Origin of the sequence: Actinacidiphila alni (assembly GCF_900112845.1) — a bacterium.
Taxonomy (GTDB): domain Bacteria; phylum Actinomycetota; class Actinomycetes; order Streptomycetales; family Streptomycetaceae; genus Actinacidiphila; species Actinacidiphila alni.
Map to the genome: position 1 here is coordinate 228,683 of NZ_FONG01000002.1, position 56,197 is coordinate 284,879.

49 protein-coding genes and 2 tRNA genes (1 of these 51 only partly in view) are annotated in these 56,197 nt (G+C 72.2%); 25 read left to right on the forward strand and 26 right to left on the reverse strand.

Translation table 11 applies throughout. The features are described from left to right. Positions 1-482, forward strand: the 3' portion of a protein-coding gene (locus BM076_RS03875) for an Lrp/AsnC family transcriptional regulator (RefSeq protein ID WP_093711915.1). It extends 40 nt beyond the left edge of the window; only the last 482 of its 522 coding nucleotides appear in the window; its start codon lies beyond the left edge, outside the window; the stop codon is at positions 480-482. On the opposite strand, the gene BM076_RS03880 is transcribed toward BM076_RS03875, so the two are convergent. The 3 genes from BM076_RS03880 to BM076_RS03890 all read right to left on the reverse strand — a co-directional run bounded on the left by BM076_RS03880 (position 483) and on the right by BM076_RS03890 (position 3,535). After that, positions 483-1,247 (reverse strand): alpha/beta hydrolase family protein, encoded by a 765-nt coding sequence (locus BM076_RS03880; protein ID WP_093711916.1) that lies wholly within the window; start codon positions 1,245-1,247, stop codon positions 483-485. 154 nt (positions 1,248-1,401) lie between these two features. Beyond that, the gene (locus tag BM076_RS03885; RefSeq protein WP_093711917.1) at positions 1,402-2,001 is read right to left on the reverse strand and encodes a TetR/AcrR family transcriptional regulator; all 600 of its coding nucleotides are present in this window, start codon (positions 1,999-2,001) and stop codon (positions 1,402-1,404) included. 7 nt (positions 2,002-2,008) lie between these two features. Continuing rightward, complete coding sequence (locus tag BM076_RS03890; RefSeq protein WP_093711918.1) at positions 2,009-3,535, reverse strand: 3-hydroxyacyl-CoA dehydrogenase; 1,527 nt, start codon at positions 3,533-3,535, stop codon at positions 2,009-2,011. Positions 3,536-3,669: 134 nt separating this feature from the next. Here BM076_RS03890 and paaN point away from each other — a divergent pair, with 134 nt between their 5' ends. Then, entirely contained in the window at positions 3,670-5,346 is a 1,677-nt protein-coding gene (paaN, locus tag BM076_RS03895) for a phenylacetic acid degradation protein PaaN (protein WP_093711919.1), read from the forward strand. A gap of 21 nt (positions 5,347-5,367) precedes the next feature. Here the strand turns inward: paaN and BM076_RS03900 are convergent, their stop codons facing one another. The 3 genes from BM076_RS03900 to BM076_RS03910 are packed head-to-tail and all read right to left on the reverse strand — an operon-like array spanning position 5,368 to position 8,238. Continuing rightward, complete coding sequence (locus BM076_RS03900) at positions 5,368-6,192, reverse strand: TrmH family RNA methyltransferase (RefSeq protein ID WP_093711920.1); 825 nt, start codon at positions 6,190-6,192, stop codon at positions 5,368-5,370. Between the two features lie 49 nt (positions 6,193-6,241). Next, the gene (locus BM076_RS03905; RefSeq protein WP_407640613.1) at positions 6,242-7,573 is read right to left on the reverse strand and encodes an HTTM domain-containing protein; all 1,332 of its coding nucleotides are present in this window, start codon (positions 7,571-7,573) and stop codon (positions 6,242-6,244) included. Beyond that, complete coding sequence (locus BM076_RS03910; protein ID WP_093711921.1) at positions 7,570-8,238, reverse strand: DUF5819 family protein; 669 nt, start codon at positions 8,236-8,238, stop codon at positions 7,570-7,572. Before BM076_RS03910 ends, BM076_RS03905 begins: the two co-directional genes overlap by 4 nt. Before the next feature lie 222 nt (positions 8,239-8,460). Between BM076_RS03910 and paaA the strand changes: the two genes are divergently transcribed. Genes paaA through BM076_RS03935 form a run of 5 tightly spaced genes read left to right on the forward strand, consistent with a single transcriptional unit; the run spans position 8,461 to position 12,129 of the window. Then, entirely contained in the window at positions 8,461-9,444 is a 984-nt protein-coding gene (paaA, locus tag BM076_RS03915; RefSeq protein WP_245795703.1) for a 1,2-phenylacetyl-CoA epoxidase subunit PaaA, read from the forward strand. Beyond that, positions 9,441-9,737, forward strand: a complete 297-nt coding sequence (paaB, locus tag BM076_RS03920) for a 1,2-phenylacetyl-CoA epoxidase subunit PaaB (RefSeq protein WP_093711922.1) — start codon at positions 9,441-9,443, stop codon at positions 9,735-9,737. Before paaA ends, paaB begins: the two co-directional genes overlap by 4 nt. Beyond that, the gene (paaC, locus tag BM076_RS03925) at positions 9,734-10,543 is read left to right on the forward strand and encodes a 1,2-phenylacetyl-CoA epoxidase subunit PaaC (protein ID WP_177246311.1); all 810 of its coding nucleotides are present in this window, start codon (positions 9,734-9,736) and stop codon (positions 10,541-10,543) included. The genes paaB and paaC overlap by 4 nt, the downstream gene beginning before the upstream one ends. Next, positions 10,537-11,073 carry a 1,2-phenylacetyl-CoA epoxidase subunit PaaD gene (paaD, locus tag BM076_RS03930; protein ID WP_093711923.1) on the forward strand — a complete coding sequence of 179 codons (537 nt, stop codon included), beginning with the start codon at positions 10,537-10,539 and terminating at the stop codon, positions 11,071-11,073. The genes paaC and paaD overlap by 7 nt, the downstream gene beginning before the upstream one ends. Further along, on the forward strand, positions 11,074-12,129 hold the full coding sequence (locus tag BM076_RS03935) for a 2Fe-2S iron-sulfur cluster-binding protein (protein ID WP_093711924.1): 1,056 nt from the start codon (positions 11,074-11,076) through the stop codon (positions 12,127-12,129). 53 nt (positions 12,130-12,182) lie between these two features. Here the strand turns inward: BM076_RS03935 and BM076_RS03940 are convergent, their stop codons facing one another. From BM076_RS03940 to BM076_RS03950, 3 genes are all read right to left on the reverse strand, one after another. Beyond that, positions 12,183-12,515, reverse strand: coding sequence for a rhodanese-like domain-containing protein (locus BM076_RS03940; protein WP_093711925.1), 333 nt, complete (start codon positions 12,513-12,515; stop codon positions 12,183-12,185). A 139-nt stretch (positions 12,516-12,654) separates the two neighbouring features. Next, positions 12,655-13,485: a hypothetical protein gene (locus tag BM076_RS03945; RefSeq protein WP_093711926.1), complete on the reverse strand. Its 831-nt coding sequence runs from the start codon at positions 13,483-13,485 to the stop codon at positions 12,655-12,657. Between the two features lie 187 nt (positions 13,486-13,672). Then, positions 13,673-15,202, reverse strand: a complete 1,530-nt coding sequence (locus BM076_RS03950) for a DUF2252 domain-containing protein (protein ID WP_407640614.1) — start codon at positions 15,200-15,202, stop codon at positions 13,673-13,675. 122 nt (positions 15,203-15,324) lie between these two features. On the opposite strand from BM076_RS03950, the gene BM076_RS03955 reads away from it, so the two are divergent. Both BM076_RS03955 and BM076_RS03960 read left to right on the forward strand, forming a co-directional pair. Further along, entirely contained in the window at positions 15,325-18,453 is a 3,129-nt protein-coding gene (locus BM076_RS03955) for a SpoIIE family protein phosphatase (RefSeq protein ID WP_245795705.1), read from the forward strand. 39 nt (positions 18,454-18,492) lie between these two features. Further along, entirely contained in the window at positions 18,493-18,996 is a 504-nt protein-coding gene (locus tag BM076_RS03960; protein WP_093711928.1) for a MarR family winged helix-turn-helix transcriptional regulator, read from the forward strand. A 67-nt stretch (positions 18,997-19,063) separates the two neighbouring features. Here BM076_RS03960 and BM076_RS03965 read toward each other — a convergent pair whose 3' ends face one another. After that, positions 19,064-19,639: a TerD family protein gene (locus BM076_RS03965; RefSeq protein WP_093711929.1), complete on the reverse strand. Its 576-nt coding sequence runs from the start codon at positions 19,637-19,639 to the stop codon at positions 19,064-19,066. A 118-nt stretch (positions 19,640-19,757) separates the two neighbouring features. After that, a complete protein-coding gene (locus tag BM076_RS03970; protein ID WP_093711930.1) occupies positions 19,758-20,267 on the reverse strand; it encodes a PadR family transcriptional regulator in 510 nt (169 codons plus the stop codon). A gap of 123 nt (positions 20,268-20,390) precedes the next feature. Between BM076_RS03970 and BM076_RS03975 the strand changes: the two genes are divergently transcribed. The 5 genes from BM076_RS03975 to BM076_RS03995 all read left to right on the forward strand — a co-directional run bounded on the left by BM076_RS03975 (position 20,391) and on the right by BM076_RS03995 (position 25,993). Beyond that, the gene (locus tag BM076_RS03975) at positions 20,391-21,002 is read left to right on the forward strand and encodes a hypothetical protein (RefSeq protein WP_093711931.1); all 612 of its coding nucleotides are present in this window, start codon (positions 20,391-20,393) and stop codon (positions 21,000-21,002) included. Between the two features lie 5 nt (positions 21,003-21,007). Then, on the forward strand, positions 21,008-22,354 hold the full coding sequence (locus BM076_RS03980) for a carotenoid oxygenase family protein (RefSeq protein WP_093711932.1): 1,347 nt from the start codon (positions 21,008-21,010) through the stop codon (positions 22,352-22,354). A gap of 91 nt (positions 22,355-22,445) precedes the next feature. Next, on the forward strand, positions 22,446-23,141 hold the full coding sequence (locus BM076_RS03985) for a TetR/AcrR family transcriptional regulator (protein WP_093712223.1): 696 nt from the start codon (positions 22,446-22,448) through the stop codon (positions 23,139-23,141). A 201-nt stretch (positions 23,142-23,342) separates the two neighbouring features. After that, positions 23,343-23,759, forward strand: coding sequence for an ATP-binding cassette domain-containing protein (locus BM076_RS03990; protein ID WP_093711933.1), 417 nt, complete (start codon positions 23,343-23,345; stop codon positions 23,757-23,759). Further along, positions 23,756-25,993: an FtsX-like permease family protein gene (locus BM076_RS03995; protein WP_093711934.1), complete on the forward strand. Its 2,238-nt coding sequence runs from the start codon at positions 23,756-23,758 to the stop codon at positions 25,991-25,993. The genes BM076_RS03990 and BM076_RS03995 overlap by 4 nt, the downstream gene beginning before the upstream one ends. A 136-nt stretch (positions 25,994-26,129) precedes the next feature. Here the strand turns inward: BM076_RS03995 and BM076_RS04000 are convergent. Then, positions 26,130-26,216 (reverse strand) — tRNA-Leu (locus BM076_RS04000). Positions 26,217-26,633: 417 nt separating this feature from the next. On the opposite strand from BM076_RS04000, the gene BM076_RS04005 reads away from it, so the two are divergent. The 6 genes from BM076_RS04005 (at position 26,634) to pknB (ending at position 34,791) form a co-directional block, all read left to right on the forward strand. Then, complete coding sequence (locus BM076_RS04005) at positions 26,634-27,551, forward strand: FhaA domain-containing protein (RefSeq protein ID WP_093711935.1); 918 nt, start codon at positions 26,634-26,636, stop codon at positions 27,549-27,551. Positions 27,552-27,561: 10 nt separating this feature from the next. Next, a complete protein-coding gene (locus BM076_RS04010; protein WP_093711936.1) occupies positions 27,562-28,092 on the forward strand; it encodes an FHA domain-containing protein FhaB/FipA in 531 nt (176 codons plus the stop codon). Positions 28,093-28,149: 57 nt separating this feature from the next. Then, positions 28,150-29,754 (forward strand): Stp1/IreP family PP2C-type Ser/Thr phosphatase, encoded by a 1,605-nt coding sequence (locus tag BM076_RS04015; RefSeq protein ID WP_093712224.1) that lies wholly within the window; start codon positions 28,150-28,152, stop codon positions 29,752-29,754. A gap of 40 nt (positions 29,755-29,794) precedes the next feature. Then, a complete protein-coding gene (locus tag BM076_RS04020) occupies positions 29,795-31,180 on the forward strand; it encodes an FtsW/RodA/SpoVE family cell cycle protein (protein WP_093711937.1) in 1,386 nt (461 codons plus the stop codon). Continuing rightward, positions 31,177-32,640 (forward strand): peptidoglycan D,D-transpeptidase FtsI family protein, encoded by a 1,464-nt coding sequence (locus tag BM076_RS04025; RefSeq protein ID WP_093711938.1) that lies wholly within the window; start codon positions 31,177-31,179, stop codon positions 32,638-32,640. Before BM076_RS04020 ends, BM076_RS04025 begins: the two co-directional genes overlap by 4 nt. Before the next feature lie 171 nt (positions 32,641-32,811). Beyond that, positions 32,812-34,791, forward strand: coding sequence for a Stk1 family PASTA domain-containing Ser/Thr kinase (gene pknB / locus BM076_RS04030; protein WP_093711939.1), 1,980 nt, complete (start codon positions 32,812-32,814; stop codon positions 34,789-34,791). A 104-nt stretch (positions 34,792-34,895) separates the two neighbouring features. Here pknB and BM076_RS04035 read toward each other — a convergent pair whose 3' ends face one another. The 5 genes from BM076_RS04035 to BM076_RS04055 all read right to left on the reverse strand — a co-directional run bounded on the left by BM076_RS04035 (position 34,896) and on the right by BM076_RS04055 (position 38,595). Then, positions 34,896-35,624, reverse strand: coding sequence for a class E sortase (locus tag BM076_RS04035; protein ID WP_093711940.1), 729 nt, complete (start codon positions 35,622-35,624; stop codon positions 34,896-34,898). A 7-nt stretch (positions 35,625-35,631) separates the two neighbouring features. Next, positions 35,632-36,924 carry a class E sortase gene (locus BM076_RS04040; protein ID WP_093711941.1) on the reverse strand — a complete coding sequence of 431 codons (1,293 nt, stop codon included), beginning with the start codon at positions 36,922-36,924 and terminating at the stop codon, positions 35,632-35,634. Further along, positions 36,921-37,577, reverse strand: coding sequence for an aminodeoxychorismate/anthranilate synthase component II (locus BM076_RS04045; protein WP_093711942.1), 657 nt, complete (start codon positions 37,575-37,577; stop codon positions 36,921-36,923). Before BM076_RS04045 ends, BM076_RS04040 begins: the two co-directional genes overlap by 4 nt. Then, positions 37,574-37,750, reverse strand: coding sequence for a hypothetical protein (locus tag BM076_RS36435; RefSeq protein WP_093711943.1), 177 nt, complete (start codon positions 37,748-37,750; stop codon positions 37,574-37,576). Before BM076_RS36435 ends, BM076_RS04045 begins: the two co-directional genes overlap by 4 nt. Before the next feature lie 140 nt (positions 37,751-37,890). After that, positions 37,891-38,595: a DUF881 domain-containing protein gene (locus BM076_RS04055; RefSeq protein ID WP_093711944.1), complete on the reverse strand. Its 705-nt coding sequence runs from the start codon at positions 38,593-38,595 to the stop codon at positions 37,891-37,893. 215 nt (positions 38,596-38,810) lie between these two features. Between BM076_RS04055 and crgA the strand changes: the two genes are divergently transcribed. Next, a complete protein-coding gene (crgA, locus tag BM076_RS04060; RefSeq protein WP_093711945.1) occupies positions 38,811-39,068 on the forward strand; it encodes a cell division protein CrgA in 258 nt (85 codons plus the stop codon). A gap of 340 nt (positions 39,069-39,408) precedes the next feature. On the opposite strand, the gene BM076_RS04065 is transcribed toward crgA, so the two are convergent. Together BM076_RS04065 and BM076_RS04070 are read right to left on the reverse strand one after the other, a co-directional pair. Then, positions 39,409-40,266, reverse strand: coding sequence for a rhomboid family intramembrane serine protease (locus tag BM076_RS04065; protein ID WP_093711946.1), 858 nt, complete (start codon positions 40,264-40,266; stop codon positions 39,409-39,411). Between the two features lie 125 nt (positions 40,267-40,391). Further along, positions 40,392-40,940: a peptidylprolyl isomerase gene (locus BM076_RS04070; RefSeq protein ID WP_093711947.1), complete on the reverse strand. Its 549-nt coding sequence runs from the start codon at positions 40,938-40,940 to the stop codon at positions 40,392-40,394. A gap of 268 nt (positions 40,941-41,208) precedes the next feature. Between BM076_RS04070 and BM076_RS04075 the strand changes: the two genes are divergently transcribed. After that, on the forward strand, positions 41,209-42,060 hold the full coding sequence (locus tag BM076_RS04075; RefSeq protein WP_177246314.1) for a DUF5324 family protein: 852 nt from the start codon (positions 41,209-41,211) through the stop codon (positions 42,058-42,060). Positions 42,061-42,205: 145 nt separating this feature from the next. Here BM076_RS04075 and BM076_RS04080 read toward each other — a convergent pair whose 3' ends face one another. The 3 genes from BM076_RS04080 to BM076_RS04090 all read right to left on the reverse strand — a co-directional run bounded on the left by BM076_RS04080 (position 42,206) and on the right by BM076_RS04090 (position 48,111). Then, positions 42,206-43,825, reverse strand: coding sequence for an MFS transporter (locus BM076_RS04080; protein WP_093711948.1), 1,620 nt, complete (start codon positions 43,823-43,825; stop codon positions 42,206-42,208). A gap of 92 nt (positions 43,826-43,917) precedes the next feature. Beyond that, a complete protein-coding gene (locus tag BM076_RS04085; RefSeq protein WP_093711949.1) occupies positions 43,918-47,457 on the reverse strand; it encodes an AfsR/SARP family transcriptional regulator in 3,540 nt (1,179 codons plus the stop codon). 147 nt (positions 47,458-47,604) lie between these two features. Further along, positions 47,605-48,111, reverse strand: a complete 507-nt coding sequence (locus BM076_RS04090) for a MarR family winged helix-turn-helix transcriptional regulator (protein ID WP_093711950.1) — start codon at positions 48,109-48,111, stop codon at positions 47,605-47,607. Between the two features lie 84 nt (positions 48,112-48,195). Here BM076_RS04090 and BM076_RS04095 point away from each other — a divergent pair, with 84 nt between their 5' ends. Further along, a complete protein-coding gene (locus BM076_RS04095; protein WP_093711951.1) occupies positions 48,196-48,840 on the forward strand; it encodes an FMN-dependent NADH-azoreductase in 645 nt (214 codons plus the stop codon). Positions 48,841-49,125: 285 nt separating this feature from the next. Here the strand turns inward: BM076_RS04095 and bla are convergent, their stop codons facing one another. Both bla and BM076_RS04105 read right to left on the reverse strand, forming a co-directional pair. Then, positions 49,126-50,103: a class A beta-lactamase gene (gene bla, locus BM076_RS04100; protein ID WP_093711952.1), complete on the reverse strand. Its 978-nt coding sequence runs from the start codon at positions 50,101-50,103 to the stop codon at positions 49,126-49,128. Between the two features lie 261 nt (positions 50,104-50,364). Continuing rightward, positions 50,365-50,437 (reverse strand) — tRNA-Ala (locus BM076_RS04105). A 132-nt stretch (positions 50,438-50,569) separates the two neighbouring features. On the opposite strand from BM076_RS04105, the gene BM076_RS04110 reads away from it, so the two are divergent. Together BM076_RS04110 and BM076_RS04115 are read left to right on the forward strand one after the other, a co-directional pair. Beyond that, on the forward strand, positions 50,570-51,133 hold the full coding sequence (locus BM076_RS04110; RefSeq protein ID WP_093712226.1) for a helix-turn-helix domain-containing protein: 564 nt from the start codon (positions 50,570-50,572) through the stop codon (positions 51,131-51,133). A gap of 29 nt (positions 51,134-51,162) precedes the next feature. Next, the gene (locus BM076_RS04115) at positions 51,163-52,488 is read left to right on the forward strand and encodes a serine/threonine-protein kinase (RefSeq protein ID WP_093711953.1); all 1,326 of its coding nucleotides are present in this window, start codon (positions 51,163-51,165) and stop codon (positions 52,486-52,488) included. A 77-nt stretch (positions 52,489-52,565) separates the two neighbouring features. On the opposite strand, the gene BM076_RS04120 is transcribed toward BM076_RS04115, so the two are convergent. Next, on the reverse strand, positions 52,566-53,984 hold the full coding sequence (locus BM076_RS04120) for a hypothetical protein (protein ID WP_093711954.1): 1,419 nt from the start codon (positions 53,982-53,984) through the stop codon (positions 52,566-52,568). Continuing rightward, positions 53,981-56,197: a vWA domain-containing protein gene (locus BM076_RS04125; RefSeq protein ID WP_093711955.1), complete on the reverse strand. Its 2,217-nt coding sequence runs from the start codon at positions 56,195-56,197 to the stop codon at positions 53,981-53,983. The genes BM076_RS04120 and BM076_RS04125 overlap by 4 nt, the downstream gene beginning before the upstream one ends.

Consider the following 56,197-nt stretch of genomic DNA (forward strand, 5'->3'; position numbering starts at 1 on the left):
GACCGCTGGACGCGATCGACCGCACGATCCTGCGGCTGCTCCAGGAGGACGGAAGGGCCTCGATACGCTCCGTGGCCGAGCGCGTGCACGTGTCACGGGCGAACGCGTACTCCCGGATCAACCGGCTGATCGAGGACGGGGTGATCCGAGGTTTCACCGCCCGTGTCGATCACGAGCGGGCGGGCCAGGGCGCTTCCGCGTACATCACGCTCAAGATCGTCCAGAATTCGTGGCGGACGGTCCGTGAACAACTCATCACCCTTCCGGGTGTAGCCCATATTGCCCTGGTAAGCGGTGATTTCGACGTTTTGCTACTGGTCCACACCGCCGACAACCGGACCCTGCGCGAGCTGGTGCTGACCCGGCTGCAGGCCATCGAGGACGTGCTCAGCAGCCGCACGCTGCTGGTCTTCGAGGAGACCGACCTGGTCGTCGGCGACCGGGCGGAACGGGCCCCGCGACCGCCCGGTCCCGTCCCGTGATCAGCTCCCGTACTTCTTGAGGAACGTCTTGACCTTGTCGTAGTTCGCCGGGTCGGACAGCATGCTCACGCCGTGGTTGGAGCCGCCGACGATCGTCAGCTCGTTCTCCTGGGCCTTCTTCGACAGCTTGCTCAGCTCCTTCGTCGAGTCCTGGAAGGGGCTGTCGAATTCGGCGGCCATGTAGAAGATCGGCATCGCCAGATTCGGCACGACCATCGAGGCGTCCATGCCGGAGTAGGTCGTGGGCGCCGACAGCGAGACGACCGCGTCGACCGGCGGGGCGATGGTGCCGGCGGCGGACAGCACAGAGGTGCCGCCCTTGGAGGCGCCGACCAGCAGCAGCTTCGTCACGCCCTTGGACCGCAGGTAGGTCGCCGCCGCGGTGAGTTCCCGCACCTCGCTGCCGGCCGAGTTCACCGCGAGCACGCGGTAGCCGTCGGCGGCCAGCTCCTGGGCGTGCGGCACCCACTGGCAGACGTCGCCGTCCGCCTGGTGGGCCAGTACGAGACCGGTGCTGCCCGTGCCGTCCAGATAGCCCTCGACATCCTGGCCGTCGGTGCCCGGGAAAGTGATCGAGCCCTTCTTGGCCTGTTCGGGTGACAGGCAGCCGAAGTCGTTCACCGTGGCCGTCGGTGTCGCGGACGCGTCGGCCTTGCCGGCCTTGTCGTCCTTGCCGCCGCCCCCGCCGCCGCAGCCGGCGAGCAGCAGGAAGGAGACGGCCAGCGCGGAGGCGGCCACCGCCCGCACCGGCGGTCCGAATCGCACGACAGATCGATCAGCGGAAAACATGGCTGGATCGTGCCGGTACCCGCCCCCACGGGTCAATGGTCTGGACCACCCCGGTTCACCAGCGCGTCGGCCATACCCGGCCGGGCACGTCCGCCCGCGCACGCGTCCGCGGGTCCGGCTACGACCGCGGCTAGGCGCCCGCTTGTGTCCGCAGTCCGTCGAACGCCAGCCGCACCACGGCGTCCGCCACCTGTTCCCGGTCGAGCGCGCCCTTGGTGTCGGGCCGGTACCACTCCACGATCGAATTGATCATCCCGAACAGCAGCCTCGTGGCCAGCCGGACCTCCACATCGGCCCGCAGATCGCCGTCCGCGACCGCCGCCTTGAGCAGCTCCGCGACCCGCTGGTCGAATTCCCTGCGCCGCTCCATCGCCCAGCGCTCGGTCGTGGTGTTGCCGCGCACCCGCAACAGCAGGGTGACGTAGGGAAGTTCCGCCATCAGCACCTCTGTCGTACGCCGTGTGACGTACTCCAGCCGGCGCACCGCGCGCCCGTCGACCGCCCCGGGCTCGTCCAGGATGCCGAAAAGGCCGTCCAGGGCACGTCCCACCGCCCTGTTCAGCAGCTCTTCCTTGCCGCGCACATGGTGGTAGATGGAGGACTTCGAGATGCCCGCAGCGCGCGAGAGGTGCTCCATGGACGTGCCGTCGTAGCCGCGCTCGTTGAAGACCCGTACGGCGACGGCGAGCAGCGAATCCGGCGTATAGGTGTCACGCTTGGACATGGTCATGAGGAGATCATTCTTCCTCGGCCCACGCGCGCCACTGCACTTCCAGCGAAGGCGCGTAACGACCGTTGGGGTAGTACGCGTGCAGCGACTCCAATACGTCGCGCACCCAGGACATCGTGAGCCGCTCGCCCCATTGCAGCGGGCCCAGGGGGTAGTTCACCCCGAGCCGCATGGCGGTGTCGATGTCGGCGGCGGACGCGACGCCCCGGCCGACGGCGTCGGCGGCCAGATCCACCAGCATGGCGACCGTCCGCGCCACGATCATGCCCGGCACCGGCCGGATGACGCTGACCTGCTTGCCGAGCGCCTGGAAAAGCCCGGTCGCCTCCGCGAGCGCTGCGTCCGGCACCTCCGGGGTGCGTGCGAGCGCGATCCTGGTCGCCGTCGTGTAATCGGCCGCCAGGTCGAACTGGATGCCCGGCTCCAGGCCGCCGTCCGCCAGGCGGAGAGACGTTCCGTCACTCAGCTCGAAGCAGTCGACGCCCGCGTCCTCGACGATCTCGATCCCGGTTTTCCGCAGCATATTGCCGAGCGCTTCCGCCGGGCCGAGGTCACCGACGGTCACGCGCCGCGGCCGGTCCGCGGGCTCGGCGGTGTGCGGTACGGACGCGTCGGCCGCACCATGCGCGCCACCGGGTGCCCCGCCGGACGCGCCGCCCGATACGCCGTCGCCGTACACGAACCAGCCGCGGCCCGTCTTGCGGCCGAGGCGGCCGGACTCCACCAGGCGGCGCTGGGCGAGCGACGGCGTGAATTTGGGGTCGTGGAAGAACGCCTCCCACACCGATCGGGTCACCGCCTCGTTCACGTCCTGGCCGATCAGGTCGGTGAGCGCGAAGGGGCCCATCGCGAAGCCGCCGCTCTCGCGCAGCACCGCGTCGATGGTGGCCGGGTCCGCGGCCCGCTCCTCGTGCAGGCGCAGCGCCTCGGCATAGAAGGGGCGGGCGATCCGGTTGACGATGAAGCCGGGGGTGTCGGCGCAGCGCACCGGGGACTTCCCCCAGGCCGCGGCCGTGTCGTAGGCGGTGTCGACGGCCGCCGGATCGGAGGCGGCGCCGGCCACCACCTCGACCAGCGGCAGCAGTGGCGCCGGGTTGAAGAAGTGCAGCCCGACGAGGCGGCCGGGCAGCCGCAGGGCGCCCGCGACGGCGGTCACCGACAGGGACGAGGTGTTGGTCGCCAGCAGGCAGCCGTCCCCGACCGTCTCCTCCAGCTCGGCGAACAGCCGCCGCTTGACCTCCAGGTCCTCCACGACGGCCTCGACGACGAGCGCCGCGGTAGCCAGGTCCGCGATGCCGTCGGCGGCCACGAGACGGTCGAGGGCCGCGCGGTGCTCCGCCGCGTCCAGGCGGCCCTTCTCGGCCAGCCGGGCGAGCCGCGCGCCGACGCCCGCGGCGGCCTTCGCGGCCAGTCCCGGCACTGCGTCGTGGAGCAGCACGCGGTGCCCCGCGAGCAGCGCGACCTGCGCGATCCCCTGGCCCATCGTGCCCGCGCCGACGACGGCGACGGTGCTGCTGCGGTCGAGTGCGGTCACGCTGCCACGGCTCCTCACGGGTGATCGGCGAGTTGTCCACAGGGCCGGGACGTCCCTCTTGTCCCGACCGAACATTCGGTTAATCTAGCGGTGTCTCAGCCACTCAGCCCAGCTCGACGAGGAGTTGGTCCGCCATGTCCGCCGCTGTCTCCGCCACGACCTTGATCGAACGCCATCGTGACACGCTCGACAAGGCGCTCGATGCCGTCAGGACCCGGGCGTACTGGTCGCCCTACCCCGAACACCCCAAGGCGTACGCCGACGCCGCCGAGGGCAAGGCGGCCTTCGAGGCGCTGCTCGGCCACCGCTTCGACCTGGACCAGCCGGGCACCGACGACTGGACCGGCACCGAGCGCTCCCCGTACGGCCTCGACCTCGGTGTGGAGTATCCACACCCGGACCCGGACGTGCTGCTGCCCGCCATGCGGGCCGGGATGCCCGCCTGGCGGGACGCGGGGCCCGAGGCGCGCGCGATGGTGTGCCTGGAGATCCTGGCGCGGATCAACGCGCGGACGCACGAATTCGCGCACGCGGTGATGCACACATCGGGTCAGGCGTTCACGATGGCCTTCCAGGCCGGCGGCCCGCACGCCCAGGACCGCGGCCTCGAAGCGGTGGCGTACGCGTACGTGGAGCAGGTCCGCACCCCGGAGACCGCGGAGTGGATCAAGCCGCAGGGCAAGCGCGACCCGCTCAATCTGCGCAAGTCCTTCACCGCGGTACCGCGCGGCATCGGCCTGGTGATCGGCTGCAACACCTTCCCGACCTGGAACGGCTACCCGGGCCTGTTCGCCTCCCTGGCGACGGGCAACGCGGTGCTGGTCAAGCCGCACCCGCGGGCCGCGCTCCCGCTCGCCATGACGGTACGGGTGGCGCGCGAGGTGCTGGCCGAGGCGGGCTTCTCCCCCGACCTGGTCTGCCTGGCCGTCGAGCGGCCCGGCGAGGGCCTGGCCAAGACGCTGGCGCTGCGCCCCGAGGTCCGCGTCATCGACTACACCGGATCCACCGCCTTCGGCGACTGGCTGGAGACCAACGCCCGCCAGGCTCAGGTCTTCACCGAGAAGGCCGGGGTCAACACCGTGGTGGTCGACTCCACCGACGACTACCGCGGCATGCTCTCCAACCTCGCCTTCTCGCTGTCGCTCTACAGCGGGCAGATGTGCACCACCCCGCAGAATCTGCTGATCCCGCGCGACGGCATCGACACCGACGCCGGCCGCAAGACGTACGACGAGGTGGTCACGGATCTCGCGGGCGCGGTCGAGGGACTGCTCGGCGACGACAACCGGGCCAACGCCCTGCTCGGCGCCCTGGTGAACCCCGACGTCAAGGCCCGCCTGGAGGCGGCCCCGGGCCTCGGCGAGGTGGCGCTCGCCTCCCGCGCGGTGGCGCACCCGGAGTTCCCCGACGCGGTGGTCCGGACCCCGGTGCTGGTCAAGCTCGACGGCGCCAAGCCGGACGCCGAGGCCGCGTATCTGTCGGAGTGCTTCGGCCCGGTCGCCTTCGCCGTCGCCATGGACTCCACCGCGGACGCCCTGGAGCTGCTGCGCCGTACGGTCCGGGACAAGGGGGCGATGACGGTCGGCGGCTACACCACCTCCGCCGAGGTGGAGCGGGGCCTGGAAGAGGTCTGCTGGGAGGAGAGCGCACAGCTGTCGCTGAATCTGACCGGCGGTGTCTACGTCAACCAGACGGCGGCCTTCTCCGACTTCCACGGCTCCGGCGGCAATCCGGCGGCCAACGCTGCGCTGTGCGACGGGGCGTTCGTCGCGAGCCGCTTCCGCGTGGTGGAGGTGCGGCGCCCCGCCTGACCGTCCACCGCGGCCGGGTCCTCAGAGGGTGCCGGGGACCCGGGGCGAGCGGGAGGTGGCCGCCCAGTGGTAGAGCGCCATGCCGACGCTGGTGGCGAGGTTGTAGCTGGAGACCTGCGGGCGCATGGGCAGCGCCACCAGTTCGGCGGCGCGGGCGCGCAGCCCGGCGGAGACCCCGTGCCGCTCGGAGCCGAAGACGATCAGCGCGTCGTCCGGCAGCCCGACCGAGCGGATGTCCTTGCCCTCCGGGTCGAGGACGTACAGCGGTCCCGGCGGCAGCGCGTCCGGGTCCGTGCGCTCCACGGCCGTCGCGTAGTGGAGTCCGGCGCCGGACCGCAGGGCGTTGGGGTGCCAGGGGTCGAGATCACCGGTGGTGACCACTCCGGTGACACCGAATCCGGCGGCCAGCCGGATCACCGCCCCGACATTGCCGAGATTGCGCGGGCTGTCCAGGACGACGACCGGCGCCTGCCGGGGCAGCCGGGCCAGCTCGGCGAGATCGGCCGCCCGGTCGCGCCGGTCGGCGAGCGCGGCCACGGCGGTGGGATGCACCCGTGTGACCAGGGTGCGCAGCGTCGCGGCCGGGATCTGCGTGACGCGCTCGGCCAGCTCCCCGGCCAGGTCGGGGGCGAGTTCCGCCGCGAGCCCCAGCACGGCCGCCTTGTCGCTGCTGAGTGCGGTCCGCACCCGGCCGCCGAAGCGCAGGGCGTGCTTGAGGGCGTGGAAGCCGTCGAGCAGCACCGCGCCCGGCTCGGCGGCCCGCCAGGCGAGGACGGCGGCCTCGGCGGTCGCATCGGCGGTGCTGGCGGCGGCGCCGGACCGCCGCGCGGCCTCGTCCTCGGTCATGGCCTCAGCGTACGGGGCGGCCGGCGGCGGGGTCCGGGCCAGGCCGCGCTCAGGTCACGGCACCGGTCTGCGGCGGTCCCACGGCGGGATCGGCGGGTCCCGCGGGCCGTACGTCCTGCTCGGGCCGTACGTCCTGCTCGGGCCCGGCTGCGCCCTGCTCGTGGACCACCGCCGCGGGCCGGCCGCCACCGGGCCGCAGCCGCCGCAGGAGCCGGTCGGCTGCCCACACCAGGAAGCCCGTCGGCAGGAAGACGGCGTCGGCGGCGATCATCGCGAGCGAGAAGAAGGGGAGTCCGAGCACGAGGGCGATGGAGGCGTGCTCCAGCATCATCGCGACCAGCAGCACGTTCTTCACCCGTCGGTTGAACAGGGTGAAGGGGAAGGCGACCTGGACGATGACGGTGCCGTAGGTGATCAGCATGACGGCCAGGTCGTTGCCCGCCAGGGTGTGCGACAGGGCGGGCCAGGGGGAGAAGTCGTCCAGATGGAGCGGGTAGTACAGCGCGGTGCCGTCCTGCCAGGCGCCGCCCTGGATCTTGTACCAGCCCGCCGTGGAGTAGATCAGGCACACCTCGACGACGATCACGAGCATGGCGCCGTTGTGGACGATGTCGGCGATGATGTCGAGCACCGTGTGCGGCTCCCCGGGCGCGACCCGCCGCACTGCCCACCACACCGCCTGGATCAGCCAGAAGGCCCAGAACAGCAGCGCCCAGCCGGTGCTCAGCTTTCCCGCCAGCGACGCCGCGAGCAGCGCGACCCCGAACACCGTCCACAGCGCGATCCCGACCGGATCGGCCCCGGCTTCCGTCGCCTTCCCGAGGTCCGCGGCCCCACCGACGTCTGCGGCCTTGGCGGCCCTGCGCACGGCGAGCCGCCGGTCGAGCGACCAGACCTTGCCGCAGCGGGTGAAGACGAGGTAGATCGCCATCAGGTGGATGACGTTGTCGCCGCCGTCGCCCTCGAAGACGCTGCGGTTCTGCAGCGACAGCACGCCGATCATGAAGAGCACGGACGCGGTGCGGGTCCGCCAGCCCAGCAGCAGCATCACGGACGCGACGATCGCGAAGGCGTAGACGATCTCGAACCAGGCGCGGCTGTCGGTCCACAGCAGCACGGTGAAGGCGTGGTTCCCGGCGACCAGCTGCTTGGCGAGGTCCCAGCTCCAGGGGGCGTCGGGCCCGTACAACTCGACGCGGTGCGGGAATTCCCGCAGCAGGAACAGCAGCCAGGTCAGCGAGAAGCCGATGCGGACGATCGCGCTCTGGTAAGGGGCGATCGCGCCACCGGTGACCGTGTTCATGCCGCGCGTGACGGCGCGGTCCAGTCCGCGGCCGAGGCCGGCGAAGGGCGAGGGGACCGGGGAGTCGTGCGCGCTCATGAGGCGTTCTCCTGCGCCGCCGGGGCGGCGTTCACGGGCCACCAGGGCAGTTCGCGGTAGACGGTCCCGGGGGCGGGCTGCCGGGTGCCGCCCCAGGACGGCTGGGGGATCGGCGTGGTCGCGGACCTGGCCTGGACGCGGACGACGTCCCCACCGTTCAGCCGCGGGCCGAACCGCTCCCGCACGATCCGCTGGAGATACGTACGGCTCATGTCGCTGCGGTCGCCGGAGTTGGGCTGCTCCTTGTCGTCATGGGTGTCGGTGTAGAAGCTCCAGGCCCGGCGCAACTCGTTCTGCTGGGTGTGGCTGGGGAAGGGGTTGTGGCGCATCGCGTCGATGTCCTGCCCGGTGAGGTCGACCCAGCCGGTGGTGGACAGATTCCCGTCGGTACCACGCACCTCGGCGCGGGCCTGGACGTGGATGTTCTGCTGCAGCGGCTCCGGCGCGAACAGCTTCCAGTTCTGCTCGAACTCCGGATAGACGTAGTCGCTGACCGCCTGAGTGTGCTCTTTACTGAGGGTGTTCGACGGCGCGACGTGCAGAAACACCATGCCGAGGTGGAACAGCGCGCCGACGGCGACGGTGCCGATCGCCACCGCGACGGCGATGCGCCCGGGCGTCGACAGCGCCGCGGTACGGGGCGGCGGCCCCTCGAATGGCTCCATCGTCTCTCCGCTCTCGCCCTGCCGGGCATCCCACGCGAGTCGGGCACGCACGCCTGCCGGGGAGCACGCTACCCACCGCGCGTCCCGGCGGGGAGATTACCGAGTTATCCACAGGCAGGAGGGGCGGCCTTGACACCCCAGGGCGCGGCACCCGACGATAGAATCAACCGAACGATCGGTCGGGCGGTAGGGGAGCACGAAGGACACGAAGGAGGGGTCCGCATGACGACGACGGCAGCACCGGCGGCGACCGCCGGGGAAGCGGTGGCAACGGGGCAGGACGCCCTCCGGGCCGCGTTCGACGCCGCGGTGGCCGAAGACACCAGGATCGAGCCGCGCGACTGGATGCCGGACGCCTACCGGGCCACCCTCGTCCGTCAGATGGCCCAGCACGCCCACTCCGAGATCATCGGGATGCAGCCCGAGGCCAACTGGATCACCCGCGCCCCCTCGCTGCGCCGCAAGGCGATCCTGATGGCCAAGGTGCAGGACGAGGCCGGGCACGGGCTCTACCTCTACAGCGCCACCGAGACCCTCGGGGTCGGCCGCGACGAACTGCTCGACAAGCTGCACGCCGGCCGTCAGCGCTACTCCTCGATCTTCAACTACCCCACCCTGACCTGGGCCGACGTCGGCGCCATCGGCTGGCTGGTGGACGGGGCCGCGATCACCAACCAGGTGCCGCTGTGCCGCTGCTCCTACGGCCCCTACGCCCGCGCCATGGTGCGGATCTGCAAGGAGGAGTCCTTCCACCAGCGGCAGGGGTACGAGCTGCTGCTCGCCCTCAGCCGCGGCACGGCGGCGCAGCACGCGATGGCGCAGGACGCGGTGAACCGCTGGTGGTGGCCCTCGCTGATGATGTTCGGCCCGCCGGACGACGAGTCCGCGCACTCCGCCCAGTCGATGGCCTGGAAGATCAAGCGGCACTCCAACGACGAGCTGCGGCAGCGCTTCGTGGACATATGCGTCCCGCAGGCCGAGGTGCTCGGCCTCACTCTCCCCGACCCCGACCTGCGGTGGAACGAGTCGCGCGGCGCCCACGACTACGGAGAGATCGACTGGAGCGAGTTCCAGGAAGTGCTGCGCGGCAACGGGCCGTGCAATGAGGAGCGGATCAACCGGCGCCGCGCCGCACACGACAACGGCGCCTGGGTCCGGGAGGCGGCCACCGCATACGCGGCCAAGCACGGGGAGGCACAGGCATGACCGGGCAGACGAGCGGGGACTGGCCGCTGTGGGAGGTCTTCGTCCGCAGCCGCCGCGGCCTGAGCCACAGCCACGCGGGCAGCCTGCACGCCCCCGACGCCGAGATGGCCCTGCGCAATGCGCGGGACCTCTACACCCGCCGCGCCGAGGGCGTCTCGATCTGGGTGGTGCCGTCGTCCGCGGTCACCGCCTCCTCCCCCGACGAGAAGGACCCGTTCTTCGAGTCGGCCGCCGACAAGCCCTACCGGCACCCGACCTTCTACGAGATCCCGGAAGGGGTGAAACACCTGTGACCGCCCAGCCGCAGTCCACGCCGGCTCCCCCGCCCTCCGGCACGACATCCGGTACGGCGCCCGGCTCGGTGTCGGTCGCCGCCCCGCGTCCGGTGCGGGCCGCCGCCCCCGCGGCGCTCGCGCTCGGCGACGACGCGCTCGTGCTCGCCCAGCGGCTGGGGGAGTGGGCGGGCAACGCCCCGGTGCTCGAGGAGGACGTCGCCCTCACCAACATCGCGCTCGACCTGCTCGGGCAGGCCCGCACCCTGCTCTCGCTGGTCGGTGACGAGGACGAGCTGGCGTTCGGCCGCGAGGAGCACGAATTCCGCAATGTGCAGCTCGTGGAGCGCCCGAACGGCGACTTCGCCGAGACGATCGCCCGGCAGCTGTTCTTCTCGGTCCACCAGGAGTTGCTGTTCACCGCGCTCGCGGCCGGCGACAGTGCGCTGGCGCCGCTCGCGGCCAAGGCGGTGAAGGAAGTCGCCTACCACCGCGACCACGCCGAGCGTTGGACGCTGCGGCTCGGCGACGGCACCGAGGAGAGCCACCGGCGGATGCAGGACGCGGTGGACGGCCTGTGGCGCTACACCGGCGAGCTGTTCGAGCCGCTCGACGGCCTGGACGTCGACCTCGCCGGGTTGCGCGCACCGTGGCTGGAGCGCGTCACGGCGGTGCTGGGCCGGGCGACCCTGGAGGTGCCGCAGGGCGCCGACCGCACGCCCTGGGCGGCCGGGGCCGGGCGGCAGGGCGTGCACACGGAGGCGTTCGGCCGGATGCTCGCCGAGATGCAGCATCTGCATCGCGCCCACCCGGGGGCGTCATGGTGACCGGGCAGGGGTCGGCCGCCGGGACGGCGAGCGGACTCGAGGAGGAGCTGCTGCGGCTGGCCGGGGAGGTGCCGGACCCGGAGCTGCCGGTGGTCTCGCTGGCCGAGCTGGGGATACTGCGCGGGCTGCGGGTGACCGGGCCCGGCCGGGTCGAGGTCGAGCTGACGCCGACGTACACCGGCTGCCCCGCGCTGGACACCATGGCCACCGACATAAGGGAGGTGCTGACGGCGCACGGCATGTCCGAGGTCGCGGTGCGCACGGTGCTCTCCCCCGCCTGGTCGACGGACGCGATCAGCGCGGAGGGCCGCCGCAAGCTCGCCGAGCACGGGGTGGCGCCGCCGCGCCCGCTGTCCGGCGGCGCGGACGAGGCGGCCGGCGGGCCGGTCGCCGTGGAGCTGCGGGTGCGCTGCCCGCACTGCGGTTCCACCGACACCCGGATGCTGAGCCGCTTCTCGTCCACGGCGTGCAAGGCGCTGCGCCGCTGCGACTCCTGCCATGAGCCCTTCGACCACTTCAAGGAGCTGTGAATGTTCCATCCGCTCCGGGTGACGGAGGTCAGCCCGCTCACGGACGATTCGGTGACCGTCACCTTCGAGGTCCCCGAGGAACTGCGCGCCGAGTACCGCTACGCGCCGGGCCAGCACATCGCGATCCGCCGGTTCGCCGACGGCGCCGAGATCCGCCGTACGTACTCGCTGTGCGACCCGGTGCCGACCGACCACGGGCCGCGGCGGTTGCGGGTCGGGGTGCGGCTGGTCGAGCAGGGCGAATTCTCCACCTACGCGCTCAAGGAACTGGCGGCCGGCGATGTGCTGGACGTGATGACGCCCGCGGGCCGCTTCGTGCTGGAGCCGCGGCCGGGGCGGTACGCCGCGGTGGTCGGCGGCAGTGGCATCACCCCCGTGCTGTCGCAGATGGCGACCGTGCTGGCCCGTGAGCCGGGAGCGAGTTTCTGCCTGGTGCGCAGTGACCGGACGGCTGCGTCCACGATGTTCCTGGAGGAGGTGGCGGACCTCAAGGACCGGTGGCCCGACCGTTTCCAGTTGGTGTCCGCGCTGTCCCGGGAGGAGCAGCAGGCCGGGCTGCCCTCGGGCCGGCTGGACGCGGAGCGGCTGGCCGCCCTGCTCCCGGCGCTGATGCCGGTGGACGCGGTGGACGGCTGGTATCTGTGCGGTCCGCTGGGCCTGGTCGGCGCCGCGGAGAAGGCGCTGCGCACGCTCGGCGTCCCCCGCTCCCGGGTCCACCAGGAGATCTTCCATGTGGACGAGGTCCCGGCGGCGGCGACCGCGGCCGAGCCGATACCCGGCGGCGGTACCGTACGGGCGACGCTGGACGGGCGCGGCGGGCAGTGGCCGTCGCTGGCCGGGGAGTCGGTGCTGGACACGGTGCTGCGCAACCGCTCGGACGCCCCGTACGCCTGCAAGGGCGGGGTCTGCGGGACCTGCCGGACGCGGCTGGTCAGCGGCGAGGTGCGGATGGACCGCAATTTCGCGCTGGAGCCGGAGGAGACGGAGGCCGGTTATGTGCTGGCCTGCCAGTCGCACCCGGTGACGTCCGTCGTCGAGGTCGACTTCGACGCCTGACCGCCGGCGCGGGCAGTCGGGCAGTCGGGCAGTCGGGCAGTCGGGCAGTCGGGCTAGAGGACGAAGCCGGATTCGCCGCTGCTGTCCACGACGGGGCGGCCGGCGGCCTCCCAGTCGAGCATGCCGCCGTTGACGTTCACCGCGTCGACGCCCTGGGCGATCAGGTACTGCGCGACCTGGGCGGACCGGCCGCCGACCCGGCACACCACGTGCACCCGGCCGCCCTCCGGCACCTCGCCGATCCGTGAGACGACCTCGCCCATCGGGATGTGCACAGCGCCCTCGGCGTGCCCGGCGGCCCATTCCTCGTTCTCCCGCACGTCGAGGACGATGGCGTCGGCCGGTACGGCGGCGGCATCCACCGCGGGCAGGTCGGAGTGGAACATCGGACGCGGCCTCCTGGGCACGGGGATCAACGGCTGATCTGAAAACTACCTCAGCCGCGACCCGTACGAGCTGCCCGCCCTCGCACGGGCGGAGGCGGGCGGAGGCGGGCGGAGGCGGGCGGCCCCGGGCGGAGGGGGGCTACTCGCCGCCGCTCTCCTTCACCAGTTCGGCCAGCCGTGCCTCGCGCTCGCCGACCTGGGTGAGGAGCTGCTCGGCGATCTCGTTGAGCAGCGCGTCCGGGTCGTCCGGGGACAGCTTCATCATCTGGCCGATCGCGCTCTCGTCCAGTTCGGCCGCGATCGCCGCGAGCTGCTCCTTGCGCTCGGCCAGCCACTCCAGCCGCGCGTAGAGCACCTCGGCCTCGGTCGGCAGCGCCTCCTCCGGCACCGGCCCGGCCTCCCACTCCTCGGCCAGCGCCCGCAGCGCGTCCTCGTCGGCGTACGCGTACGCCTCGTTGACCCGCGCGATGAAGGCGCTGCGCCGCTCCTTCTCGCTCTCGTCCTGGGCGAGGTCGGGGTGCGCTTTGCGGGCCAGTTCGCGGTAGAGGCGCTGCGCCTCCTTGCCGGGCCGCACCCGGCGCGGCGGATTCGGGTCGTCGGCCGGCCGTACCCCGTCGGAGCCGAGCAGCCCGCCGAACAGCTCCTCGATGCCGGGCATCGGCATGACCAGCGCCCTGGCCTCCCAGGCCCGCTCGATGTCCTCGCGCTCACCGCTGTGCGCGGCGACGGCCTCGGCGACCAGCGCGTCCAGTTCGTCGAGCCGCGCGTACATCGGGCCGAGCCGCTGGTGGTGCAGCCGGGAGAAGTTCTCGACCTCGACCCGGAAGGTCTCCACCGCGATCTCGAACTCGATCAGTGCCTGCTCAGCCGCGCGTACCGCCTTCGCCAGCCGGTCCTGCGAACCGGGCTCGGAAGCGGCGGCGAAGGTGGCGGAGGAGGCGGAGGACTCGGTTCCTGAGCTGTTGGTCACCCGGACAGCCTAGGCCCTGCACGGCCGATCTTCGCGGGGCCGCACGGTTGTCCGGGCGGCCCGACGGACGGATCACGCCATCGACGACCGTGTCGCCGTCTTCACAGGATCCCCCGGAAACCCACCCAGAACCTCCCCAAGCCGCCCCGCCCTCGGTCGGACCGGAGCCGCCCGGGTAGGACCACGACTACACGCCGAGCTCCGCCGGAAGCCGCCCGGAACGGATCGCCGCCAGCAGATCCGCGTGATCGGCCTCCGTACGGTCCGCGTAGCCGACGGCGAAGTCCGCGACCGCCTCGTCCAGGGCCTCGCTCTTGCCGCAGTAACCGGCGATCAGCCGCGGGTCGGCGCTGTGCGCGTGCGCCCTGGCCAGCAGCGCGCCGGTCATCCGCCCGTAGTCGTCCAGCAGGCCGGGCTCCAGCGCGGCCGGATCGACGCTGCCCTTGCGGTTCCTGAACTGCCGCACCTGATACGGCAGCCCGTCCACCTCCGTCCAGCCCAGCAGGATGTCGCTGACCACCTGCATCCGCTTCTGGCCCAGCACGACCCGGCGCCCCTCGTGCGCGACCGGATCGGCCGGAAAACCGGCCTTGGCCACGTACGGCAGCAGCGCCGACGGCCTGGCCTCCTTGATCTGGAGGACCAGCGGCTCCCCCAGGTGGTCGAGGAGCAGCACCACGTACGACCGGGTGCCGACGCTGCCGGTGCCGACGACGCGGAAGGCCACGTCGTGCACGGCGTAGCGGGCGAGCAGCGGCAGCCGGTCCTCGCCGACGGTGCGCAGATAGCCGTCGAGCGCGCCCGCGACGGCCGCCGCCTCCCGGTCGGCGACCCGGCGCAGCACGGGCGGCGCGTCCGTGAAGCGCCGGCCGCCGCCGTCCACCGCCTCGGTGGCGCGGGCGGCGAATTTGGCGCTGGTGTTGCGCCGCGCCTTCGCCGAGACCTGCTCGATCGTGCCGAGCAGGTCCTTGGCGTCGGCGTGGGTGACCAACTTCTCGTCGGCGATGGCGTTCCAGGCGTCGAGCACCGGCAGTTTCGCGAGCAGCCGCATGGTGCGGCGGTACGCGCCGACCGCGTCGTACGCCGCCGCCCGGCACACGTCCTCGGCCGCGCCCGCCTCCCGCCCGGCCAGCACCAGCGAGGCCGCCAGCCGCTTGACGTCCCACTCCCAGGGGCCGACGACGGTCTCGTCGAAGTCGTTGACGTCCATGACGAGCCGGCCCCGGGCGTCGGCGTAGAGCCCGAAGTTGGCGGCGTGCGCGTCACCGCAGATCTGCGCGCCGATACCGGTCACCGGCTCCCCGGCGAGGTCGGCGGCCATCAGCCCGGCCGAGCCGCGCAGGAAGGCGAAGGGGCTCGCCGCCATCCGGCCGACGCGCAGCGGTATCAGCTCGGGTATCCGGCCTGCGTTGGAGTCGTCGACCGCCTGGAGCGCGGCGGCCCGGGGTCCGCCGCCCGGACCGGACCCGAGGCCGGATCCGATGGCGGACCCGCGACCGGATTCGATGGCGGGCCCGAGGCCGGCACCAGCGTCGGAACGGGCCCTGTCCAGCCGCCCGCCGCGGTGCGCCGCGCGCGGCACCTTCTCGCGCAGCGCCTTGCCCGCCCGCTTCGGCGACGCCTCATGCGGCCATCGCGCGAACCCCGCCACGTGCGGCACTCTCGTCCCCACCGTCACCCTCCCCAGGTCCCGCACCGCGCACGGCGGTCGGGTCAACGCACGGCATGCCAAAACGCCACCGCTGGGGGTAATCCGGCCAATAGGTCGACCCCGCCCAGGGTTTCGTGCTTGCCTTGATGCCAGGACCCTACTCAGCGCCGAACCGCAGGTGCACGACGTTGGACGAGATCACCCGGCAGCCCGCTACCAGCGACGCAGACCATCCGGCGGACCGATCCGCCCGCTACGAACAGCGCGAACAGCAGGACCTCCACGATCACCCGGAACATCCGGAGCACCTCGACCACGGCCCGGCCGATCAGGCCGCGCCACCGGCCGACCGGACGCGCCGGGACACCGAACGGCACCCGCGGCGGCGCAGCCATGCCGCCGGCCACCCGCAGGGCGGCACCGCGGACGGGGCGGGTGCGCCGTCGGCCGAGGACGCCAAGGACGAGTCCGTGAACGAAGCCGAAGCCGACGTCGGGGCCGAGGTCAGGACCGAGGCCGGGCGCGACACCGATACGGCGGCCGCGCCCGCAGTGCCGAGGCCGGCGCCCGCGGGCGACGCCGGTGTGTCCGCGCTGCTGCGCCTCGCAGTCCTCTGCGTCGATCCGGACGGCCGGATCTCGTACTGGAACCGGGGCGCGGAGGAGCTGTTCGGGCACCGCTGGGAGCATGTTTTCGGCCATCGTGCCTCCGGGCTGCTGACGCCCGCGAGGGCCGCCGCGGGCGCGGTCCGTACGTCCGCCGCGCCGCATCAGGACACCCTCGACCTGCTGGACGACCTCACGCACCCCGCGTGGGCGGGTGCGCTCGCCGCCACCGACCGGGACGGCACGCTGAAGGACGTCCTGTGGTGGACCTACCGGATCGCGGAGCCCGGCGGCCACAGCCTGCTGGCCATCGCGGCGCACGCCAAGCCGCTGCGGACCGGGAGCCTGCGGATCGCGCTCGGCGGACGCTTACTCCCGTACACGGCCGAGGGCCCGCAGCGCCAGGACATCTCGGTGGCCGCCGTCCTCGGTCCCACGGTCGACCAGGCCCAGGCACTGTCGCTTGCGGCCCGGCTGAGCAGTGTCCTGCCGGGCGTCAGCGCCGGACGGCTCGACCGGCTGCTGCGGCAGATCGCGCCGCTCGGTCCCCCGGCCCTCGAAGTCGACGGCGGCACCCGGCTCCCGGTCACCCCGCACGACTACGCGCTCCTGGCCGCCGCGGCCCGCGCCGACCGTACGGACCGCTCCCTGCGCAGGGAACTCCTGCCGGGACCGCGGCCCGGCGCCGCACCGAAGCCTTCCGCGCCGGGCGGCGCGTCCGTACCCAACGGTGCCGGTCCCGTACCGGCCGAGGCCGCTGACAACAGCCCCGGCACCGGCACCGGCACCGCCGATGACCGTTCCAGCGCCTCCGCGCTGACCGCCGTGCCCTTCCCCTCCCTCACCTCGCTGTCCGCGGACCCGGGCACGCTCGACCCGCAGGAACCGCTGGTCGGCCAGCCGCCGCTGCCCGGCCTCGCCCCGGTGCTCGGCGGCCACCCGCACCTCGCCCCGTCCGGCACGCCGCATGCGCCGGGCGCACCGGGCTCGCCGAATGCGCCGACCGGCAACGGCACGTACCCGCTCGGCCGCCCGTACGCGCCCCATCTGCCGGGCAACGCGCTGGACGAGCAGTTGGCGCTGCTGCGCGAGACGGGCTCCGTCGTCGGCTCCACGCTCGATCTGCAGACCACCGCCCGCGAGCTGTGCGCGGTGACCGTGCCGCGCTTCGCGGACTTCGCGGCCGTCCTGATCGTGGATCAGCTCTTCTCCGACTCCGAGCCGCCCAAGGACGACGCACCGGCCGCGACCGTACTGGTCAGGCGCGTCGCCATCGCCCACGAGGGCGCGCCGGGACCGTGGGAGACGGCGCTGCCGGAGGGCGAGCTGCTCTCGCTCGCCGTCGACGGGATCGTGCCACGGCTCGGCGACCATGTCCTCGTCCCCGTCGTGGACCCGGCGGTCGCGCCCGACATAGCGCTGGACCTCGGGGTGCCCGCGCTCGGCCCGCTGCTGCCGGGGCACTCCATGATCGTGGCGCCGCTGACCGCGCGCGGCACCGTCCTGGGCCGGGTCTGCTTCCTGCGCGGCCCGGGCCGCCGCCCCTTCGACGCGCGGGACGCCGCCACCGCCACCGAGATCGTCGCGCGCGGCGCCGTGCACATCGACAACGCCCGCCTGCACCGCCTGGAATCGCGCGCCGCCGCCACCTTGCAGCGCTCGATGATGCCCGCCCGGCCGCCCAGGATCCCCGGGGTGCGCATCGCGCATCACTATATGCCGGGGGACCGACAGGCCCAGGTCGGCGGCGACTGGTTCGACGCCATCCAGCTGCCCGGCGGGCGCGTCGCGCTGATCGTCGGCGATGTGATGGGCCACGGGCTCCAGGCGGCGGCCGTCATGGGCCAGTTCCGTACCGCGGTCATCACGATGGCCGCCCTCGACCTGCCGCCCGCGCAGGTGCTGCGGCACCTGGACAACCTCGCCCACCGGCTCGGCACCGAACACCTCGCCACCTGCGTCTACGCCGTCTACGACCCGATCCACCGGTCGCTCACGCTCGCCAACGCCGGACACATCCCGCCGGTGCTGGCCGGCTACGACGGGCGCAGCGAGCTGCTGGAGATCCCGGGCGGCGCGCCGATCGGCGTCGGCGGGGTGCCGTTCGAGACGGTGGAGATCCCGGTGCCGGACGGCAGTTGGCTGGTGCTGTGCACCGACGGTCTGGTGGAGGTGCGCGGGGAGGGCATAGACGCCGGGCTCGCCGCGCTGTGCGCCACGGTGATCGAGCCGGAGCAGACGCCCGAGGACGTCTGCGGGCAGATCCTGGGCCGGCTGCATTCGGAGGACCGCAGGGACGACGTGGCGCTGCTGGTCGCCAGGTTCGAGGGCATCGTGCCGGAGGACGTGGTCAAGTGGACGCTGCGGCTCGACCAGTCGGAGGTGGCCAGGGCCCGGGACCTGACCCGGCGCCAGCTCGCCGCCTGGGGTCTCGAACGGCTCAGCGACACCACGGAGTTGCTGGTCAGCGAGTTGGTGACGAACGCGATCAGGGCCGCGTCGTACGAGGTCGAGCTGCGGCTGATGCGGGTCGGCAAGCTGCTGGTCGAGGTCAGCGACGACAACCACAATCTGCCGCAGTTGCAGCGCGCGGACGCCGACGACGAGCAGGGGCGCGGGCTCGCGCTGGTCTCGCATCTGTCGCGGCGCTGGGGGACCAGCAGAAAGGCGGTCGGAAAGGTCGTCTGGTTCGAACTTCCGCTGCCCGCTTGATATTGTTGCGTTCCGCAACTTCGCAGGTGGAGCGCACGGATGACACAGGTGACCCAGACGCCCGCGCAGGATTCGGCCGTCCCGACGACGCCGGCGACGACGCCCGCGGCACCCGCGCGGGAGACGTCCGTCGAGACGATTCAGCGCGAGCTGACCGCCTTCGCCCGGCGGGCGCGGGCGGCGGCCGCGCGGATGCACCCCGAACTCTCCCTGGTGTCCTTCACGATCCTCGCCCACCTGGAGGAACAGCAGGGCTGCCGCGCCACCGACCTCGCGGCGCACTATCTGCTGGACAAGTCCACGGTCAGCCGCCAGGTCGCCGCGCTGGAGAGACTCGGCTATCTGGAGCGGCGGGTGGACGCCACCGACCACCGCGTCCAGGTGCTGCATCTGGCACCGCACGGCGTCGAGATCCTGGCGGCGGCCCGGGTCAGCCGCCTGGAGACCTTCGAGCAGCGGCTGACCGACTGGGACCCGGCGGACCTGTCCCGCTTCGCCGCCTACCTGGTCCGCTACAACACGGACGCGGCAGCGCACCCGTAGCCGTTACGACTACGGGTGCGGCTACGGGCGCGCGTCAGGCGTGCGGCCCGCGGGCAGTACGCGTACGTCAGAGGTTGACGCCGAAGTCCTGTGCGATGCCGCGCAGGCCGGAGGCGTAGCCCTGGCCGACGGCCCGGAACTTCCACTCGGCGCCGTTGCGGTACAGCTCGCCGAAGACCATGGCGGTCTCGGTGGATGCGTCCTCGGTGAGGTCGTAGCGGGCGATCTCGGTGCCGCCGGCCTGGTTGACGACGCGGATGAACGCGTTGCGCACCTGGCCGAAGCTCTGCTGGCGGCTCTCGCCCTCGTAGATCGAGACCGGGAAGACGATCTTGTCGACCTCGGCGGGCACGGTGGCCAGACTGACCTTGATCGCCTCGTCGTCGCCCTCGCCCTCACCGGTGAGGTTGTCGCCGGTGTGCTCGACGGAGCCGTCGGGGCTCTTGAGGTTGTTGAAGAAGATGAAGTGCTTGTCGGACAGGACCTTGCCCGTGGCGTCGAGCAGCAGCGCGCTCGCGTCCAGGTCGAAGTCCGTGCCGGTGGTCGTGCGCACGTCCCAGCCCAGGCCGACAGTGACCGCCGTGAGTCCGGGGGCCTCCTTGGTCAGTGAGACATTGCCGCCCTTGGAGAGGCTGACACCCATGGTGGATCTCCCTGCTCAATCCGGCGCGGGCCGCGCCACTTGACGATTCCTTTGCCCAATGACTCCAACGCACACCACCCTGCCCCGGTTCCCGGGGCGCTGCCACCGTTGAGCGCATTTAAATCTGCCGTGCCGCCCATCGGGCCCATTCCGCCTGCATCGCCGTCTGCCGCAGGCCGTACTCCAGCGCCAGCCGCCCGTAGACCGACATCTGGTCGTCCCCCCACTCCACCGATCCCTCCAGGTCCTTGAGCGCTTCGTGGAAGCGGTCGGAGCGTGCCGCCTCCAGTTCGAGATAGGTGTGCGCCTCGAACCGGCTGACCGAGCCGAGGAAGAACACCCGCAGCAGCACCTCGCTGCGGCGGAAGCGCTCGGGCTCGGTCTCGATGAGCCAGTGGTGCAGCTCGGCCCGGCCCTCCTCGGTGATCGCGTACTCCTTGCGCCCGCGCGGGCCTTCCGCCGCCACGGTCAGCAGGCCGGCCGTGGCGAGCTTGCCCAGCTCCCCGTAGACCTGGCTCTGCGTCGCGGGCCAGACGTTGCTGAGGGACGACTCGAACCTCTTCATCAGGTCGTAGCCGCTGGCCGGACGTTCGGCGAGCAGGCCCAGGACCGCGTGGCGAAGACTCATGAGGGTGATTCTACCTTCCACTCTTGACAGGTCAATCGGCGACCTTCTACTTTTGACATGTCGAGAGTGGATGATGAATGAACGGCCGGGTGGAGCGCCCGGTCGCGGACCCGGAGGATTCCCATGAACTACCTGCGCGGCTTCGTTCCCTGGATCGCCTTCGCGGTCGTGTCGTCGTTCGGCTGGCAGTGGGGAGCGCTCGCGGGCCTGGTCCTGGGGCTGCGGCTGATCGTCCTGGCCAGGAAGTCGGGCGCCGCCGCCGACTCGCTGATCCTGGAGCGCAGCACGGTCCTGTTCTTCGTCGTCCTGACCGCCGTCGCCTTCGCCCGCACCAACAGCGGGCTCCAGGACTACACGGGCACGCTGTCCACCGGCTGGCTCGCGGTGACGGCCTGGGCGACCCTCGCGGTGAAGCGGCCCTTCACGCTCGGCATAGCCCGCCGCCAGGTGCCGGCCGAGATGTGGCACAACCCGGTCTTCCTCCGGGTCAACGTGGTGATCACCACCGCGTGGGCGCTCGCCTTCACCGTCACCTCCGGCGTCCTCGCCGCCGTCTCGGCCGCCGGGCTGGGCCACGCGGTGTCGATCCCGGTGCAGATCGCCGGCTTCGCCGTCCCGGCGGTCTTCACCGCCCGCTACCCCGCCCGCGTCCGGGCCCGCGCGACCGCCGCAGCCACGACCGCCGCCACGACCACGACCACGAGCGACACCACTGCCGACGTCGAGGAGATCTGACCGCCATGGCCACCGCACAGCACACCCCGCCGCACCTGGCCGGGAACTACGCCCCGGTCACCGACGAACTGACCGCGTACGATCTCCCGGTCACCGGGGCGATCCCGCCCGAGCTGACGGGCTGGTATCTGCGCAACGGCCCCAATCCGCGGGACGCCGCCTCGCCGCACTGGTTCTTCGGCGACGGCATGGTCCACGGTGTGCGGCTGGAGAACGGAAGGGCCACGTCGTACCGGAACCGGTGGGTCAGGACATCGACGTTCACCGACGGCGCGCGGATATACGACGAGCGGGGGGAGGCGGATTTCACCGCCTCGGTCGCCAACACCCATGTGGTCCGGCACGCGGGCCGCACCCTGGCGCTGGTCGAGTCCTCCTACCCGTACGAGCTGGACCACCGCCCGGGCCACGAGTGGGAGACGGTCGGGCCGTACGACTTCGGCGGGCGGCTGACCACCCCGATGACCGCGCACCCGAAGACCTGCCCCACCACCGGGGAGCTGCACTTCTTCGGCTACGGCGGGCTCCGGCCGCCCTATCTGACGTATCACCGGGCGGACGCGGCGGGGGAGTTGACGGTCAGCAGGCCCGTCGACGTCCCGGCGCACACGATGACGCACGACTTCCATCTGACGGCAGGTCATGTCGTCTTCATGGACCTGCCGGTCGTCTTCGACCTCGCGACGGCCATGCGCCCGGGCGCCGGACTGCCCTACGCGTGGGACCCCGGTTACGGCGCGCGGCTGGGCGTGCTGCGGCGGGACGACCCGTACGGGGACGTGCGGTGGCTGGACATCGACCCCTGCTACGTGTTCCACGCGCTCAACGCGTACGACGCGGGGCCGGACCGGATCGTGCTGTACGTGGCCCGCTATCCGCACCACGCGAGCCCCGCACTGCCCGCCGTCCCGGCGACGCTGTGGCGGTGGACGCTCGACCTGGCCGCGGGCACGGTCACCGAGGAGCAGGTGGACGACCGGCCGTGCGAATTCCCCCGCGCCGACGACCGGTTGGCCGGCCTGGACGCGCGGTACGGCCATGTCACCACGGCGGGCTCCCCCGGCAGTCCGCGGCCCGGCGCCGTGACCCGTTACGACCTGCGCGGCGGTACGGCCGACAGCCACACCTTCGCCGCGGGCCGCACTCCGGGCGAGGCCGCCTTCGCCCCGGCCGACGACCGCCCCGGCGGGCCCGGCTGGCTGCTCACCTTCGTCCATGACGCGGCCACCGACACCAGCGACCTCGTCGTCCTGGACGCGGACCGGCTCGCCGCACCGCCGATAGCCACGGTCCACCTCCCCCGCAGGGTCCCGTTCGGCTTCCACGGCAATTGGCTGCCCGACCCGGCGTGAGGCGGACGCGAGGCCGGAGTGCGACCGGCCCGGCGCCCGGGTAGCTGCACGACACACAAGAAAGAGCGTTCTACCCGTTATGCTGGAGAATATGACAAAGACGGACACCGGTACCGACAGGGCCACGGGCAAGAAGGTCTCCGCGGCCCGGGAGCGGCTGCTGGGCACCGCCGCCCGGCTCTTCTACGCGGAGGGCATCCACACGGTGGGCGTCGACCGCCTGGTCGCCGAGTCCAAGGTCACCAACGCCACTTTCTACCGCCACTTCCGCGGCAAGGAGGAGCTGGCCGTCGCCTATATCGACAGCGTCGACCAGGCGATCCGCACCCAGATCGGCTCGTTGACGGCCGCGCACGAAACGGCCGACGGCATCCTGCGCGGCATCCGCGATTCCCTGGTCGCCCAGATCCGTTCGCCCGGCTACCGGGGCTGCGCCTTCCTCAACGCGGCGGCCGAATTCCCCGACCCCGCCCACCCCGTCCACCGGGCGGTCGTGCAGCACCGCGAATGGTTCCTGCAGACGATCACCGGGCTGTTCGCCGAGATCACCGTCGCCGAGTCCGAACACGCCGGCCGGCACTTCGTGATGCTCCGCGACGGCGCGATGAGCGCCGGCTACCTCGGCGACCCCGTTCTGGCCGGCGAGACCCTGCTGCGCGGCATCGACGGCCTGCTCCGTATCCACGCCGCCCGCGGCCTCCCCCAGCCCCCCGCACCCGCCGCCCCCGCGGAACCCCCGGCCGCACCCGCCGCCGTCACCGGCCTCCAGTGCACGCCCACCGCCTGACGGCGCGAGTCCCGCCGCGCCCCCTGACGCGATTGTGATCTGCGCCACGAACGCGTCCGGTCCGCCGCCGATGTGATCACTGACCGTACCCAGGGTGCCAACTCCCCGACGGACGCCCGCCTTCGCATCGCGGCGCCCGGCACCTGACGGGCGAATCACAGGCTCCTCTTCCGGTTCGGGTCCCGTACGGTCGCCGGGGCCGTGACGGCACCCGGCGGCGTCCGGCCGTGCGCAGGCGACAATGTGGCACTGGCCGCACTTCTCTCCCGTTCCGACCGACGGGACAGCTTCCAGCGGGCGCAAGGGCTCCTCGACGAACTGGGCGTACCGAAGGCCGCCACCACCCAGGAACTTTCCGGCGGTGAGCACCAGCGCACCGCCGTCGCCCGGGCGCTCATCAACTCCCCCGCGCTCCTCCTGGCCGACGAGCCCACCGGCGCCCTCGACCCCGACACCGCCGAACGCACCGCGGAGCTGCTCTTCTCCCTGCCCCGGCGCAACAAGTGCGGTCTGCTGCTCGTCACGCACGACAGCCGGATCGCCGCACGGGCGGACCGGATCCTCCGGGTCGAGTCCCGCGCCCTGGTACCGGCCGGCGACCGGGAGACGGTGGCATGAGGACGACGGCGCCCAGAGGTCTCGCGCACCACCTGCTGCACACGGGCCATGAAGCGGGGCGGCGGGCCGAAGCGGCGCGCACCCGGTTCGCGGCCCTGGCCGTAGCGACCCTTGTCCTGGCGGTCTGCCTCGGCGCGCTCGCCTTCGTCCACGCCGCCTACACCGGCAAGGAGTCGCGGCGCGAGGCCAGGACCCCGGTCCGGCAGACGCAGGAGACCGCCGCCAAGCACTCCACCCTGTGGCTCGTCGGCTCCGACGCGCTCAAGGGGCAGCGCCGCTTCAGCGTCGTCGACATCTCTCCCGCGACGGCGAACGCCCCGCTTCCGCCCGGAGTCGACCACTGGCCGGGCCCGGGCGAGGCCGTGCTCTCCCCGGGACTGCTGAAAGCCGGCGCCCACGAGGGCATCGCCACCCGCTACGGAAAGCTCGCCGGCGTCATCGGCGACGACGGCCTGGAGGACCCGGGTGAGTGGCTGGCCTATGTCCGCCCGGCGACGCCGATGAAGGCCGAACGCCCGATCGAGCCGGTCATCGGGTTCGGCCCCACGGCGGGACAGCCCTCGGACGGCCTGGAGCCCGGATCGGCACGCACCGACGACAAGCCGGAGTGGATGTTCCAGGCCCTCATCAGCGGCCTGCTGATCATCCCGAGCCTCGTCCTGCTCTTCGTCGCCGTCCGTGCCGGTACCGAGAACCGTGAGCGCCGAGGCGGACTGCTCGACGCCCTGGGCGGCAGACGGCGCGACCGCGCGCTGCTCGCCCTCGGCGAGACGGCCCGGCCGGCACTCCTCGGCGCCCTCGCCTCGGTCCCGCTGATCGCCTCGTCCATGCTCCTCGACGTGCGGATCCCGTACGTCGATTACACGGTCGCGTCCGCGGACCTGCGCCGGCACGGTCTCGTCGCCCTTCTCGCCCCGCTGGCCGCACTTCTCCTCGCCCTCGGCTCGGTCGTCCTCGTGGATCAGATACCGGGCCGCATGCAGGCGAACAGGCCCCACAGGACGGGCCGCGCGCACTGGCAGCGCAGGATCGCGCTGCTGTGCCCGGTGGCGATCCTGGTCGCGGCGCGCGGGCCGGAACTCGCCGGCGCGAACACGACGTACCACGTATGGACCGTCTGGACCGGGCTCGCGGCCGTCGTCCTCACCACACCGGCGGCCGTCGCCGCGGTCGTCGCGGAACTGGGGCGGCTGCTGGAGCGGAAAGGGCGGGAGCGCGGATGGGCCGGCGCCCTGGTCGCGGGCCGCCGGCTCAGCCACTACCCCGCGGCGACGACCCGCCTGGTCGCGGGCGTCATCGTCGCGCTCATCGTGTTCGGGCAGGCCGTCGCCTGGCAGGGGCTGTTCGGCGCGTACAACTCCCAGCTCGAAAAGGCCCTCGGCAGCGCCGCGACGAACATCGCCGAGATCGGGCCCAAGGGACCGGTCACCGCGGGCGCCATGGACAGCTATCTGCGGCGCCTGCCCGCGGGAAGCGCACCCGTCGTGCTGACCGGGCCCGAAGATCCGACCCGGAACCCCATGGTCGTGCGAGGGGACTGTCCCGCCTTGCGGAGCCTCGCCCTCCCGTGCCCGCGCACCGGCGCGCGCGTCGACCGCATCACCGATCACCGCCTCCAGGAGCTGATCCGCTGGAACGCGGCCGGTGGCACCTTCCTGGAAGTCCTGCGCACCGACCGGACCGACATCGCGCGGAGGTCGGCACTCGACGACGGGTCGAGCACCCTGGCGATCCTGGACGTCGCCGGCGGCGGCCCCCCGGTGCCGGCGCTCAAGGAGCTGTCGTACCGGGTCCTCCCGCGCGGTGCCCAGGTGCGTTTCCCCGGCGAGGAGTGGCTGAGCAATGCCGCGCCCGACCGGGACCAGGGCCGGTGGGTGCGGCTGTGCGGCGTCGCCGGTGTCGGCTTCCTGGTGCTGGCCGTCGGCCTGAGCGGCATGGCCGAATTCCTGCGGCACGGCAGGGCGCTGGCCCCGCTGACCGTGCTGACTGGGGGCTACCGGGTCTTCCGCAGCAGCGCCGCCTGGGCGATCAGCGCACCGCTGGCCGTCGCGGGACTGCTGGGCGCCGTCATCACCTCGTGGCTCGCCCGGCCGATCGCCATGCCGGGAAGCACCACGTACATCCCCATGGGCCTGATGGCGTCGGCCACGGCCGTCGTCCTCGCCATATCCGCGCTGTTCGGCCTGTGGGCGGCGCACATCGCGCGCGAGCAGGCACGCGACTGGCACGTATGACGGCGGTCGCCCCGCCCCCCCGGCCGGTCGGTGCCCGCTCCGGCACCGACCGGCCGCGGTCATCCACCCGCACGCACAACGAAACGGACCCCCGTACGCGACTTACGTCACGTCCGGAGGTCCGGTCGGTACTGCCTGGTGCGCGAGGGGGGAGTTGAACCCCCACGCCCTTTCGGGCACTGGAACCTGAATCCAGCGCGTCTGCCTATTCCGCCACCCGCGCATGGGTGCTGCCGTTCGATTCTCACACATCCGGTGGACCGCTTGGTCCGTTTGGTGTGGGAGTGCCTCCCGACATGCAGAAGATTAGCACGGCGTCCGGGGTGCGATCACACGCGTTTGGCGGGCGGCCAGGAGTGCCGAGGGCCACGCGGGGGCAGGTGCGTTCCGGTGCGGGACACTGGAGGGAACCGGAGGGAACTGGAGGGAAGGGGACGCGGCGAACCGGGCACCATGGACAGATGGCGCATCTACCATCCCAGTGGGGAAGGGAACGGGTGCGGCACACGGGCGGTGTGAGGGTTGACACTGCCCTGCCCAGGGGATTCGGGGAACCACTGGTTTTTCCCACGCGTGGATACGATCAGTAAGCAGTATCGGAAATCGTTGGGCCGGAAGGTCGCGAGGAGGGAGGTGCCCCGTGGGAGTACTGAAGCGCTTTGAGCAGCGCCTGGAGGGCCTGGTGAACGGCACCTTCGCCAAGGTGTTCAAGAGCGAGGTGCAGCCCGTCGAGATCGCCGGCGCCCTCCAGCGCGAGTGCGACAACAACGCGACGATCTGGAACCGTGACCGCACCGTCGTCCCCAACGACTTCATCGTCGAACTCAGCTCCGGCGACTACGAGCGGCTCAGCCCGTACGCGGTGCAGCTCGGCGACGAACTGGCCGGGATGGTCCGCGACTACGCCAAGCAGCAGCGGTACACCTTCATGGGCACCATCAAGGTGCACCTGGAGCGGGCCGACGACCTGGACACCGGCCTGTACCGGGTGCGCAGCCGCACCCTGGCCTCCAGCGAGTCCCAGCACCAGCCGCAGCCCCAGCACCCGCAGGCCGCCGCGCCGCCCCCGTCGTACCAGGCGCAGGCCCCGGCCCCGCCGCGCGGCGACTACCAGCAGCGCCCCACCTACGCCCAGCCCGGCGGCCCGCAGCGGCCCTCGGGTCCGCCGCCGATGCCCGCGGCCCCGCCGCCCGGCGCCGGCGGCCGGCACGGCGGCGGTGTGGCACCCGTCACACGGCTGCCCGGCACCGGGGCGCCCGCGGGCGGCCCCGGCGCGGCCACCCGCCGCTGGATCGAGATCAACGGCAACCGCCACCAGATCTCCCGCTCCACGCTCGTTCTCGGCCGTTCCACCGAGGCCGACGTGCGGGTCGACGACCCCGGCGTCTCCCGCAAGCACTGCGAGATCCGGGTCGGAACACCGTCGGTGGTGCAGGACCTCGGGTCGACAAACGGCATTGTGGTGGACGGACAGCACACCACCCGCGCTACGCTCCGCGACGGCTCCCGCATTGTCGTGGGGAGCACCACCATCGTGTACAGGCAAGCCGAAGGGTGAAGCGGGGGCAATGTCAGAGCTGACCCTGACGGTCATGCGGTTGGGTTTCCTCGCCGTGCTGTGGCTGTTCGTGATCGTCGCGGTGCAGGTCATCCGCAGCGACCTGTTCGGTACCCGGGTGACGCAGCGCGCCGGGCGGCGCGGTGACGGCCAGCCCCGGCCGCCGCAGCAGCGCCAGCAGCAGGCCGCCGTCGCGGCCGCGCAGGACCGGCGGCAGCAGCCGCAGAACAACCGCCAGCGCCGCGGCGCCCCCACCAAACTGGTGGTCGCCGAGGGCTCGCTCGCGGGGACCACGGTCGCACTCCAGGGCCAGACGATCACCCTCGGCCGGGCCCATGATTCGACGATTGTGCTCGACGACGACTATGCGTCCAGTCGGCATGCCAGGATCTACCCGGACCGCGACGGCCAGTGGATCGTCGAGGACCTCGGATCCACGAACGGCACCTATCTGGACCGGAACCGGCTGACCACGCCGACCCCTGTCCCGCTGGGTGCGCCGATCCGCATCGGCAAGACCGTCATCGAGCTGCGGAAGTAGTCGCACAATGAGCGAGCGGAGCCACGACGCGCGAGCGAGAGGGTGGGCAGCGTGCGGATGTACCCGGAGCCGACGGGGGAGGTGCGCATGTCTTTGAGCCTGCGTTTCGCCGCCGGTTCGCACAAGGGCATGATCCGCGAGGGGAACGAGGACTCCGGTTACGCCGGTCCCCGTCTGCTCGCGATCGCCGACGGCATGGGCGGCCAGGCGGCCGGCGAGGTCGCGTCGTCCGAGGTGATCTCCACCATCGTCACGCTCGACGACGACATCCCCGGCTCCGACATCCTCACCTCGCTCGGCACCGCCGTGCAGCGCGCCAATGACCAACTCCTCCAGATGGTCCAGGAGGACCCGCAGCTCGAAGGCATGGGCACCACCCTGACCGCGCTGCTGTGGACGGGGCAGCGGCTCGGCCTGGTGCACGTCGGCGACTCCCGCGCGTATCTGCTCCGCGACGGCGTCCTGACCCAGATCACCCAGGACCACACCTGGGTGCAGCGGCTGGTCGACGAGGGCCGGATCACCGAGGAGGAGGCCACCACCCACCCGCAGCGCTCCCTGCTGATGCGCGCGCTGGGCAGTGGCGAACGCGTCGAGCCGGATCTGTCGATCCGCGAGGTGCGGGTCGGCGACCGCTATCTGATCTGCTCCGACGGCCTGTCGGGTGTCGTCAGCCACCAGACGCTCGAGGACACCCTCGCCGGCTACCAGGCCCCGCACGAGACGGTGCAGGAGCTGATCCAGCTCGCGCTGCGCGGCGGCGGTCCCGACAACATCACCTGCATCGTCGCGGACGTGCTGGACACCGACGACGGCGACACCCTGGCCGCCCAGCTCAACGACACCCCCGTGGTGGTCGGCGCCGTCGCCGAGACCCAGCACCCGCTGAGCGACCCCCGGCATCTGCAGACCCCGGCGGGCCGCGCCTCGGAGCTGGGCCGTACGCCCCCGCCGCAGCAGCAGGGCCCGGCCGGTTCCTTCGGCCCGCCCGGCAGCGGCGACCCGGGCGCGGCCGGCGCGGGACCGCTGGGCAGCTTCGGCTCGTACGACGAGGGCGGCCCCGACAAAGCCACCGCCAAGCGCAAGTGGCCCAAGCGCACCGCCATCACGCTGATCGTGCTCGCCGTCATCGCCGGCGGGCTCTACGGCGGCTACGCCTGGACGCAGACGCAGTACTACGTCGGCGCCAAGGGCGACCACGTCGCCGTCTACCAGGGCATCGACCAGAAGCTGGCCTGGATCAAGCTGTCAAAGGTCCACAAGGACCGCCCCGACATCGAACTCAAGTACCTACCGGCCTACCAGCAGAAGCAGGTCCAGGACACCATCGCGCTCAGCAGCCTCGGCCAGGCCGACGACAAGGCGGACGAGCTGGCGGCGCAGGCCGGTGTCTGCAAGAAGGTCGCCGCCGCCAAGACGGTCGCCGACCAGGCCAAGGCGGCGACGAAGGCCGCCGAGGACAAGATGCCCACCTCCGGCGGCACCGCGGCCACCGGCACCGGCACGTCCAAGGGCGCCACCGGGAGCGCGGGCAGCACGGGCAGCTCCGGCACGCCGGGCGCGAAGAAGAAGACCAGCACCAACCCGACACCGGCCCCCACCCCGCCTCTGACGCCCGACGAGAAGAAGCTGGCCCAGCAGTGCGGTTCGGGCCAGCAATAGCCGCGGTGACAGCGGGACCAGCAGGAGGAGTCGGCTCGTCATGAGCGCCAGCAACACCACCACCATCACGTCGATCGGCGCGCCGAACCGTCGGAACACCGAACTGGCGCTGCTGGTCTTCGCCGTGCTCATCCCGGTCTTCGCCTACGCCAATGTCGGCCTCGCCAAGAACGACTCGGTCCCCGCAGGACTGCTCGGCTACGGCGTCGGCCTCGGCCTGCTGGCCGGCATCGCGCACCTGCTGGTCCGCAAATTCGCGCCGTACGCCGACCCGTTGATGCTGCCGATCGCCACCCTGCTCAACGGCCTCGGCCTGGTGCTGATCTGGCGGCTCGACCAGGAGCCGAGCCTGGGCAAGGCGATGGCGCCCAACCAGCTGATGTGGTCGACGCTCGGTGTGGCGCTCTTCGTGGGCGTACTGGTGTTCCTCAAGGACCACCGCATCCTGCAGCGCTACACCTACATCTCGATGATGCTGGCGCTGGCGCTGCTGATCGCGCCGATCTTCTTCCCCGGTGTGAACGGCGCGAAGATCTGGGTGACGCTGCCCGGTATCGGCTCGCTGCAGCCAGGCGAATTCGCCAAGATCGTCATCACCGTCTTCTTCGCCGGTTACCTGATGGTCAAGCGGGACGCGCTGGCGCTGGCCAGCCGCCGCTTCATGGGCCTGTACCTGCCGCGCGGCCGGGACCTCGGCCCGATCCTGGTGATCTGGGTCTTCAGCCTGCTGATCCTGGTCTTCGAGACCGACCTCGGCACCTCGCTGCTGTTCTTCGGCCTCTTCGTCATCATGCTGTACGTCGCGACCGAGCGGACCAGCTGGATCGTCTTCGGCCTGCTGCTCAGCGCGGGCGGCGCGGTCGTCGTCTCGTCGATCGAGCCGCACGTCAAGGAGCGCGTCCAGAACTGGCTGCACCCGCTGAGGCTCGCGCCCAACGGCGGCGTCACCGAGACCGCGCAGACGATGTACGCGTTCGGCTCCGGCGGGATCTTCGGCTCCGGCCTCGGCCAGGGCTACTCCCGGCTGATCGGCGGCATCGCGCCCAAGAGCGACTACATCCTCGCCACCGTCGGCGAGGAGCTGGGCCTGGCCGGTCTGATGGCCGTCCTGCTGCTGTACGCGCTGCTGATCGAGCGCGGGGTGCGTACGGCGCTGGCCGCCCGTGACCCGTTCGGCAAGCTGCTGGCGATCGGCCTGTCCGGCGCCTTCGCGCTCCAGGTCTTCGTGGTCGCCGGCGGCGTCACCGGGCTGATCCCGCTGACCGGTATGACGATGCCGTTCCTGGCCCAGGGCGGTTCCTCCGTCATCGCCAACTGGGCGCTGGTGGCGATCCTGCTGCGGATCAGCGACACCGCCCGCAGGCCCGCCCCGAGCCCGGCCCCCTCCCCCGACGCCGAACCGACCCAGGTGGTGCGAACCCAGTGAACAAGCCCCTGCGACGGGTCGCGGTCTTCTGCGGTCTGCTCGTCCTCGCCCTGCTGCTGCGCGTGAACTACGTGCAGTTCGTCCAGGCCGACCAGCTCTCCAACGACGTGCACAACCGCCGCGTCGCGATCAACCAGTACGCCCAGCCGCGCGGCGACATCATCGTGGACGGCAAGGCCATCACCGGCCACACCACGACGACCGGCAGCGACTTCAAGTACAAGCGGACGTACGTCGACGGCCCGATGTGGGCGCCGGTGACCGGGCACGCCTCGCAGGCGTTCGGCACCACCTTCCTGGAGGGCGTCGAGGACAAGTTCCTCACCGGCAACGACGACCGGCTGTTCTTCAACCGCACGATCGACCTGCTCACCGGCAAGGAGAAGCAGGGCGGCAATGTCGTCACGACGCTGAACCCGAAGGCGCAGGAGGCCGCGTTCAAGGGCCTGGGCGACAAGAAGGGCGCGGTCGTCGCGCTCGACCCGGGCACCGGCGCGATCCTGGCGATGGCGAGCACCCCGTCGTACGACCCGTCGTCCATCGCGGGCAACTCCAAGACCGACGAGAAGAACTGGGTCGCGCTCGACAAGAAGAACGACCCCGACGACCCGACGCAGAACCGGGCGCTGCGCCAGACGTATCCGCCGGGCTCGACCTTCAAGCTGGTCACGGCCGCCGCGGCGCTGGAGAGCGGCGCGGTCACCGACGTCAACGCGCACACCGACACCCCGAAGCACTACACGCTGCCGGGCACCACGACCGAGCTGAAGAACGAGGGGAACATCCCCTGCGAGAAGGCCACGCTGACGGTGGCGCTGCAGTATTCGTGCAACACCGTCTTCGGCCATGTGGGCGCCGACAAGGTGGGCCTGAAGGGCATGGTCGACGAGGCGGAGAAGTTCGGCTTCAACGAGGAGCAGTTCGTGCCGGTGCGCGCGGACAAGAGCAACTTCGACACCAAGATGACCAAGGACCAGGTCGCGCTCTCCTCCATCGGCCAGTTCGACACCGCGGCCACGCCGCTGCAGATGGCGATGGTCGCCTCCGCGATCGCCAACGACGGCAAGCTGATGAAGCCGTACATGGTCGACAAGCTGGTGGCGCCGAATCTGAGCACGATCGCGCAGACCAACCCCAGTGAGATGTCGCAGCCGCTGTCGCCGGAGAACGCGCAGAAGCTCCAGTCGATGATGGAGACGGTGGTCAACTCCGGCACCGGCACCAACGCCAGGATCGACGGCGTGCGGGTCGGCGGCAAGACCGGTACGGCGCAGAACGGCGTCGACAACAAGGGCACGCCGTACGCCTGGTTCGTGTCGTACGCCATGACCGACCAGGGCTCGCCGGTCGCCGTGGCCGTCGTCATCGAGGACGGCGACGCCAACCGCGACGACATCAGCGGCGGCGGTCTGGCCGCTCCGGTCGCCAAGAAGGTCATGGAGGCCGTCCTCAACAAGTAGCGGCCTTGTGCCGGCCCCGGGCATTGTTCGCACGTCAGGTACCGGTCGGATATCGGCGGGCGGGCGGAGAGCGAAGGGGTGCGGAACGCCCGGTAGCGTATGGCCGAGCATCCGCAGGGCATGACATCACGGGTTTGTGGTCAAGAACGGGTTTGAGGAGAGGGCAGAGCTATGGAAGAGCCGCGTCGCCTCGGCGGCCGGTACGAGCTGGGCTCAGTGCTCGGCCGTGGTGGCATGGCCGAGGTGTACCTCGCCCATGACACCCGGCTCGGCCGCACTGTCGCCGTGAAGACGCTACGGGTGGACCTCGCCCGCGACCCGTCCTTCCAGGCCCGGTTCCGCCGAGAGGCCCAGTCGGCCGCCTCGCTCAACCATCCGTCGATCGTCGCGGTGTACGACACCGGCGAGGACTACGTCGACGGCGTCTCGATCCCGTACATCGTCATGGAGTACGTGGACGGCTCGACCCTGCGTGAGCTGCTGCACTCCGGGCGCAAGCTGCTGCCCGAGCGGGCCATGGAGATGACGGTCGGCATCCTCCAGGCCCTGGAGTACAGCCACCGGGCCGGCATCGTGCACCGCGACATCAAGCCCGCGAACGTGATGCTGACCAGGACCGGCCAGGTCAAGGTCATGGACTTCGGCATCGCCCGCGCCATGGGCGACTCCGGTATGACGATGACGCAGACCGCGGCCGTGATCGGCACCGCCCAGTACCTCTCGCCCGAGCAGGCCAAGGGCGAGCAGGTCGACGCGCGCTCCGACCTGTACTCGACCGGCTGCCTGCTCTACGAGCTGCTGACCGTACGGCCGCCCTTCGTCGGGGACTCGCCGGTCGCGGTGGCGTACCAGCACGTGCGCGAGGACCCGCAGCCGCCGTCGGTGTACGACCCCGAGGTCACGCCCGCGATGGACGCCATCGTCCTCAAGGCGCTGACGAAGGACCCGAACTACCGCTACCAGTCGGCCGACGAGATGCGCGCCGACATCGAGGCGGCCCTCGACGGGCAGCCGGTGGCGGCCACGGCGGCGATGGGCGCGGCCGGCTACGGGTACGGCTACCCGGACAGCCAGCCCACCACGGCGCTGCCGCAGCAGAACGACCAGCACACGTCGATGCTGCCGCCGATGCGGGACGACGACGGCGGTTACGGCTACGACGACCGCCCGGACCGGCGCCGGCAGAAGAAGAGCAACAACAGCACCTCCACGGTGCTGTTGGTCATCGCCGGCATCCTGGTGCTGGTCGGTGCGATCTTCCTCGGCAAGGCGATCTTCAGCGGCCACGGCAACTCCGGCGGCGACACGGTGCCGAATCTGGTCGGCGTCTCGTACACCGACGCGCAGACCAAGGCGTCCAACGTCGACCTCAAGGTGGTCAAGGGTCCCGCGGCGTACTGCGACAACATCGAGAAGGACCTGGTCTGCAAGCAGACCCCGGCCGCGGACGCGGCGGTCCCCGACGACAAGACGATCACCGTCGTGCTGTCCAAGGGCCAGGCCCCGATCGAGGTCCCGGACGTCAAGAACGACAAGTACGACTCGGCGGCCAGCCAGCTGACCGCCAAGGGCTTCCAGGTCGACCGCAAGAACAAGACGACCACCACGGACGACCCGGACACCGTCCTCTCCCAGGACCCGAAGGCCGGCACCAAGCAGCCCAAGGGCACGACGATCACCCTGACGGTGGCGGTCGCCCCGGAGAAGAAGACGCCCACCGACGTCAAGGGCGTCCCGTACGACAACGCGGTCGCCCAGCTCAAGGCGCAGGGCTTCACCAACGTCACCCGCGCCCCGCAGGACCAGCCCTCGGACACGACCGCCAAGGGCAGCGTGGTGAGCCAGAGCCCGAAGCCGGAGGACGGCTCGGTCTCGCTGGACACCCAGATCGTCCTGACGGTCTCCTCCGGCCCGGAGCCGACGCAGGACCCGCAGAAGACGATGCCGAACTGGCAGATGCAGAAGCTGTCCGACATCCAGGGCCAGCTCAACGCCATGGGCCTGAATCTCCAGATCCAGGTGAACGGCCCGAACGACGACCGGGCCCGGATCGTGAACTCGGACGTCGCGCCCGGCACCCCGCTCAACGAGGGCCAGACCATCAACCTCCAGACGATGGACCTCGGCGGCGGAGGCAACGGCGGCGGCTGACACCGTACGCAACACGGCAAGCGAAGGGGGCGGCCCGCACACCTGGTGTGCGGGCCGCCCCCTTCTGCGTGTTCCTCGTGACGTGCGGGCTACTGCCCGACCGCTTACCGCAGTTCGGCGGGGAGGGTGCGGGTGGCGTCGACTTTTTGGGTGCGGACGAGTTCGCCCCAGACGATGTAGCGGTAGCGGGAGGTGTAGACGGGGGTGCAGGTGGTGAGGGTGATGTAGCGGCCCGGCTTGGTCCTGCCGGACTCCTTGGGGATCTGATCGGTGACGGCGACGTTGTACTTCGAGGTCTGGTCGAGGATCTTGTAGACCTTGTAGACGTACCAGGTGTCCTTCGACTCGAAGACGATCGGGTCGCCGTCGTGGATCTTGTTGATGTTGTGGAATTTGGCGCCGTGGCCGTCGCGGTGGGCAGCCAGGGTGAAGTTGCCGGTCTTCGCGGTGGGCAGGGCGGCCGGCACGGGGTCGGTGTAGTAGCCGGCGACACCCTCGTTGAGCACCTTCGTCGAGGTGCCCTTCTTCACCAGCACCTGGTAGTTCCTGCCCATCGCGGGCACGTGCAGGAAGCCGATGCCGTCCTTGGTGTCGAGGCTGCCCGGGCCGGTGTCGGCGGGGCTGCGCGCCCACTGCTGCCTCACCTTGTCCGCGGCCTTGTGCTCGTGGCGGTCGGCGAGGACGTTGGTCCACCACAGCGAGTAGACGACGAACAGCGCGAGGATCAGCCCCGCGGTGATGAGGAGTTCGCCGATGACGCTGACGGTGGCCGCGACCGGCCCCCGGCCGCCGCGCTGGTTCGTGGTCACGCCGTTCCGTTCTTCGAGGAGCATCAGAGGGTCACTCCACCAACGCGTCGGGCTTGCCCTTGCTCCGCGGCCGTTCCTCGATCATCTTGCCCCAGACGATCAGCCGGTTGGTGCTGGTGAATTCGGGTGTGCAGGTGGTCAGCGTCAGATACCGGCCGGGGCCCGTGAAGCCGGAGCCGACCGGCACGGGCTTGATCACGCTGATGTTGGACGGCGGCGTGGACGGCAGCGACTTGGTGATCTCGTACGTGTAGTACGTGCTCGCCGTCTCGACCACGACCTTGTCGCCGGGCTTGAGGTGATTGATGTAGCGGAACGGTTCGCCGTGCGTGTTGCGGTGGGCGGCGACCGCGAAGTTGCCCGTCTTGTCCCACGGCATCGCGGTGTCCAACGCCCCGTCGTAGTGGCCGATCATGCCCTTGTCCAGCACATTGTGCTTGGAGACGCCCTGCGCGATGGGCGCCTTGACGTCCAGCGTGGGGATGTACATGATCGCGAAGCCCTGGCCGGGGGAGAAGGTGCCGGGCACCCGGTTCGGGTCGCTCTTGGCGGAGTCCCACTGGTGCTGGAGGTTGTTGGCGGCGCCGCTGGCCTGCTGGTGGGCGCGGACGTTGGTCCACCACAGCTGGTAGGTGACGAAGAGCAGCATCAGGACGCCGGTGGTGATGAACAGTTCGCCGACGAGGCGGCTGATCACGACCGCGGGGCTCTCCTTGGCGGCCTTCGCGGCGCGCCGGGCCTCGACCCGGCTGAGCGGGGCCTTGGCCGCGGTGGCGGCCGAAGCGGCGGTCGAAGTGGCGGCCGGCGTACGGCCCTTGGCGCGGTGGCCGCCGCCGTGTCCGCCGCGCTGCTGCGCGGCCTTGCGCCGCGCGGCGCGGCCGCCGTCGCCGGGGAGGGGATCGGGTGCGAGTGCCGGCTCCGGCTCAGGCCCCGCTCCGGGCCCTGGCCCGGGCTCCGGCTCCACGACGACGGGCGGTGCGAGGGGCGTCACGACCGGCTGGACGACCGTCGCCGTACCGAGGTCCAACTCCTCGTCCGGGTCGTCCGCGACGGCGGGCTCCTGCGGCGGGAACCAGGGCGCGGCGGGTTCCTCGTACGCCGGTTCCTCGTACGACGGCTCGGCGTATTCACCGCGCGCCGGTTCCTCGTACACCGGCTCCTCGTACGGAGGCTTCTCGTACGAGGGCTCCTCGACCGCCGGGGGTCTGCCGGGGAGGGGGTCGTTCAGGGGATCGTCGAGTTGCTCGACGACGGCTTTGAACTGCCCGGTGTCCTCATAGGACATCGGGCCGTCGGCGGGGCGCTCCGGGCGGAGCGTGGTCACACCCCGGCCCTCCCCGCGGGCCCGCCCGTACCGACCACCGGAGCCAGCCCCCCGGAGCGGCCGACGGCGCCCGGATCGCCGCATTCCGCCAGCCAGTTGGCCAGCATCAGGTGCCCCCACTCGGTGAGCACCGACTCCGGGTGGAACTGCACGCCCTCGACGGCCGCGTCCCGGTGCCGCAGCCCCATGATCACGCCGGTGTCGGTCCACGCGGTGACCCGGAACTCGTCCGGCACCGTGTCCCGTTCGACGGCGAGCGAGTGGTAGCGGGTGGCGGTGAAGGGCGACGGCAGCCCGGCGAAGACACCGGTCCCGTCGTGCGTCACCGGCGACGTCTTGCCGTGCAGCAACTCCGGCGCCCGGTCGACGACCCCGCCGTACGCGACCGCCATCGACTGCAGGCCGAGGCAGACGCCGAAGACCGGCACCCCGGTGGCGGCGCAGTGCCGCACCATCTCGACGCAGACGCCGGCCTCTTCGGGGGTGCCGGGGCCCGGCGAGAGCAGCACGCCGTCGAAGCCCTCCTGGGCGTGGGCGGTCTCCACCTCGTCATTGCGCCGCACCTCGCACTCGGCACCGAGCTGGTAGAGGTACTGGACCAGGTTGAAGACGAAGCTGTCGTAGTTGTCCACCACGAGAATGCGTGCGCTCATCGGACGGCGGCCATCCCGTTGTCGACCGTGACCTCGTTGAACGGCAGCAGCGGTTCGGCCCACGGGAAGATGTACTGGAAGAGGAGATAGACGACGGCCAGGACCAGCACGAGTGAGATCATCGCCCTCACCCATGCGTTGCCCGGCAGATGCCGCCAGATCCAGCCGTACATGTGCTGCCTTCCTTCCTCTTCCCCGGAACAGAGTAAAGGGCGATCGCCGCCGTAGGGGGGCCCGCAGGACAAAGGCTTCAGCATGCATTTGCCAACGCTTGGGCGAACGACGGACGACGAACGACGGACGACGCGACGGGTCACGGCACCGGCTTCGCGTAGTGCAGGTCGGTGGAGCCGGAGTAGCCGGGCAGGGTGGTCCGCTTCTGCGCGCCGACCTTCCAGCCGAGCCCGTAGGCGTTGACGTACTGGAGGTAGTTCTGGATCGACGGGCTGTCGTCGAGTGCCTTGCGCAGTTTCCGCTGGTCACCCACGGCGGTGATGCGGTAGGGCGGCGAGTAGACGCGGCCCTGGAGGATCAGGGTGTTGCCGACGCAGCGCACCGCGCTGGTGGAGATCAGCCGCTGGTCCATGACGCGGATGCCCTGGGCGCCGCCCTGCCACAGCGCGTTCACCACGGCCTGGAGGTCCTGCTGGTGGATGACCAGGTCGTTGGGCTGCGGGTCGGGGACGCCGGGCACCAGCGCCGTCGCGTTCGGCGGGGCGTCGTTGAGGGTGACGTCGACCGCGGGGCCGGTCAGCGGACCGGTGCCGGCCGCCTTGTCGAGGGCGTCGAGCCGGGCGCGTTCTGCGGGGCTGACGCCGTCGCCCTGCCGGGTCAGCCGGTCGACGTCCTGCCGGACCCCGGACAGCTGCCCTTCCAGCTGCTCGTTCCTGCTGTTCTTGGTGCGTACGGTGTCGGACAGCTTCGGCAGCGGGTCGTCGCTGCGGATGTCGACGCCCTTGGCGGTGTTGAAGCTGGTCCAGAAGATCAGTCCGGCCAGCGCGAAGACTCCCGCACTCATGGTGCGCAGCGCTACGGTGCGGTGGACAGGACGGGAGGAGGGGGTGGGGGATACCCCGTCTGAATCCGTCACCGTACCCTGTCTCCTTACAACCCGAGGAAGCACTACGCTAACGGACGCCCGGAAGCGGTGGTGCCCCTTACCCGACCCGGAACCCGCCCGGTTTACCCCGTACACCCGCGCGGTTACGCAGCGCATCGACAGGAGCGTCCCTCGTGCCGAAGTCACGGATCCGCAAGAAGGCGGACTTCACGCCGCCCCCGCAGAAGTCCGCCACGGCCATAAAGTTCAACACCAACCGCGGCTGGGTGGCGCCGCTGATGCTGGCGTTCTTCATCGTCGGCCTGGCGTGGATCGTCCTGTTCTACGTGACCCAGGGCGATCTGCCGGTCGACGCCTTCGGCAACTGGAACATCGTGGTCGGGTTCGGCTTCATCGCGGGTGGCTTCGTCGTCTCCACCCAGTGGAAGTAGCGCCCGCACCCGGTGCGAACAGCACTGCCCCCAGCACTGCCCCGACCGCCCGCACGCCGCGCCCGGACGTTTGTCCACACGGTTATCCACAGTGGGGAAAAGGTCGGAAGATCTGTGGATAACCTCTTCGAGGTTGACGCCGGTACGACCGGTGGCCGGAACGTCGGCCACCGGTCTTTCGCTGATCTTGGGCCTGTTCCCGGGCCTGTTGCGCGGTTCGCACGGCTCTGATCAGGGTCGCTCCAGGAGTTGTGCACACCTTGCGAAGAGCTGCCTACACGCTGTGGATAACGTGTGATCAACGCCAATGGACACGGGTCCGCGGCCGTGGATCCGCCGCTCAGGACGTGATCTGGGCCACAGCGACCCCGGTGAGTGCCAGGGAGACCACCAGCACCGCCGCGAGCGTCCCCCACTGCACCAGGTCGCGGCGCTCGCGCGGCGCGTACGCCATCCCTATGGCGATCACCGTGCCGGCGATCAGGCCGCCCATGTGACCCTGCCAGCTGACGTTGGCCCACGTGAAGCTGAAGACGATGTTCAGCGCCAGCAGGATCAGGATCGGCCGCATGTCGTAGCGCATCCGCCGCATGAAGACGGCGGTCGCGCCGAACAGCCCGAAGACCGCGCCGGACGCGCCCAGGGTCAGCACGTCAGGGGAGATCAGCAGCACGGCCGCGCTGCCGCCGAGCGCGGAGACGACGTAGAGCGCGAGGTAGCGGCTGCGGCCGAGCAGCCGTTCCAGCGGGGCGCCGATCCACCACAGCGACAGCATGTTGAAGCCGATGTGCCAGTACTCCTGGTGCAGGAAGGCCGAGGTGATGACGCGGTACCACTGGTCGGCGCCGTCGGCGACGCCGATACAGGCGTGCTGGCCCGTAAAAGGGTCGTTCCCGCAGATCGCGTAGAGCCCGAGATCGTTGACCAGCCGGTCGCCGACCGCCTTGACCAGCAGGAACACCGCGATGTTCAGGCCGATGAGGATCTTGGTGATCAGGAACGGGTCGGCCGCGACCGTGCCGCCGGCCACCGTACGGGGCGCGGCCGTCCTGCGGTTGGCCTCGTTCACGCACTCCGGGCACTGGAAGCCGACCGAGGCGTTGACCATGCACTCGGGGCAGATCGGCCGCTCGCAGCGCGTGCAGCGGATACCGGTCTCCCGGTCCGGGTGCCGGTAGCAGCAGACCGCCTGGTCCATGAGCCTTCTCCCCTGGTGACGCTGATGACGCGCGCAAGCGTTGGAACGCCGGGACGCCGAGACGCCCCGCCCGTGATACGTGCGGGCGGGGCGTGACGTTCCCGTAGGTGCTTCCGAAGGGTACTTCAGCGCTTGTCGATGGAGACCGACTGCTTGTCGATGACAACGGTCTCGATGACGACGTCGTCCAGCGGGCGGTCGGTGCGCGGGTTGGTGGGGGCGCCGATGATCGAGTCGACGATCTTCTTGCTGGCGTCGTCCGCGACCTCGCCGAAGATGGTGTGCTTACGGGTCAGCCAGGTGGTCGGCGCGACCGTGATGAAGAACTGCGAGCCGTTGGTGGCCGGGCCCGCGTTCGCCATCGCCAGCAGATAGGGCTTGTCGAAGGCCAGGTCGGGGTGGAATTCGTCGGCGAACTCGTAGCCGGGACCGCCGGTGCCGTTCCCCAGCGGGTCGCCGCCCTGGATCATGAAGCCCGAGATGACGCGGTGGAAGACGGTGCCGTCGTAGAGCCGTGCCGTGGAGGGCTGCCCGGTGCGCGGGTCGGTCCACTCCCGGGTGCCTTCGGCGAGCCCGACGAAATTGGCCACGGTCTTGGGCGCGTGGTTCGGCAGCAGCCGGATCACGATGTCGCCGTGGTTGGTCCTCAGGGTGGCGTAGAGCTGCTCGGCCACGGTCTACCTTCCATAGTCTTCGCTGACGGGGACAAATCCTTTCACGGACCGGGTCGCGCGCGGGGGGTTCCCGGACGGTCCGTGACGCGGGAGGCTGCTGGGTGGCGGGAAAGGCTGATACGGCGCCGGTACCGGGGTAGTCGAGGTACGTGGACGACTCGCCCCTGACCCGTATGCGCGTCCGCACATGCCGGACACCGTATGGCGGGGCATGATTTCAAACCGGGTGGAAAGGCGAAAACCGTACGCCACCGAAGAGGAGGATTCCGTGACCCGCATCGACAGCGTGCGCCACGCGGCCGACGTGACGAAGGACAGCGTGCGGCACGCCGCGGAGGTGGCGGCACCGTACGCGAGCACGGCGAAGGAGGGTGCCGCGCACTACGCGCAGCAGGCCGGCACGCTCGCCCGCCAGCAGTACGACGCCCACCTCGCCGACCGGCTGGGCCAGGCACGCGAGCAGGCCAGGGCGGCGGTGCCGCCGAAGGCCGTCGACGCGCTCGACACCGCCGCCAAGCGGACCCGGAAGACGGCCCGCGCGGCGGCCGACTACACCACGCCCCGGGTGCGTGCCGCCGCGGACTACGCGGCGCCGAAGGTACGGGCGGCCGCCGACTACACCGCGCCGAAGGTGGAGTCCGCGGTGAGCGCGACCCGAGCGGTCGCCGTGCCCGCCAAGGACGAGGCGGTGCTGCGCGGCACCGCCGCCCTGCACGCGCTGCGCGGCCAGGTGACCGCGGCCGAGATCGACGGCCTGGTCCGCAAGCGGATCCGCCGCGAGCGCACCGGCCGGGTCTTCCGCGGCTTGGTGATCGCCGGTCTGGTCGGCGGCGCCGCCTTCGCGGCCTGGAAGTGGTGGTCGAAGCAGACCAACCCGGACTGGCTGGTGGAGCCCTCGGAGCCGACCGACGCCGACGACCGCGCGTCGATGAACGGCACCGGCACCCTGACCGTGGTGGAGCCGCTGGAGCACGCCAACGGTTCGCCGAACGGCACCCTCGACCAGGTGGACGGTTCGGTGAACGGCTCCGTGGACACGGACGGTCTCGACCCGGAGGTCGAGGCCAAGCAGGCCGACGCCGACCGTGACGACGAGGGCCGCGGCGGCACGTACCCGTAGGTCCGCGGACCGCCGAGCAGCACGAACGCCGGTGGGCGGGCGCCCCTTCGAGGGGTGCCCGCCCACCGGCGTTCGTACGTGGTGCATGCTGCGTGCTGCGTACGGCCGTGCTGTGTCGTGCGGTGCGGTGCGTGCCGTGCGCCGGTCATACGGCCGGGGCAGGGGCGGCGTTTGCTTCGGCTTCGACCTCGGCCTCGGCATCGGTCTCCACGTCCAGGACCGCGGGGACGTTGCGGAGGGCGAAGAGGGCGACGACCGCGCCGACCGCCATCAGCGCGGCGGCGATGAGGGTGGTGGAGTGCATGCTGTCGGTGAAGGCGGACTTGGCGGCCTCGACGACCTGCTGCCCGGTGCTTCCGGGGAGCGCGGCGCCGGTCCCGACGCCCGAAGTGACGGACTCGCGGGCCGCCGAGGTCTGTCCGGCGGTCAGCCCGCCCGGCAGGGTCAGGTCGCTGCGGTAGAAGGCGCTGAGCACCGAGCCGAGGATGGCGATGCCGAGGGCGCCGCCCAGCTCCATCGCCGTCTCGGAGATCGCCGCGGCCGTACCGGTCTTCGTCCGCGGGACGCTCGCCAGCAGGGTGTCGGCGGTGACCGAGAAGACGAAGATCAGGCCGGCGCCGTTGACGACCAGGGCCGGCAGCAGCAGCCAGTAGCTGGAGTGCGGGGTGACCAGGCCCAGCGTCGCGGTGCTCGCCGCCATCAGGACCAGGCCGAACGCGACGGTACGGGCCCGGCCGATCTTCGGGATCAGCACCGCGGACAGCGGCGCCGCGAAGGCGGCGGACAGCGGACCGGGCAGCAGCGCGAGTCCCGCGGTCAGCGGCGACCAGCCGCGGACCACCTGGAAGTACAGGGAGAAGCCGAGCGAGAGCGTGGTGGCGGTGAACAGGGTCACGACGTTGGAGCCGACCGCGCCGGCGAAGGCCGGGTTGCGGAAGAACTTCAGGTCGAGCAGCGGGTCGGCGATGGTGGTCTGGCGGCGCAGGAAAAGCACGAGGGCGGCGATGCCGATCGCGGCCGAGATCCACACGGCCCGGTCGTCGACACCGTCACGGGCGGCGGTCTTGATCGCGTAGATGACGCCGAAGAGCGCGGCGATGGACATCGGCACGCTCGGCCAGTCCAGCCTGCCCGGCTTCGGGTTGCGGGACTCGGGGAGCAGCAGCCAGCCGGCCACGAGCACCACGGCCATCACCGGCACATTGATCAGGAAGACCGAGCCCCACCAGAAGTGGTCGAGCAGCAGTCCGCCGACCACCGGGCCGAGCGCGAAGCTGGCGGCGCCGATGCCGCTGCTGATGCCGATCGCGGTGGTGCGCTCCTTGGGGTCGTCGAAGGCGCTGCGTACCAGGGACAGAGTGGACGGCATGATCGTGGCGCCCGCCAGGCCGAGCAGCGCGCGGGCCGCGATCAGCATGCCGGGGCCGTCGGCGTAGGCGGTGAGCGCGGAGGCCGCGCCGAAGCCGGCGACGCCCAGCAGCAGGAGTTTCTTGCGGCCGATCCGGTCGCCGATGTTGCCGGCCACGATGAGCAGGCCGCCGAGGACGAAGCCGTAGACGTCGACGATCCACAGCAGTTGGGTGGAGGACGGGTTCAGCTCGCGGGACAGCGACGGGATCGCGTAGTTGAGGACGCTGTTGTCGATGCCGAGCAGGGCGGCGGCGACGCAGCAGATGGCGAGGACGGCCCAGCGCCGTCCGTGCGCCCGGCCGGCGGCTCCGGAGCCGCTGGAGCCGGTGGTGGTGTGCTTCGGTGTGGTGGTCATGCCGAGGAGAATGCGGCGCGCCCCTGACGGCCCCCGCACCGCGCGCTGACCGCTCTACGGCACCCGCTGACCGCCCCGCGGTGCGCGCCCGGTCAGTCCCCAGGGGCCAGGTAATCGGTGACCACGGCGATCGCCGCGTCCCGGCCGAGTCCGGCGGCGCGGGCCCGCTCGCGGTCGTACGCGGCCGTTCCGAGGGCGGCGCGCACGGCCGCGACGGCGGCGTCGGCGTCGGGTCCCGCGGGTGCCCGGCCGCGCAGTGCCTCGGCGGCGCCGAGCAGCGCGGCGGCGGCAGACACGTCGCCGCTCAGCAGCGCCAGGCCCGCGGTCGCCTCGGCGGCGACGGCGCCGCTCAGCGGGAGCTGCATGGCGACGCTGTCGAGGCCGACCGCCTCCCGGAAGTGCGTGCGGGCGAGGTCGGCGTCGCCGTCGGCGACCGCGACCCGGCCCAGGGCGACCAGCACGGCCGAGCGGGTCCCGTTGCTGGAGAACCAGCCGACCGGGCACTCGTCCAGCGCCCGCTCGTACAGCCCGCGGGCGGTGCCGGTGTCGCCGCGCAACCGGGCGCACTCGGCGAGCGTCAGGTGGGCGCGGGCCAGGTATTCGGGCGAACCCGCCCTGCGGGCCAGGTCGACGGCACGGCCGCTGGAGGCGGCGGCCGCCGCCAGGTCGCCGGCCCGGATGCTGTAGGCGGCGCTGTTGCAGAGCAGCTCCGCCATGTCGAGCGCGGAGCCCAGCTCCTCGGCCAGCAGCAGCGCGTCGTCCATCAGGGCGCCGGCCAGCGGCTGTTCACCGCGGTGGTCGGCGAGGTCGGCCAGGACGCTGAGGGTGGTGATCATGCCCCAGCGGTCGCCCTGGCGGCGGAACCCCTCGTAGGAGGCGGTGCATTCGCGCTGCGCGGTGTCCGGGTCGCCGTTGATGATCCAGGACTGGAAGCCGGTGCCGAGGTGGATCAGCGCGCGGTACCAGGGGTGGTCGTCGGAGGCGAGGAAGTCCGCGAAGGCGTCCTCCAGCACGCTCGTGTCCTCCTCGGGCACGCCCGCGAAGGGCGCCCACAGCAGGGTGAGGACGGGGTAGCGGCGGGACAGCCGGTGCATCGCGTCGACCACCCGGGTCGCCGCGGCGAGGTGACCGGCGAATTCCTCGGGGTCGGGCAGCATGCCGACCACCGCCATCACGCAGAGCGCATACTCCTCCTCCATGCCCTCGGGCACGTGCGGGCCGAGCACGCCGAGGATGCGGCGGGCGGGCGCGACGCCCTCGTAGCGCACACCGCGCAGCAGCCAGTACGAGGAGAGCGCCGCGACCAGCCGCATCGCTCCGTGGATGTCGTCGGCGTCCAGGCAGCGGTGCAGGGCGGCCTGGAGATTGTCGCGTTCGCCGTCCAGCAGCCGCAGCCACTCCAGCTGTTCCGCCCGGCGCAGGTGCGGGTCGGCGGTGAGTGCGACGTCCAGGAAGTACGCGGCGTGCGCCCGGCGGGTGGCCTCGGCCTCGCTCTCGCCCGCTCCCGCGCCTGTGGCGTCCCCGGAAAGTCCCCCGTGACGTTCCCCGGTACGTTCCCCGGTACGTTCACCGTGACGTTCCCCGGTACGTTCACCGGCCGCCGCGAGCCGCTCGGCGCCGTACGCCCGGATCGACTCCAGCATCCGGTAGCGGACCCGGCCGGCGCCGTCCGGCTGTTCGGCGACCACCAGGGACTTGTCGACCAGCGCGTCCAGCAGGTCCAGGACGTCCTCGGCGAGGATGTCCGTGCCGTCCGCGCACACCGCCTCGGCCGCGTCCGGTGTCCAGCCGCCGGCGAAGACCGAGGCGCGGCGGAGCACGGCCCGTTCGTCGTCGGGCAGCAGCTCCCAGCTCCAGTCGACGACGCCGCGCAGCGTGCGCTGCCGCGGCTGGGCGGTGCGGCTGCCGCGCGACAGCAGCCGGAAGAGCGCGTCGGGCCGCACCCCGAGGCTGTACGGGGCGTCGTCGACGGGCAGCGCGCCGAGCCGCTCGGCGATGTCGGTGGCCGACAGCGACCGCAGCCGGGCGGCGGCCAGTTCGATGGCGAGCGGCAGGCCGTCGAGCGCGGTGCACAGCCGCAGGACGGCGTCGAGCGTGGCCGGGTCCGCGGTGGGATCGAAGTCCGGCCGTACGGCGACGGCCCGTTCGGTGAACAGCCGGACCGCGGGGGACCGCAGCGCCTGCTCCCGCCCGCTGCCGGGCGCGGGCAGGTCGAGCGTAGGGACCGGGCTCAGTATCTCGCCGTTGATGCCGAGCGCCTCCCGGCTGGTGACCAGCAGCCGCAGACCCGGCGCCTCGGCGAGCAGCCGCTCGGCCAGCCGGGCCGCGTCCTCCACCACGTGCTCGCAGTTGTCGAGGACCAGCAGCAGCGGGCGGGCGCCGAGGGCGGCGGCGATCCGGGCGACGGGGTCGGGCGCGCCGCCGTGGACGGCCGCCCCCAGCAGACCGCCCTCGCGCAGACCCAGCGCGCCGAGGACGGCCTGCGCCACCTCGGAGCCGTCGCCGATCCCGGCGAGCGGGACGAAGTACGCGTCCTGCGGGTGCCGTCCGGCCGCCTCGACCGCGAGGCGCGTCTTGCCCGCGCCGCCGGGACCGATCAGCGTCACCAGCCGGTGCCGCGCCAACTGCTCGCCGATCCGCTCCAGTTCGGTGGCGCGGCCGACGAAGCTGGTGAGCTGGGCGGGGAGTTCATGGTGGGGCGGGGCGTCGGCAGGGGCTCCAGGGGGAGCCGCCGACGCTGTTGCCGACGATGTTCCACGTGAAACATGTCCGGCCGCGCCCGCACTGTCCCCGGTGTCGGTTTCACGTGGAACATTCCCGGGCCGGTACGGGTCGGGCTTTCCGGGGTCGGGGGCCGGACTGGTCACGGGGGTGGGTACCGATGCGGGTGCGGGCGGGAGCAGGGCCGGGTCGCCGCGCAGCACCGCCAGGTGCACGGCGGCCAGTTCGGGCCCGGGATCGGCGCCGAGCGAATCCGCCAGCTCCCGCCGTGCCTCCTCGTACGCCTCCAGCGCCTCGCTCTGCCGGCCGCTGCCGTACAGGGCGCGCATCAGCTGGGCGCGCAGCCGCTCGCGCAACGGGTGTGCGGCCACCAGCTCGCCCAGCTCCGCGACCAGCGAACGGTGCCGGCCGAGCGCGAGGTCGGCCTCGATCCGGTCCTCGACGGCGCCCGTGCGCAGCTCCTCGAGACGGACGATCTGGGCGGCGGCGAAGGGGGCGTCGCCGACGTCGGCGAGGGCGGGCCCGCGCCACAGCGCGAGCGCCTCGCGCAGCAACTCCTCAGCCGTACCGGGGTCGTTGGCGGTCAGCGCGGCCCGGCCCTCGGTGCTCAGCCTGCGGAAGCGGTGGGCGTCCACCTGGTCCGGGTGGACGGCCAGCCGGTAGCCGGCCGGGTGCCCTTCGAGCGGTACGGGCAGCACCTGGCGCAGCCGGGAGACCTGCGACTGGACGGCGTTCCCGACGCCCGCGGGTGGCTCGTCCCCGTAGAGGCCGTCGATCAGCCGCTCGGCGGTCACCACCCGGTCGGCGTCGAGCAGCAGCAGCGCGAGCAGGGCGCGGCGCCGGGGGCCGCCGAGCGCGACCTCACCGCCGTCGGCGCCCACCACCCTTGTCGCGCCCAGAATGCCGAACATCACGCCCCCGTCCTCCGCCGCGGTCGTCACCCCGTGGCCCCCGTACCGCCAGAAGGCCAGTCAACCGCCACGGCAGCCCACTGGCCAGCAAGGCGACGACCGGCTCGCGCGGCCAGGGCCTCCGTCACGGGCCGCCCGGCACCCGCGTCAGCAGGACCCGGCGTCGGCCGGCGGTTCCTCGACGCAGGCGGCGTGCTCCGACGCCGTGCCGTCGGAGCCGTGTCCGGCGGCGGCCAGTTGCAGCAACTCGTAGAGGGTGTCGCGCTGTTCGGTGTCAAGACCGCACAGCACCTCGTCCTCGACGCGGGCCAGGGCGAACTCCGCGGCGGCCAGCCGCTGCACGCCCGCGTTGGTGAGCTGCACCAGGTGCCGCCTGCGGTCCTCGGGCGAGCGCAGGCGCTCGATCAGGCCGTCCGCCTCGAGGTCGTTGAGCAGGCCGACCACATTCGCGCGGTCCATCATCAGCGTCGTCGACAGGGCCTGCTGGGTGCTGCCGCGCTGGTCGCGCAGCACGGTGAGGGCCACCAGGTGCCGCGGCCGCAGCCCGAGCGGCGCCAGCACGGACTCGGCGTGCAGGCGCATCCGCCGGGAGAGCTGGTCGAGCAGCGCTCCCGACCGGCGCGGGGGCTGGTTCAACACGGGCAAAGAGGCCACCTCGGAAGTCTATCGGGCGGGCCGGAATCATGACGTGCTATAAATCGTTGGTGCTACACAAACCAAGTATGAAGGGTTAATCACATGCCTCATCTGCTGCACATCGACTCGAGCATCCAGGGCGACCGGTCGGTCAGCCGCAAGCTGACCGCGCGCGCCGCCGACGCCTGGAAGGCCGCCCACCCCGATGGCACCGTCACCTACCGTGACCTGGGCAAGGAGCCGATTCCCCACCTCCACTCCGGCACCGTTTTCGTGGCGATGATCCCCGAGGCCGACCGCAACGACGAGCAGGCGGCCACCTACGCCCTGTCCGTCGAGCTGATCGACGAGATCCGCGCCGCCGACACCGTCCTGCTGGGCCTGCCGGTCTACAACTTCGGCGCTCCGAGCAGCGTCAAGTCCTGGGTCGACCACCTGATCGTGCCCGGCCTGTCCGTCGACCCCGAGACCAATGAGGGCCTGCTGACCGGCCGCGACTTCGTCGTGCTCGCATCCCGCGGCGGCGGCTACGGCCCCGGCACGCCGCGCGAGGGCTGGGACCACGCCGAGCAGTGGCTCCCGCACGGCATCGCGATGACCGGCCTCACCCCGCGTTTCATCACCGCCGAGCTGACCCTCGCCCCCGTCAACCCGGCCATGTCCGAGCTGATCCCGCTGCACGAGAAGAGCCTCGCGGCGGCCGAGGAGTCGATCGACGCGCTGTGGCCGCGCCCGCAGGCCGCGTGACCGCGACGTCCGTCAGGGCGTCCGCGCGCTAGGGCGTGTCCGCAATGTCGCTCCCCCAGCTACCGCTGGGTGGTGCCCCCAGCCGGCGGCGCCTGGCACGCACGCTCTCCCCCTGCCTTCGACGGGAGGTGCCCCCTGCGTTGTCGGGCTCGTCCGAGTAGGCCCACTACGAGGACGACCTCCCCCAGACTCCGTCCGGGGGTACCCCCACCGCCTTGCGATCGCACGCACCAGACACCGCCGGCCCCGCCCTGCGGGCGGACGCCGCGACATTACGGACACGCCCTAGGCGGTGGCGCCGAGGCCGGTCAGGGCGGCTTCGGCGGCGCGGGCGATCAGGGCGTCGTCGCGGGCCGCGTCCTTCGCGGCGCGGCGGGAGAACACGGCGAGGACCACCGGCGCGGCGCCGGTCGGCGGCCACAGCACGGCGATGTCGTTGCGGGTGCCGTAGCCGCCGGTGCCGGTCTTGTCGCCGACCCGCCAGTCCCGGGGAACGCCGGCCCGGATCGTGGTCGCACCGGTCGTGTTGCGCCGCAGCCAGTCGGTCAGCAGCGCCCGCCCGTCCGCCGGCAGCGCGCCGCCGAGCACGTACGCACGCAGGTCCGTGGCCATGGCGCGCGGCGTGCTGGTGTCCCGGGGGTCGCCGGGGACGGCGTCGCTGAGGTCGGTCTCGGTCCGGTCGCAGCGGGTGACGCGGTCGCCGAGCGCCCGCAGCGCCTCCTGGAGCCGGCCGGGACCGCCGAGGTCACGGAAGAGGACATTGGCCGCGGTGTTGTCGCTGTAACGGATCGCCGCGTCGCACAGCTCCCGCAGCGTCATCCCGGTGCCGGCGTGCCGCTCGGTCACCGGCGAATTGCTCACCAGATCGGCCGCCCCGTACCGCACGAGCCGGTCCATCCCCGCCGCGCCGCTGCGGTCCAGCACCGCGCCCGCGAGTAGCGCCTTGCAGGTCGAGGCGTACGCGAAGCGCTCGTCCGCCCGGTGCGCGACGCTCCGGCCGCTGCCGGTGTCCACCGCGAAGACCCCGAGCGTGGCGTCGAAGGTCTTCTCCAGCGCGCCGAACTCCCGCTCCGTACGCGGGTCCCGCGACGACGCGGCAGCCGACGTGGCCGGCCCCGACGTACCCGTACCCGACGGCCCCGGCGTATCCGACGGCCCCGGGTCCGTACCGCTGCCGCCGCCCGAGCAGCCCGCCAGCGGAAGCGCCCCAACCAGTGCGGCGGTCAGGGCGGTACGGCGGGAGACGGGCTTCGCGGGGCGCATGTCCGGGCTTTCGTGCGGCGGCGATCGGGCACCGTCGAGCCTAGGAGACGCAGCCCGGCGCCAGGCGCGTGACGCGCGCGGTCCACCGGGCAAGCCAGCCGTAGGCATGCCTCGCCCAGCACCGACGCGCGCCCCGTGATGTTCCACGTGAAACCCTGCCCGGTCGGCCTCCCGGAAGGCCCCGGGCATATCACCGCAGCAGACGTCGGCGGCCCTCCCGTCCGTACCGGACAAGAGGGCCGCCGACTGTATTTCCTTTTGTGGAGCCTAGGAGATTCGAACTCCTGACATCTGCCTTGCAAAGGCAGCGCTCTACCAACTGAGCTAAGGCCCCGCTTCGCATGACAGCGTACCGGTTCCGGGGCGGGGAACCGACCGGGTATCGCGGGTGGACCGATCGGGCGGGGCGGTACGTAGGATGGGTTTGCTCGATTCGCTCAAGCAAACGGGAGCCCGGATGGACCGGATGGACACGTCGGCGCGGGACTCGGCCAGCCGGGCGGAGGAGGCCAGGGAGCTGCAGCGGGGGTGGTACGGGGAGCCGCTGGGGGATCTGTTCCGGCGGCTGCTGGGCGATCTGGGGCTGAACCAGGCGAAGCTGGCCGCGGTGCTGGGGCTGTCGGCGCCGATGCTGTCGCAGCTGATGAGCGGGCAGCGGGCGAAGATCGGCAACCCGGCGGTGGTGCAGCGGCTGCAGGCGCTCCAGGAGCTGGCGGGGCAGGTGGCCGAGGGGCGGACCGGGGCGATCGAGGCGGCGGCCCGGATGGACGAGATCCGGGAGCTGGCCGGGTCGTCGGTGCTCGGCGGCACGACCACGCACTCCGCGTCCGGCGAGCTGCCGGCGCCGCCCGCGCGTCAGGTGGTGCGCGGCATCCAGACGGTGCTGCGGTCGGTGGCCTCGGCGGACGAGATCGAGGGCGCCGCCCGTTCCCTCGCGCCCGCGCACCCGCACCTGGCAGAGTTCCTCCGTGTGTACGGCGCCGGGCGGACCAGTGAGGCGGTCGCTCACTACGAGGCGCATCAGGACTGAGGGCAGGGCTGAGGGGACGGGCGCGCACCATGGGTGAGGTCTTCGCGGGCCGGTACGAGCTGGTCGACCCGATCGGGCGCGGCGGCGTCGGCGCGGTCTGGCGCGCCTGGGACCACCGCAGGCGCCGGTACGTGGCCGCCAAGGTGCTCCAGCAGCGCGACGCCCACGCCCTGCTGCGTTTCGTGCGCGAGCAGGCGATGCGGATCGACCACCCGCACGTCCTGGCCCCGGCGAGCTGGGCGGCCGACGACGACAAGGTGCTGTTCACCATGGACCTGGTGCGCGGCGGCTCGCTGTCGCACCTGATCGGCGACTACGGGCCGCTGCCGCCGCACTATGTGTGCGTGCTGCTCGACCAGTTGCTGTCCGGGCTGACCGCCGTGCACGCGGAGGGCGTGGTGCACCGCGACATCAAGCCCGCGAACATCCTGCTGGAGGCCACCGGCACCGGCACCCCGCACCTGCGCCTGTCGGACTTCGGCATCGCCATGCGCAAGGGCGAGCCGCGGCTGACCGAGACCGACTACGTCGTCGGCACGCCCGGCTACTTCGCGCCCGAGCAACTGGTCGGCGCCGAGCCGGACGTGCCCGCCGACCTGTACGCGGTCGGCCTCGTGGCGCTCTATCTGCTCGGCGGGCAGAAACCGGACGCGCAGGCGATCTCGGAACGCTTCCTGGCCGCGGGCATGCCGCCCGCCCCGATGGGGGTGCCCGAGCCGCTGTGGCAGGTGATCGGGGCGCTGCTGCAGCCGGACCCGCACGCCCGGTTCCGTACGGCCACGGGGGCGCGCAAGGCGCTGTCCGCCGCCGTGGAGATGCTCGGGGAGCCGCCGGCCGACGACGAGCCGGTGGAGGTCTTCGACCAGATCGGGCCGCTGCCCGAGGGGTTCGGGCCCGGCGGGCCGCTGCCGGCGTCCTCGCCCGCCGCGCCCGGCGGGGAGGCCGCGCGTGTCCCGGACCCGAGCCCGGGCCCGGCCCCGGCTCCCGTCGCCGAGGAAGTGGCCGCGGCCCACGCCACGGCCGGCTTCCCACTCGCGCCCCCGGCAGCCCGACCGCCCGCACCCGCACCCGTACCCGCACAAGCCGCACAAGCCGCGCAGCAGCACCCGGTCACCCACACGCGGACCCGCGCCGAACCCGCGCCCGCCCACGTATCCGCGCCCGCACCCGTACCGGCGCAGCCGCTGCCGCCCGCCACCGCCGCGTCGGCCGGCCCGCCGGCCGAGGGCACCGTCTCCGCGCAGCTGCCCGTACGCGGCCGACGACCGGGGCCGCCGGCGAAGATCGCGGTCCCGGTCCTGGTCGTCGCCGTCCTGTGCATCGCGGTCGGCATCGTGGCGCTGCTGGCGTCCTGACGTCCCGACGCTCTGACCTGCAACTCAGCACCTGGTGAAAGTGGTTCACCAGACCGCCAGGCGGCGGTAAGGGCAATTCACCAGGCCGGCGGCGGCCCGTATCCGGACTGCTGGGAGCCCGCCTGTTGGGAGCCCGACTGCTGGGCACCCACCTGCTGCGGCACCGCGTCCACCGGGCGCCCCGCCCGCCGCCGCGCCGCCGCGTACCAGACCGCGAGGGTGAGCAGCAGCACCGTGCCCGCGCCCAGCGCCGCGAAGGCGAGGAAGCGCATGCCGGAGGTGCCGGAGGACGATCCCGCGCCGTCGGTCGGGGAGCCGTCGGCGGCCGACACGTCGTGCGCGTCGATGCCGATGCCCGCCGTGCCCGGGTCGCCGTCGTAGGCGGGCGCCGCCTGGGCCGTGCCCTTGACGTCCACCCGCAGGGTGACCGGCACCGCCCCGGTCACGGCGTGCGCGACATCGGGGTGCACGCTGACCGCGAAGTAGTACCAGCCCGCGTAGCGCACCCGCACCACATCGCTGTCGCTCGCGGCCCGGTTGGCGTACGAGACCGGCGCGAGCCGCTCGTTGAGCGAGGTCGGCGAACCGGAGTAGGCGTTGTCCGAGCTGTCGATCAGCTCGCGCACCGGGCTGTACGAGGTCAGCCGCACGCCCCCGCTGACGTATGTGGACTGGTCACCGTTGACCGGCGCGCTGGAGAAGTCGGAGAAGACCGTGGCCTGCTGGCCCCAGTCCACCGGCACCTTGTAGAAGCGGGTCTCGCCGGGCAGCACCCTGTCCTTCCAGATGCCGGTCCTGACGGCCGCGGCGGTCGTGAAGCTGGTGCCGCCGTGCGCCTGGCGCGGGGTGCCCGCGGTCAGCGGGGTCGGCGAGGCGGAGCCGAAGTTCGGCGCGGGCTGCGCCGTCGTGCCGGGCTTCAGCGCGGGTTCGAGGACGAAGCGCAGCTCCAGCGGCCACGCGCCCGGGTCGGAGGTGGCCGCGCTCTTGCGGTGCACCGACAGCGTGTACTGGTTGGCCTCCTGGCAGTCCGAGTCGACGCCCATCAGCCGCGCCACCGCCGAGCCGATCGGCCGGGCCGCGCCGTCGGTGTCGAAGGTCTCGTCGCGGCTGTCGCAGTCCGAGCCGTCCGCGCTCTGCAGCTTCAGCTCGATGCCGTCCCCGTACGTCACCCGCGAACCGGCCGGCGGCAGCGCGTACGCCGACACGTACGCCGAGGACTTCGCGTCCAGCGTCACCCCGTAGATCCGGGTCTCGTCCGGCTTGATGGTGTCCTTGTACGTGGTCGCCGGCTCCATCGGCGGCGCGTCCGCGGTGGTGCTCGCGCCCGCGATCGCGGTGCCGCTCGGCGGCCAGGTGGCGGGCGGTGCCTCGGCCGGCGCCGAGCCCGCCGGCCCGGACCCGGACGGGGATGGCGTCGAATCGGCCGCCGCGTGCCCCTGGAGGGCGGCGAGCGCGAGCACGGCCGCCGCCGCGGTGAACGTCAGTTGGCGCTTCATGCCCCACCCCTGTGGTCGGTGCCGTCGAAACCGTTCCGGTTCTGTGTCTGCGGACGCGTCGGCGCGTCCGGCGGTGTGCCCTCGTGCGGTGTGCCCTCCGGCGATGTGCCCTCCGGCGATGTCCGCGTCTCCTGCCGGGTCGGCGTGAGCGTCGGCGCGGGCGGGCCGCCGTACGGGCCTGTGGGCGGCCCGCCGTACGGCCCGCCGTAAGGCCCCGGACTCCCCGGCGGATACGCCGCCCGCCGCGCCCTGGCGCCGTGGACCAGCAGCGCGACCCCCACCCCGGCCAGCGCCACGGCGCCGCCCGTACCGGCCGCCAGCAGATCCGTACCGGTGACAGGACCGAGCACACCGCCGGAATCGGATCCCGACCCCGAATCCGAGCCGGAGCCCGAGCCCGCGGCGGCATCCGTACGGCGGTGTTGCGCGCCGCCGCCGTCCCGCCGCGCCAGCGTCGGCGCGTGGTACTGCGGTCCTGCCAGCTCGTCACCGGTCACCGCGACCCGCAGGATGACGCCCACGGCCGCGTTCTTCGCCAATTGCGCCGCGTCCGGGCCGAGTCCGACCGCGATCCAGTAGTCGCCCGCGCTGTGCACGCTGTCCGCGGCGTCACCGGTCACCCAGCGGTTGGTCCAGGTCACCGGGACGGTGCCGAGGCCGACCGACAGCGGCTTGCCGAAGTACGACCGCTCGCCGCGTACGTCAGAGGCGCTCTCGATCGGCAGCCTGCCGGGCGCGAAGGCCGAGGTGGTGACGAAGGTGTCGGCGGTGCCCGAGGCGTCGTCGAGCACGGGCTCGTTGGCGAATTCGGCGGTGTAGCTGAGCTGTTGCCCCCAGCCGACCTTCACCTTGTAGTACCGGGTCTGGCCGGGCAGCAGATGGTCCCGCCAGACGCCGGTGCCGACCCGGGTGGCGTCATTGAAGCCGGTGCCGCCGACGAGGTCCTTGGGCGTGCCGGTGACCGGCGCGGGCGCGGTGCCGTAGTCGGTACGGGCCGCGGCCGGCGTGGTGCCCGCGGGCAGCGGCGTCTCGGCCTCGGCCCGCAGTTCCACCGGCCAGCGGCCCGGGTCCGAGGTGGGCGCGCTGGTCCGGTGCACCGACAGCAGATAGCGGCCCGCCTTGTCGCAGTCGTCGGTGTGCTTGGCGGTCGGCACCCGGCTGACCGCGCCGGTCAGCGTCATCGCGCCCTCGTCCTGGCCGAAGTGCGCGGACTGCGTGTCGCAGGTGTAGCTGTACTCACCGGTCGTGCCGAGCTTCAGCTCGACACCGTCCCCGTACGTCACCGGCACGCCCGGCTGCGGGGCGGCGGTGACCGACAGGTCGGCGGTCGAGACGGCGTCCAGCGGGACCGCGTACCAGCGCGTCTCGCCGGGGCCGATGGTGTCCAGGTACTGACTGCCCTGGCTGCCGGTGCTGATCGCGGCGGCGTGGGCCGCCGTGTCGCCCCCGGTGATCCGGGTGCCGGAGAGGCGGTAGGCGTCGGCGCTCAGCTGCGAGGCGCGCACCAGCTGGCGGGCCAGCGAGGCGGCGTCCGGGGCATCGTAGTACGCGCCGTGCCCGGCGCGCGCCACGCACTCCAGCTCCTCCCGCGCCGCGCCCTTGACCTGGAAGCCGACCGTGTCGATCCGCAGGTCGAGCCCCGAACTGCCGTCGCCCGCCAGCTTCGCGGCCACGTCGCAGGGCTTGGGCGTCCCGCAGGTGGACTCGCCGTCCGAGATCAGCAGGATCGTGCGCCGCCCGGTGGCCGGCAGGTCATCGGCCGCCTTGGTCAGCGCGAGCGCGGTGGGCGTGTCCCCCTTGGGCCGCACGGCGGCCACCGCGTCCTTGACGGCGGTGCGGTCGAGCGCGGTGACCGGCTGGGCCAGCGAGGTGTCGTCGCAGCCGTGCGGCTTGCCCGCGCCGTACACGCGCAGCCCGGTCGGGTAGCCGTCCGGCAGCGCGTCCACGACGGAGCCGACGGCGGTGCGCGCCGAGGCGATCCGCGTACTGCCCGAGCCGTCGGGGCCCGCCATCGAGCCGGAGGAGTCCAGCACCATGATCAGGCTGCCGTCCGAGGCGGCGGGCGCGGCGGGAGCGGACGGTGCGGCGCTCGCCGTACCCGCCCCCGCGAGCCCGGTCAGCACCGTCAGCGCCGCCAGGCACGGCAGCAGCAGTACGGCCGCCCAGCGCCCCGCCCGCCACCCGGCCCCGGGATCCGGTGGTCGTCGGTCCAT

What these genes read in the sequence shown, in the direction of transcription:
- BM076_RS03970 (WP_093711930.1), bottom strand. Translation starts at nt 20,267, where the DNA reads ATGAGTCTTCGCCACGCGGTCCTGGGCCTGCTCGCCGAACGTCCGGCC.
- BM076_RS03980 (WP_093711932.1), top strand. Translation starts at nt 21,008, where the DNA reads ATGGCCACCGCACAGCACACCCCGCCGCACCTGGCCGGGAACTACGCC.
- BM076_RS04065 (WP_093711946.1), bottom strand. Translation starts at nt 40,266, where the DNA reads ATGGACCAGGCGGTCTGCTGCTACCGGCACCCGGACCGGGAGACCGGT.
- BM076_RS03975 (WP_093711931.1), top strand. Translation starts at nt 20,391, where the DNA reads ATGAACTACCTGCGCGGCTTCGTTCCCTGGATCGCCTTCGCGGTCGTG.
- BM076_RS04110 (WP_093712226.1), top strand. Translation starts at nt 50,570, where the DNA reads ATGGACACGTCGGCGCGGGACTCGGCCAGCCGGGCGGAGGAGGCCAGG.
- BM076_RS03960 (WP_093711928.1), top strand. Translation starts at nt 18,493, where the DNA reads ATGACACAGGTGACCCAGACGCCCGCGCAGGATTCGGCCGTCCCGACG.
- BM076_RS04055 (WP_093711944.1), bottom strand. Translation starts at nt 38,595, where the DNA reads ATGAGTGCGGGAGTCTTCGCGCTGGCCGGACTGATCTTCTGGACCAGC.
- BM076_RS04015 (WP_093712224.1), top strand. Translation starts at nt 28,150, where the DNA reads ATGTACCCGGAGCCGACGGGGGAGGTGCGCATGTCTTTGAGCCTGCGT.
- BM076_RS04120 (WP_093711954.1), bottom strand. Translation starts at nt 53,984, where the DNA reads ATGAAGCGCCAACTGACGTTCACCGCGGCGGCGGCCGTGCTCGCGCTC.
- pknB (WP_093711939.1), top strand. Translation starts at nt 32,812, where the DNA reads ATGGAAGAGCCGCGTCGCCTCGGCGGCCGGTACGAGCTGGGCTCAGTG.
- BM076_RS03910 (WP_093711921.1), bottom strand. Translation starts at nt 8,238, where the DNA reads ATGGAGCCATTCGAGGGGCCGCCGCCCCGTACCGCGGCGCTGTCGACG.
- BM076_RS03965 (WP_093711929.1), bottom strand. Translation starts at nt 19,639, where the DNA reads ATGGGTGTCAGCCTCTCCAAGGGCGGCAATGTCTCACTGACCAAGGAG.
- BM076_RS03995 (WP_093711934.1), top strand. Translation starts at nt 23,756, where the DNA reads ATGAGGACGACGGCGCCCAGAGGTCTCGCGCACCACCTGCTGCACACG.
- BM076_RS04035 (WP_093711940.1), bottom strand. Translation starts at nt 35,624, where the DNA reads ATGCTCCTCGAAGAACGGAACGGCGTGACCACGAACCAGCGCGGCGGC.
- BM076_RS03940 (WP_093711925.1), bottom strand. Translation starts at nt 12,515, where the DNA reads ATGTTCCACTCCGACCTGCCCGCGGTGGATGCCGCCGCCGTACCGGCC.
- paaN (WP_093711919.1), top strand. Translation starts at nt 3,670, where the DNA reads ATGTCCGCCGCTGTCTCCGCCACGACCTTGATCGAACGCCATCGTGAC.
- BM076_RS04045 (WP_093711942.1), bottom strand. Translation starts at nt 37,577, where the DNA reads ATGAGCGCACGCATTCTCGTGGTGGACAACTACGACAGCTTCGTCTTC.
- BM076_RS03885 (WP_093711917.1), bottom strand. Translation starts at nt 2,001, where the DNA reads ATGACCATGTCCAAGCGTGACACCTATACGCCGGATTCGCTGCTCGCC.
- BM076_RS04080 (WP_093711948.1), bottom strand. Translation starts at nt 43,825, where the DNA reads ATGACCACCACACCGAAGCACACCACCACCGGCTCCAGCGGCTCCGGA.
- paaB (WP_093711922.1), top strand. Translation starts at nt 9,441, where the DNA reads ATGACCGGGCAGACGAGCGGGGACTGGCCGCTGTGGGAGGTCTTCGTC.
- BM076_RS03905 (WP_407640613.1), bottom strand. Translation starts at nt 7,573, where the DNA reads ATGAGCGCGCACGACTCCCCGGTCCCCTCGCCCTTCGCCGGCCTCGGC.
- BM076_RS03935 (WP_093711924.1), top strand. Translation starts at nt 11,074, where the DNA reads ATGTTCCATCCGCTCCGGGTGACGGAGGTCAGCCCGCTCACGGACGAT.
- bla (WP_093711952.1), bottom strand. Translation starts at nt 50,103, where the DNA reads ATGCGCCCCGCGAAGCCCGTCTCCCGCCGTACCGCCCTGACCGCCGCA.
- BM076_RS03985 (WP_093712223.1), top strand. Translation starts at nt 22,446, where the DNA reads ATGACAAAGACGGACACCGGTACCGACAGGGCCACGGGCAAGAAGGTC.
- BM076_RS04010 (WP_093711936.1), top strand. Translation starts at nt 27,562, where the DNA reads ATGTCAGAGCTGACCCTGACGGTCATGCGGTTGGGTTTCCTCGCCGTG.
- paaD (WP_093711923.1), top strand. Translation starts at nt 10,537, where the DNA reads ATGGTGACCGGGCAGGGGTCGGCCGCCGGGACGGCGAGCGGACTCGAG.
- paaA (WP_245795703.1), top strand. Translation starts at nt 8,461, where the DNA reads ATGACGACGACGGCAGCACCGGCGGCGACCGCCGGGGAAGCGGTGGCA.
- BM076_RS04020 (WP_093711937.1), top strand. Translation starts at nt 29,795, where the DNA reads ATGAGCGCCAGCAACACCACCACCATCACGTCGATCGGCGCGCCGAAC.
- BM076_RS03900 (WP_093711920.1), bottom strand. Translation starts at nt 6,192, where the DNA reads ATGACCGAGGACGAGGCCGCGCGGCGGTCCGGCGCCGCCGCCAGCACC.
- BM076_RS04115 (WP_093711953.1), top strand. Translation starts at nt 51,163, where the DNA reads ATGGGTGAGGTCTTCGCGGGCCGGTACGAGCTGGTCGACCCGATCGGG.
- BM076_RS36435 (WP_093711943.1), bottom strand. Translation starts at nt 37,750, where the DNA reads ATGTACGGCTGGATCTGGCGGCATCTGCCGGGCAACGCATGGGTGAGG.
- BM076_RS04125 (WP_093711955.1), bottom strand. Translation starts at nt 56,197, where the DNA reads ATGGACCGACGACCACCGGATCCCGGGGCCGGGTGGCGGGCGGGGCGC.
- BM076_RS04085 (WP_093711949.1), bottom strand. Translation starts at nt 47,457, where the DNA reads ATGTTCGGCATTCTGGGCGCGACAAGGGTGGTGGGCGCCGACGGCGGT.
- BM076_RS04095 (WP_093711951.1), top strand. Translation starts at nt 48,196, where the DNA reads ATGCCTCATCTGCTGCACATCGACTCGAGCATCCAGGGCGACCGGTCG.